Origin of the sequence: Geobacter sp., from assembly GCA_009684525.1 — a bacterium.
Classification (GTDB): domain Bacteria; phylum Desulfobacterota; class Desulfuromonadia; order Geobacterales; family DSM-12255; genus Geoanaerobacter.
In genome coordinates this window covers 806,190-863,860 of the sequence record WKKR01000002.1, presented here as the reverse complement: position 1 = coordinate 863,860, position 57,671 = coordinate 806,190, and the positions used below count along the sequence as shown (strand labels likewise).

The 57,671-nt window shown below is 62.8% G+C and carries 42 protein-coding genes (2 of these 42 cut by a window edge); 12 read left to right on the top strand and 30 right to left on the bottom strand.

The annotated features are described in order from the left end of the window. Nucleotides 1-76: the end of a helicase gene (locus GJT30_09985; protein ID MSM39934.1), read on the top strand. Its footprint begins 2,432 nt before the window's first position; the window shows 76 of its 2,508 coding nt (coding positions 2,433-2,508); the start codon falls outside the window, past its left edge; its stop codon occupies nt 74-76. Here the strand turns inward: GJT30_09985 and GJT30_09980 are convergent. The 3 genes from GJT30_09980 to GJT30_09970 form a co-directional block, all read right to left on the bottom strand. Further along, nucleotides 66-533: a hypothetical protein gene (locus tag GJT30_09980; GenBank protein MSM39933.1), complete on the bottom strand. Its 468-nt coding sequence runs from the start codon at nt 531-533 to the stop codon at nt 66-68. The genes GJT30_09985 and GJT30_09980 overlap by 11 nt on opposite strands. A gap of 111 nt (nt 534-644) precedes the next feature. Then, nucleotides 645-1,424 carry a ComF family protein gene (locus tag GJT30_09975; protein MSM39932.1) on the bottom strand — a complete coding sequence of 260 codons (780 nt, stop codon included), beginning with the start codon at nt 1,422-1,424 and terminating at the stop codon, nt 645-647. Nucleotides 1,425-1,429: 5 nt separating this feature from the next. Then, entirely contained in the window at nt 1,430-2,083 is a 654-nt protein-coding gene (locus tag GJT30_09970; protein MSM39931.1) for a lactate utilization protein, read from the bottom strand. Nucleotides 2,084-2,192: 109 nt separating this feature from the next. On the opposite strand from GJT30_09970, the gene GJT30_09965 reads away from it, so the two are divergent. Beyond that, nucleotides 2,193-4,796, top strand: coding sequence for an EAL domain-containing protein (locus GJT30_09965; protein ID MSM39930.1), 2,604 nt, complete (start codon nt 2,193-2,195; stop codon nt 4,794-4,796). Nucleotides 4,797-4,868: 72 nt separating this feature from the next. Here GJT30_09965 and GJT30_09960 read toward each other — a convergent pair whose 3' ends face one another. Together GJT30_09960 and uvrB are read right to left on the bottom strand one after the other, a co-directional pair. Next, nucleotides 4,869-5,363: a YchJ family protein gene (locus GJT30_09960; GenBank protein ID MSM39929.1), complete on the bottom strand. Its 495-nt coding sequence runs from the start codon at nt 5,361-5,363 to the stop codon at nt 4,869-4,871. Between the two features lie 68 nt (nt 5,364-5,431). Further along, the gene (uvrB, locus tag GJT30_09955) at nt 5,432-7,426 is read right to left on the bottom strand and encodes an excinuclease ABC subunit UvrB (protein ID MSM39928.1); all 1,995 of its coding nucleotides are present in this window, start codon (nt 7,424-7,426) and stop codon (nt 5,432-5,434) included. 122 nt (nt 7,427-7,548) lie between these two features. Here uvrB and tatA point away from each other — a divergent pair, with 122 nt between their 5' ends. Continuing rightward, nucleotides 7,549-7,740, top strand: a complete 192-nt coding sequence (tatA, locus tag GJT30_09950) for a twin-arginine translocase TatA/TatE family subunit (protein MSM39927.1) — start codon at nt 7,549-7,551, stop codon at nt 7,738-7,740. 251 nt (nt 7,741-7,991) lie between these two features. Next, complete coding sequence (locus GJT30_09945) at nt 7,992-8,264, top strand: PilZ domain-containing protein (protein MSM39926.1); 273 nt, start codon at nt 7,992-7,994, stop codon at nt 8,262-8,264. An 81-nt stretch (nt 8,265-8,345) separates the two neighbouring features. On the opposite strand, the gene GJT30_09940 is transcribed toward GJT30_09945, so the two are convergent. The 9 genes from GJT30_09940 to GJT30_09900 form a co-directional block, all read right to left on the bottom strand. Continuing rightward, complete coding sequence (locus GJT30_09940; GenBank protein ID MSM39925.1) at nt 8,346-9,977, bottom strand: HAMP domain-containing protein; 1,632 nt, start codon at nt 9,975-9,977, stop codon at nt 8,346-8,348. Nucleotides 9,978-10,055: 78 nt separating this feature from the next. Next, nucleotides 10,056-12,290 carry an AAA family ATPase gene (locus GJT30_09935; protein ID MSM39924.1) on the bottom strand — a complete coding sequence of 745 codons (2,235 nt, stop codon included), beginning with the start codon at nt 12,288-12,290 and terminating at the stop codon, nt 10,056-10,058. Between the two features lie 162 nt (nt 12,291-12,452). Next, the gene (gene cydC, locus GJT30_09930; protein ID MSM39923.1) at nt 12,453-14,099 is read right to left on the bottom strand and encodes a thiol reductant ABC exporter subunit CydC; all 1,647 of its coding nucleotides are present in this window, start codon (nt 14,097-14,099) and stop codon (nt 12,453-12,455) included. Next, nucleotides 14,096-15,787 carry a thiol reductant ABC exporter subunit CydD gene (gene cydD, locus GJT30_09925; protein ID MSM39922.1) on the bottom strand — a complete coding sequence of 564 codons (1,692 nt, stop codon included), beginning with the start codon at nt 15,785-15,787 and terminating at the stop codon, nt 14,096-14,098. The genes cydC and cydD overlap by 4 nt, the downstream gene beginning before the upstream one ends. Before the next feature lie 26 nt (nt 15,788-15,813). Continuing rightward, entirely contained in the window at nt 15,814-17,769 is a 1,956-nt protein-coding gene (locus tag GJT30_09920) for a HAMP domain-containing protein (protein MSM39921.1), read from the bottom strand. Between the two features lie 263 nt (nt 17,770-18,032). Continuing rightward, complete coding sequence (locus tag GJT30_09915) at nt 18,033-28,952, bottom strand: hypothetical protein (protein MSM39920.1); 10,920 nt, start codon at nt 28,950-28,952, stop codon at nt 18,033-18,035. 56 nt (nt 28,953-29,008) lie between these two features. Then, nucleotides 29,009-33,397: a CxxxxCH/CxxCH domain-containing protein gene (locus tag GJT30_09910; GenBank protein MSM39919.1), complete on the bottom strand. Its 4,389-nt coding sequence runs from the start codon at nt 33,395-33,397 to the stop codon at nt 29,009-29,011. Nucleotides 33,398-33,881: 484 nt separating this feature from the next. Further along, nucleotides 33,882-34,577: a response regulator gene (locus tag GJT30_09905; protein ID MSM39918.1), complete on the bottom strand. Its 696-nt coding sequence runs from the start codon at nt 34,575-34,577 to the stop codon at nt 33,882-33,884. A gap of 2 nt (nt 34,578-34,579) precedes the next feature. Next, nucleotides 34,580-36,043, bottom strand: coding sequence for a HAMP domain-containing protein (locus GJT30_09900; protein ID MSM39917.1), 1,464 nt, complete (start codon nt 36,041-36,043; stop codon nt 34,580-34,582). A gap of 332 nt (nt 36,044-36,375) precedes the next feature. Here GJT30_09900 and flgL point away from each other — a divergent pair, with 332 nt between their 5' ends. The 8 genes from flgL to GJT30_09860 all read left to right on the top strand — a co-directional run bounded on the left by flgL (nt 36,376) and on the right by GJT30_09860 (nt 43,606). Next, entirely contained in the window at nt 36,376-37,287 is a 912-nt protein-coding gene (gene flgL, locus GJT30_09895; GenBank protein MSM39916.1) for a flagellar hook-associated protein 3, read from the top strand. A gap of 273 nt (nt 37,288-37,560) precedes the next feature. Beyond that, on the top strand, nt 37,561-38,106 hold the full coding sequence (locus tag GJT30_09890; protein MSM39915.1) for a periplasmic heavy metal sensor: 546 nt from the start codon (nt 37,561-37,563) through the stop codon (nt 38,104-38,106). 84 nt (nt 38,107-38,190) lie between these two features. Beyond that, nucleotides 38,191-39,048, top strand: a complete 858-nt coding sequence (locus tag GJT30_09885) for a hypothetical protein (GenBank protein ID MSM39914.1) — start codon at nt 38,191-38,193, stop codon at nt 39,046-39,048. A 109-nt stretch (nt 39,049-39,157) separates the two neighbouring features. Next, a complete protein-coding gene (locus GJT30_09880) occupies nt 39,158-39,817 on the top strand; it encodes a flagellar hook assembly protein FlgD (GenBank protein MSM39913.1) in 660 nt (219 codons plus the stop codon). Nucleotides 39,818-39,862: 45 nt separating this feature from the next. Then, complete coding sequence (locus GJT30_09875) at nt 39,863-41,065, top strand: tetratricopeptide repeat protein (protein ID MSM39912.1); 1,203 nt, start codon at nt 39,863-39,865, stop codon at nt 41,063-41,065. Between the two features lie 23 nt (nt 41,066-41,088). Then, nucleotides 41,089-41,505: a PDZ domain-containing protein gene (locus GJT30_09870; GenBank protein MSM39911.1), complete on the top strand. Its 417-nt coding sequence runs from the start codon at nt 41,089-41,091 to the stop codon at nt 41,503-41,505. A gap of 86 nt (nt 41,506-41,591) precedes the next feature. Continuing rightward, complete coding sequence (locus tag GJT30_09865; protein ID MSM39910.1) at nt 41,592-41,993, top strand: PDZ domain-containing protein; 402 nt, start codon at nt 41,592-41,594, stop codon at nt 41,991-41,993. Further along, nucleotides 41,768-43,606 carry a tetratricopeptide repeat protein gene (locus GJT30_09860; GenBank protein ID MSM39909.1) on the top strand — a complete coding sequence of 613 codons (1,839 nt, stop codon included), beginning with the start codon at nt 41,768-41,770 and terminating at the stop codon, nt 43,604-43,606. Before GJT30_09865 ends, GJT30_09860 begins: the two co-directional genes overlap by 226 nt. A gap of 91 nt (nt 43,607-43,697) precedes the next feature. Here GJT30_09860 and GJT30_09855 read toward each other — a convergent pair whose 3' ends face one another. From GJT30_09855 to GJT30_09780, 16 genes are all read right to left on the bottom strand, one after another. Next, a complete protein-coding gene (locus GJT30_09855) occupies nt 43,698-43,919 on the bottom strand; it encodes a hypothetical protein (protein MSM39908.1) in 222 nt (73 codons plus the stop codon). Between the two features lie 408 nt (nt 43,920-44,327). Beyond that, nucleotides 44,328-45,104: a crotonase gene (locus GJT30_09850; GenBank protein ID MSM39907.1), complete on the bottom strand. Its 777-nt coding sequence runs from the start codon at nt 45,102-45,104 to the stop codon at nt 44,328-44,330. 39 nt (nt 45,105-45,143) lie between these two features. Beyond that, a complete protein-coding gene (modC, locus tag GJT30_09845) occupies nt 45,144-46,229 on the bottom strand; it encodes a molybdenum ABC transporter ATP-binding protein (GenBank protein ID MSM39906.1) in 1,086 nt (361 codons plus the stop codon). A gap of 1 nt (nt 46,230) precedes the next feature. Next, nucleotides 46,231-46,920 (bottom strand): molybdate ABC transporter permease subunit, encoded by a 690-nt coding sequence (gene modB, locus GJT30_09840; GenBank protein MSM39905.1) that lies wholly within the window; start codon nt 46,918-46,920, stop codon nt 46,231-46,233. Between the two features lie 11 nt (nt 46,921-46,931). Next, a complete protein-coding gene (gene modA, locus GJT30_09835; GenBank protein MSM39904.1) occupies nt 46,932-47,687 on the bottom strand; it encodes a molybdate ABC transporter substrate-binding protein in 756 nt (251 codons plus the stop codon). 24 nt (nt 47,688-47,711) lie between these two features. After that, nucleotides 47,712-48,560, bottom strand: a complete 849-nt coding sequence (modD, locus tag GJT30_09830) for a ModD protein (GenBank protein ID MSM39903.1) — start codon at nt 48,558-48,560, stop codon at nt 47,712-47,714. Nucleotides 48,561-48,651: 91 nt separating this feature from the next. Beyond that, complete coding sequence (locus GJT30_09825) at nt 48,652-49,461, bottom strand: LysR family transcriptional regulator (GenBank protein MSM39902.1); 810 nt, start codon at nt 49,459-49,461, stop codon at nt 48,652-48,654. A 108-nt stretch (nt 49,462-49,569) separates the two neighbouring features. After that, nucleotides 49,570-50,367, bottom strand: coding sequence for an ATP-binding cassette domain-containing protein (locus GJT30_09820; protein ID MSM39901.1), 798 nt, complete (start codon nt 50,365-50,367; stop codon nt 49,570-49,572). Then, nucleotides 50,364-51,329 (bottom strand): iron chelate uptake ABC transporter family permease subunit, encoded by a 966-nt coding sequence (locus tag GJT30_09815; GenBank protein MSM39900.1) that lies wholly within the window; start codon nt 51,327-51,329, stop codon nt 50,364-50,366. Before GJT30_09815 ends, GJT30_09820 begins: the two co-directional genes overlap by 4 nt. 41 nt (nt 51,330-51,370) lie before the next feature. Next, nucleotides 51,371-52,396, bottom strand: coding sequence for an ABC transporter substrate-binding protein (locus GJT30_09810; protein MSM39899.1), 1,026 nt, complete (start codon nt 52,394-52,396; stop codon nt 51,371-51,373). Between the two features lie 19 nt (nt 52,397-52,415). Beyond that, on the bottom strand, nt 52,416-53,198 hold the full coding sequence (locus tag GJT30_09805) for a TonB family protein (GenBank protein ID MSM39898.1): 783 nt from the start codon (nt 53,196-53,198) through the stop codon (nt 52,416-52,418). A 30-nt stretch (nt 53,199-53,228) separates the two neighbouring features. Continuing rightward, on the bottom strand, nt 53,229-53,804 hold the full coding sequence (locus GJT30_09800) for a formylmethanofuran dehydrogenase (GenBank protein MSM39897.1): 576 nt from the start codon (nt 53,802-53,804) through the stop codon (nt 53,229-53,231). Between the two features lie 37 nt (nt 53,805-53,841). Then, nucleotides 53,842-55,818: a TonB-dependent receptor gene (locus tag GJT30_09795; protein MSM39896.1), complete on the bottom strand. Its 1,977-nt coding sequence runs from the start codon at nt 55,816-55,818 to the stop codon at nt 53,842-53,844. Between the two features lie 12 nt (nt 55,819-55,830). Next, nucleotides 55,831-56,352 carry a molybdopterin-dependent oxidoreductase gene (locus GJT30_09790; protein ID MSM39895.1) on the bottom strand — a complete coding sequence of 174 codons (522 nt, stop codon included), beginning with the start codon at nt 56,350-56,352 and terminating at the stop codon, nt 55,831-55,833. Then, nucleotides 56,349-57,026: a methyltransferase domain-containing protein gene (locus GJT30_09785; protein ID MSM39894.1), complete on the bottom strand. Its 678-nt coding sequence runs from the start codon at nt 57,024-57,026 to the stop codon at nt 56,349-56,351. Before GJT30_09785 ends, GJT30_09790 begins: the two co-directional genes overlap by 4 nt. A gap of 396 nt (nt 57,027-57,422) precedes the next feature. Continuing rightward, nucleotides 57,423-57,671, bottom strand: partial view of an ATP-binding cassette domain-containing protein gene (locus GJT30_09780; protein ID MSM39893.1) — the 3' end only. The gene runs 726 nt beyond the window's last position; the window shows 249 of its 975 coding nt (coding positions 727-975); the start codon falls outside the window, past its right edge — the gene reads right to left on this strand; the stop codon is at nt 57,423-57,425.

Here is a 57,671-nt window from a genome sequence, read left to right as displayed (position 1 = left end):
CCTGACCGGTACCAGCCAGGTTACCGGCAGCAGGGCGGAGGTGATGGCAGGGATGCGGGAGTTCTTCAGCCCTTAGGGGCGATCCCCCGCTTCAGCGAGTAGGAGACGCACTGGAAGTAGGTCAGGAAGGTGAGGACGAAGGAGAGGAAGACCGGCCAGACCACTGCCTTCTTGCCCGGCATGGCCAGGAGAAAGACGGCATAGAAGACGAACACCGCGGTCCGGACCAGGTCCCCGACCATCCGCCGGTTCCTGAGGGATTTCATCTGCTCGCCGCTCAGGCCGGTGGCGCTGGACTCGATCTCCCGTTTTGCCTCGATGGCGGCAAACTTCTTGATCGGATAGAAGACCAGCATCTGTACCACCAGGGCCATGCCGGCCCCCCAGAGAAAGGCCTGGGGCTTTCCTTCGGCATTGAGCCCCGCCTGGAAGTGCACCGCCATGTAAACCAGCAGGGCCGCCAGGAAGAGCTGGATCACGAGGTAGATCTTGAGGAGTTTGCGCAGGCGCGCGGAATCGGTTGTCTGTGCCATAGTTCGTTCTCCGGAATAATTGTTGGCCCTACCATAGCAAAATCCTGCCGTTTTACAACCCCCAATCTCCCTGGCAACCGGCATCCGGCTGCCACCCCCAGCAGGCCCCTCCTATTCCCATGCCACGCGGGCGACGGTCACCGCAAAGACCTCCGCCGCACCCGCCCGGAGCAAGACCCGGCTGCACTCGGCCAGGGTACTGCCGGTGGTCAGCACGTCGTCCACCAGCATCACCCGCATCCCCGCAACCCGCGCCCGGTCGCTGACGGCAAAGGCGCCCCGTACATTGGCGAGCCGTTCCTTTGCTGCCAGGTTCACCTGGGGCTCGGTCCAGCGGATGCGTCGCATTACCCGGCGGCCGAGGGGGATCTGCCACTCGCGAGACAGGAGCTCCCCCAGCAGTACCGCCTGGTTGAACCCGCGCTGGCGGAGACGCCGGACATGGAGCGGGACCGGCACCAGGAGGTCGGGCGCCTTTTCTGCAGCCAGGGGGGCCAGGCGGTCTGCCATGAGGAGCGCCAGGGGGCGGCGGACCTGCACCGCGCCATCGTACTTGAAGCGATGGATCAGGTCGCGGATCGCCCCCTCGTAGAGAAAGGCGGCACGGGCAGCGGCAAAGGGGGGCGGGGTGGTCAGGCAGGGGCCGCACGGGTGGTCGATCCCGGCCGGCGCCGGAAAGGGGACCCCGCAGACCGTGCAGAGAGGGGGCTCCACCGGCCGCGACGTGGCCAGGCAAGCCGGGCAGACGTGCACCCGCCCGGCATGGGGGATGAAACTGCGGCACTGGTGGCAGAGCGGCGGGAAGAAGAGGTCAAGGAGCCCGGAGAGCGGCCCGCGCCAGCCTTTGCCCCGTGTTCCGTTCCCTCCCACCACGTCCCGCTCCCCTGCCATCGCCCCTAGAATCCCAGGTCCTCGTTCACCACCAGCACCCGGAAATCGGTCATCCTCGGCCGACGGTCGAGTACCGTGGTGGCGCGGCAGAGCCGGTCCGGGGAGTTGCAGTCGCTGCAGAAACCGGTCTTGGCGCAGGGGGTATTGAAATTGAGCCGCTTGGCGTTGGGGGGCGTTGCCCATTCCTTGACCCGGCGGATGGCAGTGGCCAGGTCCCCCTCCACGAGCTTGTTCCTGCCGGCCACCACGATCACCTTCTTCGGCCCGAAGATCATGGCTGCGACCCGGTTGCCGGTGGCATCGATGTTTACCAGCCAGCCCGAGATGGTCAGGGCATTGGTGCCGGCCAGGAACAGGTCGCAGGTGAGCTGACGGCGCATGATGACGTCCTTCTCCTCCCGCGAGAGCCCCGGCGCGCTATGGTTGAGGATCTCCTTCCCCAGCACCGCAAGGCGCTCCTCGACCAGCAGCGACTTTACCCCCATGGAACCGCCGAATCCTATGGACTGGGCACCTTCGGACTCCTTGATGATGTAATCGTGCGCATCCTGGGCTGTCGGGCAGTAGACTGCCGTGAAACCGTTCTGCCCCAAGGCCTCAACCGCCTTCTGACATTTTTGTTCGTAGCTCCATCTGACCAGTACGGCTGTCTGTGACATACGACCGCTCCTTTCGTAAAAATCTACTGCCAATGTATAGCATACCGGACAACGCTTTTCAGCAGGTAACGCTTCAGTTTTCGTGTATGCTTCCGAAAAGAGTCTTCATATGCATTACCGGCTTCTCATCATAACCATCCTCGTCGTTCTCGGCCTGATCCCCTTCACCGCCCTTGGTGAGCGGGATGTGCGGGTCGGGGTCTATGACAATCCCCCCCTTTCCATCGTCAATGCAGACGGCACCGTGTCGGGCCTCAACGTCGACATCCTCAAGGAGATCGCGGTCAAGGAGAAGTGGCGCCTCTCATTCGTCACCGGCACCCTCGAGGAAGGTCTCAAGCACCTTTCGGACGGCGATATCGACATCCTGGCTTCCCTGGCATACTCCCCTGAACGGGCAGAGCGTTTCGACATCAGCACGGTCACCATCGTGGTCAACTGGGGTCAGGTCTATGCCGCCAGGGAAGGGATGCTGCAGTCCTTTCTCGACCTCGACGGGAAGCGGGTTGCCGTGGTCAAGGGAAACATCCAGTACAGCGGTCTCAAGGAACTGCTGCGGGATTTCGGTGTCAGCCCGCGATACGTCGAGGTCGACAGTTTCAAGAGGGTCTTCGAGCTCCTGCAGAAAAAACAGGTCGATGCCGGCGTGGTGGGGCGGTTCTTCGGCATGCTCAACGACGAGCGATACGGCGTCGTGGCAACCCCCATCGTTTTCAACCCCATCGAACTCAGATACGGTTTCCACAAAGGGGTCAACGCCGACCTGATCAGTGCGATCGACCAGGACCTGACCGCCATGAAGGCTGACCGGAACTCGATCTACCACAAGGCGCTGGAGCAGTACCTCCAGGTGGCAGCCAAAGGGGGGATGCCCCGCTGGGTGAAATGGCTGATCGGCATTGCAGGCGGGCTGTTCGCGGTCTTTTTCGCCCTGAGCGGGCTGTTGCGGCGGGAGGTGCAGCGGCGGACCGAGGATTTACAGAAGGAGTGCGAGGTGCGGCTCAGGACAGAGGATGCCCTTGCCGCAAGCGAGCAGAAATACCGTGAGCTGGTGGAATCGGCCAACAGCATCATCCTCAAGCTGGATACCGGCGGGGTCATTACCTTTGCCAACGATTTCGCCGAGGAATTTTTTCAACTCGACACGGAAGAGATCATCGGCCGGCATATCGTCGGGACCCTCCTCCCGGAAACCGAGAGCAGCGGGCGTGACCTGGCGGAGATGCTCGCAACGATCATGACCCACCCGGAGCGGCATCTCATCAATGAGAACGAATGCGTACGCAAGGATGGCAGCCGCCTCTGGGTTTCCTGGGCAAACCGTCCCCTCTTCGACGATAACGGCACCCTGATCGGCATCCTCTCCGTGGGACAGGACATCACCGACCGCCGGCTCTACGAGCAGCAGCTGGTCTATCAGGCAAACCACGACCTCCTGACCGGCCTGCCCAACCGGAACCTCCTGGCCGACCGCCTGCAGCAGGCCATGGCCATGTATGACCGCCATCCCTGCTTTCTCGGTCTGATCCTGCTCGACATCGACAACTTCAAGGTGATCAACGATACCCTGGGGCATGGTGCCGGCGACCTGCTGCTCATCGCATTCGCCGACCGGCTCCACACCATGCTGCGCAAGTCGGATACGCTTGCCCGGTTGAGTGGCGACGAATTCGTCATCCTGCCGGCCGACCTCCAGGAGAGTCAGGCAGCGGCTGTGCTGGCGGAAAAGGTGCTCTCCGCCATGGCGGCGCCATTCAGGGTCAACGATCGGGAACTCTACGTGACCGTCAGCATCGGCATTGTCGGCTATCCCGCGGACGGTGACAACATCGAGCTGCTGCTGCAGCACGCCGAAGCGACCATGTACGAGGCCAAGCGGGACGGGAAAAACGCCTTCCGGTTCTTTACCGGCGAGCTCAATCAGCAGATGCACGACCGCCTCTCCCTGGAGACGAAACTCCACCGCGCCCTGGAACAGGAGGAGTTCCTCCTCCACTACCAGCCCCAGGTGGATCTCCAGAGCAACACCATCACCGGCATGGAGGCCTTGATCCGCTGGAAAGGTTCAGACGGCGTCATCATCCCCCCCGGCGATTTCATCCCGGCGCTGGAAGAGAGCGGGCTGATCGTCCCGGTCGGCGAATGGGTCCTGGAAACGGCGTGCAAACAGGCGAAACAGTGGATCGACGAGATGGAGAAGCCGTTCATCATGTCGGTCAACATCTCTGCCCGGCAATTCCAGCGTTCGGAGATCGTCACACTCGTGGCCGAAATCCTCCAGGAAACGGGGCTGCCGGCCGAATGCCTCCGCCTGGAACTGACCGAAAGCCTCCTGATGATCGATTCGGAGACCGCGCTCGACAAGCTCCACCAGCTGAAGCACCTTGGCGTCTCCCTTTCCATCGACGACTTCGGCACCGGTTATTCGTCGCTCAGCTACCTGAAGAAGCTCCCGATCAGCGAATTGAAGATCGACCGGGCGTTTGTCACGAACATCCCCTCCGACAGCAGCGATACGGTTCTCGTCAACACCATCATCAGCATGGCCCAGTGCCTCAACCTGCATGTGGTGGCCGAAGGGGTGGAAACCGAGGAACAACGCACCTTCCTGGCCCAGCAGCAGTGCCCCACCTATCAGGGATTCCTCTTCAGCCGGCCGCTGCCGGTGGAACAATTCACCACCCTGCTCAAAGAGAATCAGCCCCTCGGATAGCACCCCGCTGAACAGAAACAACAGACCTTCTCCGGCTGCCCGGTCTGCACCCCGTCGGCCGGAGGCGTCAGATCACGCCCCGCAGCACTTCTTGTATTTCTTGCCGCTGCCGCAGGTACAGGGCTCATTCCTGCCGACCTTGGTGCTCCGGATCGGGACATTCCCGACGATCTTGCCGTCGGTAAAGAACCAGACATCCTCGACCTTCCGGAAGACGCCAACCTCATGATGGATATGCTGGGCACCCTTTCCTTCGTAATAGGCCTTGAACTCCACCTCGCCAGCCTGGTCCCCGGCCGTTCCGCCTCTGACGGCAAGGATTTCCAGTTTTTGCCATTCGGAGTTTTCCGACCACTCCTTTGTTCCGTCGTGATCGTACCCCTTCCGTCCGTCAGGATGGGTCGTTTCAAAGAGGTAGCCCATCTCCCCTTTCACATAGGCGCTGTAACGGGAACGCATCAGCTGTTCGGCGGTCTCGGCCTGTGCGGCACCGCTGATCAGGGGGCCGCAGCATGCGTCGTAGGCCAGCTGCGAGCAGCAGGGGCAGAGTTCCTGGGTCTGGGTCATCGTCTTCTTCTCCTTCGGTATCATATGATATGCGAAGGGGCGAAAGGCCCCTTCAGGATGCGCCGCGGCTACCGCAACGCCAGCTCCATCTCTTCCAGCTTCCTGATCCGGTCGCGCAGCTCTGCCGCACGCTCGAATTCCAGCTCCTTCGCCGCGGTAAGCATCTGCTTGCGCAGCGATCTCACGAGGCCGGGGATCTCCTTGGGGGAGACATACTCTTCCTGCTCCTCGGCAGCCACGGGGATAGTGAAATAGTCCTTCTCCTCGATGGAATCGAGGATGCCCCCGAACCCCTTCTGCACCGACTGCGGAGTAATGCCGTGCTCAAGATTGTAGGCGACCTGCAGGGCGCGGCGGCGGCCGGTTTCGTCGATGCACGCCTGCATGGAGCGGGTCACGATATCGGCGTACATGATGACCCGGCCGGCCACGTTGCGGGCGGCCCTGCCACAGGTCTGGATGAGCGAGCGGGCAGAGCGGAGAAACCCTTCCTTGTCTGCATCGAGGATGGCGACCAGTGAGACCTCGGGGATGTCGAGCCCCTCGCGCAGCAGGTTGATCCCCACCAGGACGTCGAAGAGCCCCTTGCGGAGATCGCGGATGATCTCCATCCGCTGGATGGTGTCGATGTCCGAATGGAGATAGCGGACCCTGACCCCCACCTCCTGGTAGAAACCGGTCAGCTCCTCGGCCATTCGCTTGGTCAGGGTGGTTACCAGCACCCGCTCGCCGCGTGCCACGGTCAGCCGGATCTCGTGAAGCAGATCGTCCACCTGGCCGGATGCGGGGCGGATAACGATCTCCGGGTCAACCAGGCCGGTGGGGCGGATGACCTGCTCCACCACCACGCCGTCGCTCCGCTGCAGCTCGTGGTCCGCCGGGGTTGCAGAGACATAGACCGTCTGGGTGAGCTTCTCCTCGAATTCCTTGAAGTTGAGCGGCCGGTTGTCCAGGGCCGCGGGCAAACGGAAACCGTACTGAACCAGGGTCTCCTTGCGGCTCCGGTCGCCGCGGTACATCCCCCCGACCTGCGAAACGGTGATATGCGACTCGTCCACAAACAGCAGGAAATCGCGGGGGAAATAGTCGATCAGGGTATAGGGGGGCTCGCCCGGTTTGCGGTTGTCGAAATAGCGGGAATAGTTCTCTATCCCCTGGCAGAATCCCATCTCTTCCATCATCTCCAGGTCGAACATGGTCCGCTGCTCGATCCGCTGGGCCTCCACCAGCATGTTCTGCTCCCTGAACCACTGGATACGCTCGCGCAGATCGACCCGGATCTCCTCGATGGAGCGGTCCAGGGTCTCGCGGGTCGCCACGTAGTGGGAGGCCGGAAAGATCGCGCACTTGGAGAGGCGGTTCAGCACCTGGCCGCGCAGGGGGTCGATCTCGGAGATCGCCTCCACCGAATCGCCGAAGAATTCGACGCGCACGGCCCGCTCGTCGTCATGGGCAGGGAAGATCTCCACGATGTCGCCGCGCACCCGGAAGGTGCCGCGGTGGAAATCGATGTCGTTCCGCTCGTACTGGATCTCCACCAGCCGCTTCAGCAGGGTGTCGCGGCCATAGTCGTCCCCCTGGCGGAAAAAGACGTGCATGGACTCGTATTCGGCCGGCGAGCCGATGCCATAGATGCAGGAGACCGAGGCGACGATGATCACGTCGCGGCGGGTCAACAGGCTCCTGGTGGCCGAATGACGCAGCTTGTCGATCTCGTCGTTGATGGAGGAGTCCTTCTCGATGAAGGTGTCCGTGGTGGGGAGGTATGCCTCGGGCTGGTAGTAGTCGTAATAGGAGACGAAATACTCAACGGCATTGCCGGGAAAGAGCTCCTTGAACTCCCCGTAGAGCTGGGCCGCCAGGGTCTTGTTGGGGGCAAGAACCAGGGCGGGCCGGTCGAGCCGGGCGATGACATTGGCCACGGTAAAGGTCTTGCCCGATCCGGTGACCCCGAGCAGGACCTGGTGCCGGTCGCCGCGGAGGATCCCCTCCACCAGTTCGTCGATGGCACGGGGTTGGTCCCCCCGCGGGATATAGCTGCTGGATAGCTGGAAAGCGCCCATGGGGGGCATCATAGCACGGAGGGATCTGCAGTGCAGCGGTAAACTTCTAAGACCCCAATCCCCTTGATTTTTTGATAGTACAATGCAATACTACACCATCGCTCATCCCATGGAGGTATCCCATGTTCGGTTTCGGCATGCCAGAATTGCTCATTATCCTTGTCATCGTCCTGGTGGTTTTCGGCGCCGGCCGACTCCCCGAGATCGGCAGCGCCCTGGGCAAGAGCATCAAGAACTTCAAGAAGGCATCGGATGCAAAGGAAGAGATCGAGATCAAACCCCGCAAAGACTCGGACAGCACCAAGAACAGCTGATTTTGCTCCCTGGCATGAAGCGGCCCCTGTCCCGGCATAAACGCCTGGTGCAAGGACCGCTTTTTCCGTTTTCAGCGCACCCTTTTTTCAAAACCCTCCCCACGACTCCCCTTTACCCTTGTCCAGCCCTGCCGGCCGGTGATTCCCGACTATTTGCACGGGGAATACCGATGTCCGATTGCCAGTTGGTAACGGCGATGTATAATTAATGAATCCGCCGCAACGGGAGTGCGCAACGCGAGGAGATTCCCATGGCAGGGCGCAGCTTTTCACGACTTCCCATCCACCTGGAAGCGACCATCACCTACAACGACACGGTGATCGAGGGTTCACTTGAAAACATCAGCCTGAAGGGCGTTTTCGTCAGGACCACCCAGCAGATCCCCCAGGACGGCACCGTAACCATCACCATCTACCACCACTCCAAGGACCGCCGGATATGCCGGATGAACGCCAGGGTCATCAGGGTGACCCCTGAAGGGGTGGCACTGGAACTGGAAAAGACCCTTCTCGACTGCGAATAATCTCTCCTATTTCAGACGCGGAAAGGCCCGGCAGATTGTCGGGCCTTTCCTTTTTCATGCCGGTTGTGTTGTGGCCCAAGCCTATGCTGCCAGCCTGAACTGCCCCACCAGGCGCTGCAGTTCCGTGGCAAGGCCGGCAAGTTGCGCGGCTGCAGTGGCCGACTCCTGGGCACCCCGTGCGGTCTCCTGCACAATCTCGGTGATCTGGTGGATATTGCTGGTGATCTCCCCGGTAGTGGCGGTCTGCTCCTCGGCAGCGGTGGCGATCTGGTTGACCTGCATGGTCACCGTATTGATCTGCTCCAAGATCGCCTGCAGTGACTGACCAGAGCGGGCAGCCTCGGTAGTGCCGCTCTCCACTTCCTGGACACCTTCTTCCATGGCTGTCACGGCGCTCTTGGTCTCGCTCTGGATAGCCTTGATCATATCGCCGATCTCGCGGGTCGCCTTGGTGGTCCGCTCGGCCAGAGCCCGCACCTCGTCGGCTACCACCGCAAAACCGCGCCCCTGCTCGCCGGCCCTGGCCGCCTCGATGGCAGCGTTCAATGCCAAGAGGTTGGTCTGGTCGGCAATGTCCTCGATAGTGCCGATGATCTCGCCGATCTGGTCGCTCCGTGACCCCAGGCTCTCCACGCTCCTGGCGGTCTCGTGCACCCTGCCGGCGATCCGGTTCATGACCTGCACGGTGGCGTTCACCACCTCGGCACCGGCAGTGGCGGTGCTGTTGGCCCGGTACCCCCCTTCGGCCGCTGCCTGACAGTTCTGGGCAATGTCGCCGGAGGTGGCCGACATCTCCTCAGCAGCCGTTGCCACGGTCCCGGCCTGGGACGCCACCTCTTCGGCACCGGTTGCGATCTGCACGGCCGTCCCCTGCAGCTGGTTGGCCGCTGCGGCAAGCTGTGCCGACGTGCTGCTAATGGTGGCGATCATGTTGCTCATGCTGTCCACCATCCGGTTGAAATCGCGCCCCATGTCCCCCAGCTCGTCGTCGGAAACGATCTCCGCCTTTTGCGTCAGGTCACCGCCGGCAATCCGCTGCACCGACTCACCGATTGCCTTCAATGCGCGGAAGATCCCCCGCATGATGGCCACACTGGCCAGCATCAGCAGCAGAGCGGCAACAACGGCGCAGACGATCTGCAGGATCAACAGCTTGTGAGCGGTTGCCGTGGCTTCTGCGCGAGCTTTCTCGAAACTGGCACTGGCAACCTTTTCCATTTCATCCAGGGCAAGGCGCAACGGCTTGTCGACACCCTTGATGCTCCGATCAACCGCGGCAATGTCGTCGCTTGTGCTCCGCGCCGCCACGAGTGCATCGATGCTCTTGCGATAGTCATCCATCAGGGCAACAGCCTTGTCGCCAAGGGCCTTTTCTTCGCCCGAGGCATTCTTCAGGTAATCGGCAAGGCTTTTGTCGATCTCGCCGACCCGTGTGCGGAACCCCTGCACGTACTTGTCGTCCTTGCGGAGCAGGTAATCCTTATACGCTTGAACGGCAAGGCCCAATCTGTCCTGCGCATCCATGGCGGCATTCACCTGCGCAACTTCCTCGTTGACGAGCTGTTCGTTCTTGTTGATCAGGTTGGTGATGACGAATGCCGAAAGACCGGTGATGATTGCAAAGACCAGCATGGTGAAGATGGTCAGCCCCCCCAGTTTCTTCTTTATGGTTAACCGCATGTAGTACGACCTCCGTACAAATATTATTGACATCCAATATTCAACTTATCGGATGGGTGTAAATAAATTTTACACATATTTGTGCGTGTAAAGAAATTTAACGCGGGCGAACTACAGGACCCGTTCCAGGCCGGCGAACCTGACCAGCAGTTTCTTGGGCCCCACGGAGTTGAACCAGACGATCACCTTCTGCTCGTTGCCAATCCCCTCGATGCGGCGGATGGTGCCGACGCCGAACTTGACGTGACGCACCTTCATCCCCAGCACGACCTCGCTCGGCTCGTCGGGGACCACCTCCACCTCCGGCGGACCCGCATCCTCCTCCATCCGGTCAAACACCGCTCCCAGGTTGTGACCGGGACTCTCTTCCCTGCTGCTCCCCGTTGGCAAGGCGTTCCATGCCCGGCCCTGGTCCGGAGTCCCCCATTCCCTCGGGGCTTCGTCCTCCAGGTCGAGGAGTTCGCGGGGAACGTCGCCGATGAACCGGGACGGCGGGTTCATCTGGTCCTGGCCAAAGACCCGCCGGCGGCGGGCATTGGTGAGGTAGAGACGGCGCATGGCCCGGGTCATGCCGACATAGCAGAGCCGCCGCTCCTCCTCCATCTGGTCGGGGTCGTCCAGGGAGCGGACATGGGGAAAGAGCCGCTCCTCCATGCCGACCATGAAGACCAGGGGGAACTCCAGCCCCTTGGCCGCATGGAGGGTCATCAGGGTCACGCAGTCGCGCCCCTTCTCCCCCCGCTCCAGGTCGGAGATAAGCGCCACCTGCTCCAGGAAGGGGGCAACCCCCTTCTCGTCGGCACCCTGCTCGAACTCGGCCATGGCAGCCAGCAATTCCTGCAGGTTCGCGAGGCGGTCGCTCGCCTCGTCGCTCCGCTCCTCCTTCAGCCTGGCCTCGTAACCGGTCTCCCGGATGATCCTGGCGGTCAGCTCTTCCAGGGAGAGCGCATCGAGCAGGGCGACAAAGCCGTCCACCAGGGCGACGAACCCGGCGAGCTTCCCCCGCGGGCCTGCTGCCAGCATCCCTCCTTCGCTTGCCCTGCACACCGCCTGGAACAGGGTGATCCCCGTCGTGGCCGCCACCTCCGCCACCTTCTCCATGGTGGCGTGACCGATCCCCCGTGGCGGGGTATTGATCACCCTTCTCAGCGCCACCTCGTCGGCCGGATTGACCAGCAGCTTCAGGTAGGCGAGGATATCCTTCACCTCCATCCGCTCGTAGAATCGGGTCCCGCCGACCATGCGGTACGGTATCCCGTCGGCGACCAGGGCGTCTTCAACCGGCCGCGACTGGGCATTGGTCCGGTAAAAGACCGCCACCTCGTCGAGCAGGGTCCCCTGCCGCTGATGACGCGCGATCTCGCGGCAGACGAAACGTGCCTCCTCCCGCTCGCTCTCCAGGCGGCGGTAGACGATCGGCTCCCCTTCCAGGTTGTCCGTCCAGAGGGTCTTGGCCTTGCGGCCCCGGTTCTTGGCCACCACGGCACCGGCAGCGCCGAGGATGGTCCGGGTGGAGCGGTAGTTCTGCTCCAGCTTCACCACCGTGACACCGGGAAAGTCCTTCTCGAAATCGAGGATGTTGCGGATGTCGGCCCCGCGCCAGCGGTAGATGGACTGGTCGTCGTCGCCGACAACGCACAGGTTGCGCCGCTCCCCGGCCAGAAGCTGCACCAGCCGGTACTGGATGGCGTTGGTGTCCTGGTATTCGTCCACCAGCAGCCAGCGCCAGCGGTCGCGGTAGCGCTCCAGCACCGCCGGCTCCTGCTCGAACAGCTGCACCGTCAACAGCAGCAGGTCGCCGAAATCGAGGGCGTTGCACTTTTTCAGCCGCTCCTGGTAGGCCGTGTAGACCCTGGCAAGGACCGCATGGCTGAAGTCGGCGGGGATATCGGCGGGAAACCTGCCGTTGTTCTTGCAATCGTCGATGGCAGCAGCCAGGGAACGGGGGGTAAAGCGCTTTTCGTCCAGGTTCAGCCCGGCGATGATCTCCTTGAGGATCTTCTCGCTGTCGCCGTCGTCATAGATGGCAAAAGTGCTGTCATAGCCGAGATGGTGAATCTCGCGGCGCAGGATGCGGGCGCAGGTGGAGTGGAAGGTGGAGATGAGCGGCAGTTCCCCCGGACCAAGCGACTTTTCCACCCGGTCGCGCATCTCGCCGGCTGCCTTGTTGGTGAAGGTGACCGCCAGGATCTGCCAGGGGAGGACGCCCCGCTCGCGGATCAGGTGGACGATCCGGTGGACAATGACGCGGGTCTTGCCCGAACCGGCGCCGGCGAGGATGAGGAGCGGCCCCTCGCCATGGAGGACCGCTTCGCGCTGGGGTGGATTGAGATATTTCAGAGTCATCGTCATGGCCTTGTCAGAAAAGAGGTGTGGAAAACGGGGAGGGATATCCGGGCTCAAGAGGGCACTCTACTACACGCCCGCAGCCAAAGGCAACGTGTTTCAGGGTCTGGAAGTGGCAGGAAACGGCCCGTGGGGCGCAGGAATGAGCAGAGGGGCGGAAACCTACGAACAAGGGGAAAGGAGGACTACCCGGTCGGCCAAAGCCAGGCAGGCGGGCCGGTGGGTGATGACCAGCACGGTCTTCCCCCTGGTCCGGTCAGCGAGCCGCGCCACGACCAAGCGCTCGGTAGCGGCATCCAGCCCCTCGGTCGGCTCGTCCAGGAGCAGAATCGGCGCATCCTTCAGAAGCGCCCGGGCCAGGGCTATCCGCTGCGCCTCACCACCCGACACGGCGCTCCCCCCCTCACCCACCGGGGTCTCCAGCCCCTGGGGGAGCCCGGCAATCCAGTCAGCCAGGCCGGCATCCGCGACCGCTGTCCTGAGCGTCTCCGCATCTGCTGCGGGATTGCCCAGCAGGATGTTCTCCCGGATGGTGCCGTTGAAGAGGTGGGGCCGCTGGGGGACCGCGGCGATCAGGCTGCGCAGATCGTCGCTCGCCATGTCGCTGATCTCGACCCCGCCGACAGCGATGCTGCCGGTATAGGCACGGAAGCGGAGCAGCACCTCGGCGACCGTGCTCTTGCCGATGCCGCTCGGGCCGGTCAGCGCTACCCGCTCCCCCTCCCCGACCCCCAGGCTGAACCGCTGCAGCACCGGCAGGGCCGGGTCGTAGGCGCAGCCCACGTCGTGAAAGACAATGCCGGTGCCGGACGGCAGGGGAGAGGGGATCGCGGGATCGGGAACCGGCTCCGGGGCATCGGCCAGCGCCCTGATCCGCCGGGCAGACTGGGCTGCAGCCGGGATCGACTGCAGCGCAACCGCGAGCGGACCGGCAGCCTCGAAGGCGGCAGCCGCGAACAGGAGCAGCATGACCAGCGACGGGCCGGGCAGCCCTCCCTGGCTCACCGCCGCTCCCCCGGCCAACAGGACCGCGGCAACGCCGGACCCGGCGCAGGCGATGCTTCCCGCCTGGATCAGGCCGGCGATTGCCCCCAGCCGGTCCTGCGTGGCAACGAGCCGCGCGGAGAGATCGTCGACCCTTTGCGCCTGCAGCTCTGCGGCACCGAGCAGGATCAGCTCCTCCGCCCCCAAAAGCCCCTCGGTCACTGCACTGCGGAGTTCGCCGGCCAGCTCTGCCGACTCCGCGCCGGGTGCGGCAGCGAGATGCCTGCCCCAGAGGGGGAGCAGCAGACCGGCCAGAAGGAGAAAGACCAGCAGGACGCCCGCCACTGCCGGGCTCCAGAAAGAGGCGAACAGCACCGCCCCGAGGATCGAGAGGCCGCCGACCGCCAGCGGAGCCAGGATGCGCAGGTAGAGGGACTCCAGGGCATCCACGTCGGCGCGCAGCCTGCCGGCCACGTCCCCGCCGGCGTACCGTTCCAGCCCGGCCGGGGCCTGGGGGACCAGCCGCCGGAACAGCCAGACCCGCAGGTCGGCCAGCACCCTGAAGCCTGCCTCGTGGGTTACCAGCCGCTCGGCATAGCGGCCGACGGTCCGGACAATGGCCAGGCCGCGGATGGCAGCGGAGGGGAAGAAATAGTTGAACGGCACACCGCTCGCCCCGGCAACCGCCATGGAGGCGATGAACCAGCCGGAAACCGCCATCAGGAGGGTATTGGCGATAATGACCAGCACCCCGAGCAGGATGCCGGCCACCATCCACCACCACTGGCGTCGGGCAACCGCGAGGATGCGCAGGAGCTCCCTCATGCGCCCCCCACTTCTGCCAGGAATTCAGCCGGCGTGGTGAGCTGCTCCAGTCGGCCGCCGGCAAGCACTGCGACACGTCCGGCCCGGCGGATGGTCTCTTCGCGGTGGCTGATGACGAGGACCGTCCGCCCCCTGGCCAGCCGCTCCAGCGCCTCCCCCACCAGCCGCTCGTTTTCGCGATCGAGCCCGGCGGTCGGTTCGTCCAGGATCACCAGCGAGGCATCGCGCAAAAAGGCACGGGCCAGGGCTAGCCGGCGCAGCTCCCCGCCGGACAGACCGGCGCCGCGGTCCCCCAGCAGGGTATCCAGGCCGGCAGGCAGGCGTTGCACGAAATTCGCGGCCGAGGCAGCGGCCAGGGCGCGCCCGATGGCCGCATCGTCCGCATCCGGCCGGCCCAGAAGGATATTCTCCCGGATCGACCCGGTGCAGAAGAACGACTGCTGCGGCACCAAAGCCAGCATGGCCCGCCAGGCAGCAGGATCGCACTCGGCCAGGTCGATGCCGTTCACCGTGACCCTGCCGGCTTCGGGCCTGGCCAGGCCGGTAAGGAGGCGGACCAGGGTGGTCTTGCCGGTACCGCTCTCACCCACCAGGGCGGTCAGGCTGCCGGCCGGGAGCTCCAGGTCGATCTCCGACACCCCGCCCCGCTCCCCTTGGTAGCGGAAGGTCACCCCTTCGAAGCGGACCGTCGGCGCGCCCGGCAACAGGGTCCGTACCCCTCCCTCGGTCGCAGCCGGGGGGATGGTCAGAAGCGGCGCGATCCGCTCGGCCGCAGCCACCCCCTGCATGCGGGCATGGTAGGAGAGGCCGAGGTTCCGCAGCGGCAGGTAGAACTCGGGGGCGAGCAGCAGGACGAACAGGCCGTCGACAAGGGAGAGCCCCCCCCCCAGCAGGCGGAAGCCGATGATCACCGCCACCACGGCCGTGCCGACCGTGGCGAAGAACTCCAGGGTAAAGGCGGAGAGAAAGGCGACGCGCAGCACCGCCATGGTCCCCTGGCGATACGCGGCCGAAACCCGGGCCACCGCCTCTGCCTCACGCCGGACCGCGCCGAAGAGCCGCAGGTCGGGAAGACCCTGCACCAGGTCCAGCAGGTGCCCGGACATCCGGGACAGTATCCCCCACTGGCGACGGTTGAGGCTTTCCGAGCCGCGGCCGATGAGCACCATGAGCAGAGGGATGAAGGGGGCGGAAAAGAGGAGGACCAGCCCGCCGCGCCATTCGGCAGGCATCACCGCCAGCAGGGTAATGGGAGGAAGGAGGGCAGCCAGGACAGCCTGGGGGAGGAAGCGGGCGATGTAGGGCTCCAGCCCTTCCACTCCGGCAGTGACCGCTTCCACCAGCGGACCGGTCTCTTCACCGGCGAGCCCGGCAGGCCCCAGGAGCTGGAGCCGGCGAAAGAGCCTGCTCCGCACCTGCTCCTTCACCCTGCCGGCAACCGCCGTGGAGCGGCGCTCCACAAAGAAGGCCAGGATTGCGCGGCCCACTGCCAGAAGCGCCACGACAGCGGTTAGGGGAACGATCGCCGGAAGCTGCGCCCGGTCGATCACCAGCCTGTGACAGGCCTCGGCCAACAGCCGCGCCTGGACGACGATCAGCACCCCGGCCACGACGGCCGCACAAACGATCCGGACCAGTTCTCCCCGCAGGGCCAAGGTCTCGTCGAGCAGCCATCGCTCGGGCTGCAGGGGAGAATCCGGCCGGTCGCCGCGGCTCAGGAGCGGCACGAGCTATCCTGCCGGGGCATGGAGGCAATGCTGAACGAGAAGACCGCGCCCTTGCCGGTTTCCCCTTCTGCCCAGACCTCGCCGCCGTGGCGGTGGACTATCCGCTGCACCGTGGCAAGGCCGATGCCGGTCCCTTCGAACTCGCTGCCATGGAGCCGCTGGAACGCGCCGAACAGCCTGTCGGCATACTGCATGTCAAATCCGGCGCCATTGTCGCTGACAAAGAATGCCGACCGTCCGTCGATCTCCGTTTTCCCCACCCGGATGACGGCGTGCTCAGTCTTGGAGGTATATTTCCAGGCATTGGCAAGCAGGTTCTCCATTACCAGGTTGAGCAGCACCGGATCGCCGCAGGCGATCAGCCCCTCCTGTGCGGAAAAGTCGACCCGCCGCTCAGGCTCTGTTTCGCGGAGGGTGGCAAAAACGGTCCTGGCGCAACTGCCGAGATCCACATCCATGAAACGCATCTCGGATCTTACGACCCGCGACAGCTCCAGCAGGTCGTCGATCAGCCGCTCCATCCGCTCGCTCGCCACGACGATCCGGCAGAGGTGCTCAACCCCGGCAGTATCCAGCCTCTCCCGGTAGTCTTCGAGCACGATCCTGCTGAAGCCGGACATATGGCGCAGCGGGGTGCGCAGGTCGTGGGAAACCGAATAGCTGAACGCCTCCAGTTCCCGGTTGAGCCGCTCCAGCTGGGAGGTGCGCTCCGCCACCCGCAGCTCCAGATCCTGGTTGAGGTTGCGGACCTTGTCCTTCTCCTCCAGCAGCTGCTCCTGGGACAACAGGAATGCCTCCACCTGCTGGCGGAGCTCCTCCTCGGTCGCCGCCAGCTCCTCGTATTGCTCCTCCAACTGCTGCTCCCGCACCTCGACAGCCTGGACCATGGCGGCGAAGTTTTCGTTCAACTGCTCGACCTCCCGGTAATCCGAGGAAGGGAGCGATATGTCATAGGTGCCGACCGCCAGCTGCCTGCTGCTCTCCACCAGCCGCTGCAGGGTGCCGGTGATCCGCCGTACGATCAGGCCAGCAAAAAACAGGCTGAAGATGCCGATGCCGACCAGCAGCAGCAGGTTCCTGAGAAGCAGGTGGTTGGCCCCGGCCACGATCCGCTCTTCGGGGATCTCGACCCTGACGAAGAAATAGGGGCGGGTTGTCAGGGAGAGGCGCAGCCGTTTGTATGCGTGGAGCTTCCTCCCCCCGTCTGCTGCATCCTCGTAGAAGACCCCCTCGTCGGTAGCGGCCCCGACCATCTTCATATACGGCCCCCGGTCGTCCGGTGTACCGATCGGGCCACTCCCCATGCCCGAACGAAACAGCACGGTTCCCCGGTGATCGGTCACGATCAGCCGCGCATCCTCCCGCATCATGTGCAATTGCAGCAGCGAGGAGAACTGTTCCAGATTGCAGCCGGCCTGCAGAATGGCAATGGGGTGACGCTCGGGAGAAAGGACGGGAAAGGCGAAATTCAACATCGGCTTTTTTGCCGTCCGGCCGATGATATATTCGCCAACGCTGAAATCGCCATAGCTCAAGGCATCGCGATAATACTTGCGGTCGGTGATGGAGACCCGACCCGGGAGCGGAATGGCGGAAGAGAAGAGGCTACCGTCGGGTAATGCGGCCTGCAGGCTGTTGTAGGCGGGATTCTTCTTGAGGATATTGGCAAACAGGCGATTGCAGGCTGCCACATCCCGTGCCTGCACCTGGGGGGTCTCGGCCAGCGTGACCAGCATGCTGTGGGTCCCCTCGACGAACCGCTCCAGGGAGAGCGCTTCATAGCAGGCCAGGTCGAGGGCGATGTTTTCCGCATCCTTGACGGCATCGGTACGTATCTTCATGCCGGTGGAGACGATGATTGCCGTGACGGCAACCAGGACGATCAACACCATGACCTGCAGTTGCATCCGTATCGACCTGCCAAGGAGGCAGCCGATCTTCATGGGGATGCCCGGAAATAATCAGGAGTGAAACCCATCTCTTCAACGCCCCCAGCCCGATAAAATAACAAACCGACAACGGTCGGATGCAGATCAGTATACCATGCCATTTGTATCTGGCAGGTGTTGTACGCAAACAGGTGCATGGCGAACCGCAACAGTTCCCGATCCGTCAGGCCGGCATGATCAGCATGCCTTTCTTCAGAACCCGTGACAAAGGGCCCGGCAGTCGCCGGACCCTTTGTCACCTCTCCTGGGCAAGCCCCTTATGGCAGGAATTCGCGGGTATTGTAGTCAATGAGGTACTGCTCGTGGTCGGCATCCGTCGGGTACGCCTCGGGAGACGGCGGCGGATAATCGCTCATGCCGTGGAACGGCAGCGGCTCGACCTGATTGGAGGTGGTCAGGGTCTTGTACCACATGTCGGACTTGAACACCAACCCCCTGACCTGGCCCGGCTGCGGCGCGCCGGGCGACGGGAACGCCAGGTCGATCCGGTCGCCATGGCGCATGATGACGAACTTGTCGTCCCGCGTCGTCAAGAGGTCGCCCACTTCGCCGTACCGGGTGAAACTGCCGAAGGCAAGGCCCGACTCCAGGACCGGCAGATTCACGTCACTGGCAATGATCCTGCTGTGCAGCGTCCCCATGGTCTGTATCGCCGCCCCTCCCATCAGCAGGTTGCCGGAGACCGCCGCGATCTCCTGCAGGTTGATGGCGACGGGCGCCGAGTCGTCGAGCCTGAACCGGTCCACGACCCAGCGGGAGCCCTTGCGGATCCCCAGGTGGACCCTGATCCGGTGGTCGGAGCTTAAGAAGAGCCCGGAGAGGTCCACCACCATGGTCTTCAAGTCGCCCGCTATGGTCCCCATGGAGGTGACCTTCACCCAGTTCCCGTTCTGGTCCACCAGTTCCACGTAAGGCTGGATGGTGACCGCCGAGGTGTATTTCTTGACGCTGTAGACCGACCAGCCGTCGATCAGCAGCTTGGCGCTCCCGGGGCGCTGGATGGTGCCGAAATCCAGGGTGTAGTAATTCAGCCCGTTCAGGTCGATGGAGGCGGGGTTGTTGTCCAGTGCTGCCACCGCGGGGAGCACGTCGACACCGTTCTGGTCGGTTGCCGCAACCGGCACGATCGGGTCCTTGATGGTGTAGACCCTGAACGGATTGGCATAGCCGTAGTTATAGGTGTTCTCCGCGCCGGAAGTGACGATCCCGTATCCTTCCGGGTAATCCGCCACCAGGAGCTTCGCCTCGTCGACAAAGGCGATCTCCGGCAACGATTCGCGAAGCTTGACCCGATACATGCCGTCACTGTCCGCAACGAGCCGGTCGAGGCTGGCGTAGGCCGGCTGGTAGAGGTTGGTGTCCTTCTTGATGTTCGACGGCGGCAACCCGATGATCGGCCCCTGGAGGTCGGTGACATAGCTGTAGCTGCCGCCGTCGAAGGCAAAGACCAGCGGGCAGCTGCTGGCATAGCAGCTGTACGGGTCGTTGGTGTCACTGAAGGTGTTGGAAGCGGACCAGGCCGACTCCTTGGTCGTGGTCACCGCATCACGGGCCTTCACCCGCCAGGTGTGGGAGCTCCAGGCCCCGGACCAGAAGGAGAAGGTCGTGCCGCTCTGCCACGGTTTCTGCACGCCGTCGAGTTCCACCGCATACTCCACCGCATGGCCGTTGGGCGCAGTCACCATGCTCCAGGAGAGCGTGAGGTAGGTATCACTGCAGCCGCCATCGTAACTGCCGAGCGGCGTGATAACGGGAGACGGCAGGAATGGCTGCACCGTTACCGTGAAGCTCTGGGTCACGCTGCTGCCCGCCATGCTGGCGGACACCGTCACCGGATGGCTGCCGAGCTGGCTCGACGTCGGGGTCCAGTTGATGGTCCCCATGGCAGAGATGGTCATGCCCGTGGGGGCGGTAGTGAGGGCATAGGCGGGGACGCCGCCTGCCGGGTCCACCGCCACGGCCGGATAGGCGTAAGCGAGTTCCTCCCACGCCGAGACGACCGGTGTCGAGACGAAGAAGAGTTCGTGGTTCTCCGCCACAATCACCGTGAAGGTCTGGGTGCCCTGCCGCACGCCGTCGCTCACCCTGGCCGTGACGGAATTCCCGCCGACCTGGGAGGCCGCAGGGATCCAGGAGATGACCCCGCTCCCCGAGATGGCCATCCCGGCCGGTGCCGCGTCGAGGCTGTAGGTGAGCGGATAACCGTCGGGATTGTTCACGGCCAGGGCGTAACTGTAGGGTATCCCGCTCTTGGCAGCGGTGACGGCTGTAGAGGTGATGGTCGGGGCATGGCCCTGGCCGACGTTGATGGTATAGTTCTGGGGCGTTGCGGCTGCCCCGTCGCTGACGCTGACCGTAACCGGCACCGCAGCGGCCGGATCGACAGGGGTCCAGGTCACCAGTCCGGACGGAGAGACCACCATCCCGGCGGGCGCCGTGGTAAGGGCATAGGACAGGCTGTCGCCATCCGGGTCGGTGGCAACGATCTGGTAGCTGTAGAGCTGTCCGGCCGTAACCGTTGTGACCGCGCCGGAGGTGATGACCGGCGGGCGGTTCAGGTTGCCGACGGTGACGACGAAGCTCTGGTCGGTGCTCCGTGCGGCTGTGTCGGTTACCCGGACGGTCACGTTCCAGGAGCCGCCCTGGTTGAAATCAGGGGTCCAGCCGACCAGCCCGCCAGCGGAGATGGTCATGCCGGACGGCTTGGAGGCAAGGCTGTAGGTCAGGCTCCCGCCGCCGGTGGCGGTGGCGATGACGGCATAGCTGTATGCGCTCCCCTCGGTTGCAGTGACGGGCGGGGTGGAGGAGATCACCGGCGCATCGCTCGGCCCGACGGCGCAGGTCATGTCGCCGGAGAGGTAGGCCGGCGTCGTCACCGAGGCCTGGTTGCTGTAGGTGGAATAGGAGGCGCCACGGTAGGCCCGCAGGCGGTAGGCATAGCTGCTCTGCGGATCGATGCCGGTGGTGTCGATGAACGAGGTCACCCCGGCACCGACGCTCGCCAGTGGCGCCCAGTCGCCGTTCCAGAGCTGCCCCTCGATGGCGTACCCGTCTTCCCCGCCGGTGCCGTTCCAGTTGAGGCGGATGGAGACGGAGTTGATGGGGGTAGCTGCGAGCGCCGTGGGGGACTCCATGACCGTATAGGAGCAGGCCGTGTTGCTGTAGCCGCTCAGCCATGAATTCGTGGTGGTCTTGTAGCTGCGGACCCTGAAACAGTAGGTGGTTGCCGGTGCAAGACCGGTCCGGGCAAAGGTGGTTATCCCCGCCGCCACCCGCGCGACCTCGGCAAAGCTGGCGCACCCGCTGCCGCTGCAGCTTTCAATGGCGAAACCCGTCTCGTCGCCTGTCGTGTCGCTCCAGACCAGGTTGATCTGGGAGGTGGAGGAGGGCGATGCCGTCAGGGCCGTCGGTGCCTGGGGTGCCGGGGTAGTTGCTGAAGCCACCCCGCTGTAGGGCGAATCCCAGGCATAGGGGACGGTTCTCGTCGTCCTGACCCGGTAAGAATAGGCGGTGCCGGCTGCGACAGCGGTATCGGCATAGCTGGTGGCGGTCGTCGCAGTAACGGCTATCTCGCGGAAGTCGGTGCAGGCAGCACCGGTGCACCGCTCGATGCGGAAACCGGTCTTGCTCGTGTTGGTATCGCTCCAGGCAAGGTTCACCTGGGTGGTGTTGAACGGCACAGCCGTCAGGCCGGTCGGCGCGGCGATGCTCGTTGCTGCGCCGGCAACCTCGCTCAGGGTCTCCCAGCCGCAGGTTGCGGTCTTGTAATCCCGTACCCGATAGGAATAGCTGTTGCCCGCTACCACGCCTGCATCGGCATAACTGGTGCTGCCCGCAGCCAGGAGTGCGATGGTGACAAAGGAGCTGCAGCCGGAACCGGCGCAGCGCTCGATGGCGAAACCGGTTTCGTCGCTGGTCGGGTCGTTCCAGGCCAGGTCGATTCTCCCTTCCGACACCTCGCTGGCAGTGAGGGACGGAGTCGCGGGGGTAAGCGTCGTGACCTCCACCTCGCCGCTGTAGGGGGTATCGTACGGCACCACCGTGCTGGTCGCCCTGACCCGGTAGCGGTAAGTCACGCCGTTGCATGCCGTGGCATCGCGGTAACCGACCGCGTTGGCAGCGGCCACGGCTATCTGGGCAAAGTCGCTGCAGCCGCTCCCCAGGCAGCGCTCGATCTTGAAGCCGGTTTCGTCGACGGTGTTGTCGGCCCAGCCGAGCAGGGCCTCGGTGGTCGTGGCGGTTGCCGAAAGATTGGAGGGCGCACCCTGGGATGGGGTTGTCGCGGATACGACGGCGCTGTAGGGAGAATCCCAACCGAGCGTGCCGTTCGTCGCCCTGATCCGGTACTGGTAGGCGGTGGCGCTGACTACGGTCGCATCGGTCCACGTCGTGCTGTTGGCTGCCGACGTGGCGATCTCGGCAAAGTCAGCGCAGCCGGCACCGGTGCAGCGTTCGATCCGGAAACCGGTCTCGGATGCAACGGTATCCAGCCAGGTAAGGCTGATATGGGTGGAATTGAGCGGGGTCGCCTGTAGCGAACCGGGAGCCGCAACCGTGGTGTCGTTTTCGGCAATGGCGGTATAGCCGCTGTCCCAGCCGCAGGAGGCGGTCTTGTAGGTGCGGACCCGGTAGCGGTAATGGCTGTTGGGCGCAAGGCCGCTGTCGGCATAGCTGGTAAGGTTGGTGGCGGTCACCGCCACCTGGACGAAATCGGTACAGCCGGCGCCGAGGCAGCGCTCGATCTTGAACCCGGTTTCATCGCTGTTGGTGTCCGTCCAGGCGAGGTTGAGCTGAACCTCGGAGCTGCGCTGCACGGTCAGGCCGTACGGCAGTGCCGGAGCCGGCGGGGTCGCTGTTGCGGTGCTGCTATAGAGGCTGCTCCACGGAATCGTGGCATTGACCGCCTGCACCCGGTAGGTATAGGGAAGCTGGCTGCAGACCGCCGTATCGGCATAGCTCGCAGTGGCCGGGCCGGTGGTGGCCAGCAGGGCGAAATCGGAGCAGCCGCTCCCCTGGCACCGTTCGACCCGGACACCCGTTTCCGTGGTGGTCCGGTTGGTCCAGGTCAGGTTCAGCTGGGTGGTGTTGGCTGAGGTTGCCCCGAGGCCGGTCGGCACCAGGGGAACCGTGACGGCTGGCGCAGCGTTGCTGGTTGTGGTCCAGCCATAGGTGCCGGACTTGCTCCCCCGCACCTGGTAGGTGTAGGTGGTATTGGCTGCCAGGCCGCTGTCCTGGTAGCTGGTGACACTGGCGCCCAGGGTCGTGATCAAGGCAAAGGTGGTGCAGCCGCTGCCGGTGCAGCGGTCGACCTTGTAATTCGACTCGTCGCTCGTCGGATCGGTCCAGGAGAGGTTGACCCGCGTTTCGGAAATCGCGGTCGCCGTCAATACCGGAGCTGCCGGGGTCGGGGTGGTGACTGGGACTTCGCTGCTGTAATCGGACGTCCAGGTGGGTACCGTGGCCTTGACGGCCCGCAGCCGGTAGCGATAGGAGGTACCGCTGTAGACTGCCGTATCAGACCAGGAAACGGCATTGACAGCGGTGGTGGCGACGACGGCAAAATCGGTGCAGCTGCTGCCGCTGCAGCGTTCGATGGAGAAAGCAGTCTCCGAAGCGGTCCGGTCGGTCCAGGCCAGATTCACCTGGGTGGTATTGGCCGGGGTAGCCGTCAGGCCGGTCGGCCCGAGTATCGTAGTCGTCGCCTCGGCGACAGGAGTATAGGCGGTATACCAGCCGCAACCGGCGGTCTTGTAGGCCCTGACCTGATAGCGATAGAGGGTGTTCGGTGACAGGCCGGTGTTGGAGTAACTGACGACGTTGCTACCGACCGTCACCAACGAGGTGAAATCGGTGCAGTCGGCACCCGCACAGCGCTCGATGGCATAGCCGTTTTCGTCGTTGGAGATATCGGACCAGGCCAGGTTTACCTGCGTCTCTGAGGCGCGCGTCGCCGTCAGGGAGAATGTTTCGGTCTCGAACTTCAGGGCATCGATGTATGCCGTTCCCTGGGAGCCGCTGTCGGCAAAGCACCTGACCGACACCGTGCTGACCCCCGTCGGGATGGTGACGAGCTCGCTCAGCGCTACCCAGCCGGCGTTGTTATTGGCACTGCCGACGGCAATCCTGATCCCGGCGGAATCGAGACCACTGCCGAGTACGTCGCACTGGGCAGCCCCGGCAGTCAGGGCGGTATTGAGGTAACCGGAGAGGCGGTACTGCCGCCCCGCCACCACAGCGAGACTCTGGGCGCGACCGAGAAGGGTCCCGGTCGCCGCAAGTTTGAGGCTTTTGACGCCTTCAGAGGCAACGATCGCATCGAAGCTGGTGCCAGTAGTGGTGCCGACGGCAACGGTCCAGGAAGTCGTGGGGTTTTCGAAGCTGGCATCGGCCAGGAAGTTGGTGGGCAGCGGTGTCACGCCGACCGCCGTGAGGCTGTAGTCGCTCTGCCACGGCACCGACGTGTTCACGGCACGGACCCGATAGGAATAGACCTGGCCGCTGCAGACCGACATGTCGAGATAAGCAACACTACCGGCCGCTGCAACGGCGATCTGGGTGAAATCGCTGCACGCGCTACCCGAGCAGCGCTCCACAGCGAAGCCGGTCTCGCTGGCAGTGGTGTCGGTCCATGCCAGGTCGATCCGGGTGGTATTCACCCCCTTGGCAGTCAGGTTGGTCGGGCCGGAGATGGCGGTCACCGCGGTGGCAAGATTACTCGGCCGGCTCCAGCTGCAGGTGGCGGTCTTGAAGCCGGTGACACGGTAGGTATAGCTGGTGCCGGCGGTGAGGTTCAGGTCCGTATAGGCCAGGGTATTGGCCCCGAGTGTGCCGATGACGGCCAGGTTGATACAGCCGGTGCCGGTGCAACGCTCGATGCGGTAACCGCTTTCGTCGCTCCCCACGTCGGTCCATGTCAGCCTGATCCCCACCTCGGAATACGTGGTGGCCGTCAATACCGGGTCGACCGGGGCAGGCAGGGTGATCGTCACCGGGTTGGTGAAGGCGCTGAACCAGGGGACCGTGCCATTCACCGCCCGCACCTGGTAGCTGTAAGTGCTGCCGGCGCAGACGGTGGTGTCGGAATAGCTGGTCGTTCCCGCCCCGCGGGTGGTCACTTGCACAAAGCCGCTGCAGTCGATGCCCTGGCAACGCTCGACCTCGAAGCCGGTCTCCGTTGCCGTCCGGTCTGCCCAGTAGAAGTTTGCCTGGGTGGTACTGGCGGCAACGACCGTCGGTGATGCGGGGCCGAGCAGTGTGGTGACCGCCGTTGCCGTGGCACTGGTCATCTCCCAGCCGCACGAAGAGCTCTTGACCACCTTGATCCGGTAGCTATAGGAGGTGTCGGGCAGCAGAGAGGTATCGCTGTAGGCATAGGTGTTGGGCGAAAGTGAGGCGATCTCGGCAAAATCGGAGCAGCCGGCGCCGCTGCAGCGCTCCACCTTGAAGGCGGTCTCGTCGGTATTGGTATCACCCCAGGAAAGGGCGATCTGGGCCTCGGAGGTGCGGGTTGCCGACAGCGCTGTCGGCTGCTTCGGCGCCGGGGTTGCGGCGGCAACGACCACCGTCGAAGAGGGGGACTCCCAGCCGTCGCCGAAGGCAAAGACACGGTAGCTGAATATGCTGCCGGTGCAGGCTGACGTGTCCGCATAGGTCACGGCATTGGCGGCGGTGGTTGCCACCGGGGCGAAATCGCTGCAGCCCGCGCCGCCGCAACGCTCGACCCTGAAACCGGCCTCGCCCGTGGTCGTGTCGCCCCAGGCAAGATTGACCTGGGTCGTGTTGATCACCGTCGTGCTCGGCGATGCCGGCGCCGTCGGGGTCAGGGTCGTGGCAGACGTCTCGTTCCAGCGGGAGACAATACCGCCGGACTGGAAGGTCTGGATCCGGTAGCAGTAGGAAGAGCCGGAAGTCAGGCCGCTGTCGGTGTACGAGATTGCCGTTGGCCCCAGGGTGACCGGCGCTCCCCAGGGATTGGCATTGTCGGCCGAACAGGCACCGAGTTTCCGTTCGATGGTGTAGCCCGCCTTGACCAGGGAGCGGTCGGTCCAGCTGAGGGTGGCCGTGGCATACCCTGCCGTGGCGGCAAAGGGAGAAGGGACCGACGGCAGCGCGGTGTTGGGAGCGATCTTGTAGACCAGGTAGTCGGCATTGCCGGCGGCATTTTCGCTGTAGCCGGCCACGAACGCCTCGTCAAGAGAGTTGACCGCAATGGCCCCGGTCTCGTCGAACAGGCCGGCAGACCCGTTGTACAGGGTGGCGCCGACCAGGTTCCCCTGGAAATCGAACTTCACCGTCAGGCTGTCGGTGGAACCGCCGGTGTCCGTGTGGCCGGTCAGATAGATGTTACCGTTGGAATCGAGGGCAAGTGCCCGCGCCTCCTCGCTGCTGCCGGGCCGCAGGTAGGCCTTGTTCAAAAGGAGGTCGCCGGCCGCGCTGTAACGTGCGACGTGCATGTCCGCGTCGCCTGCCACTGTCAGCGAGGTGCCGGCCACGACGATCCGGGCATCGATCGGGTCCAGGGCAATGCCGGCCGCCTCGTCGTCGCCGTGGGCTGCCCCGTCGATGGCCCGCTGCCAGAGCTTCTCGGCCATCGCGTTGTTGCCGCGATACTTGATGGTGTAGATGTCACGGTTGCCGGCAACATTGGTCACGGAAGCGGCAACGTAGATATCCCCTGACGGGTCGACCAGGAGCCCTTTTCCCTTGTTGTCGCCCGTGGCGGTCACGCTGTAGATATCGCTCCAGACGATCGCCCCGCTCGTGCCGTTGTAGCGCGCGGTGAACAGATTGTAGGTGGCGCTTCCCGGCGCCTTCTCGCTGTAGCCGGTAACGTAGATGCTGCCATCCTGGGCAAAGGCGACCGCCGCCGGGATGTCGTCCCCGCCGCCGGGGCCGGCAAAGGGGGTGGCTGCCCAGGCCCTGGTGCCGTCAGCGCGGTACTTGAGCAGGTAGATGTCGTCGTTGCCGTCGGCGTTCTTGCCGTAACCGACCACGGCGGTGTTGCCGGAGGCATCGGTGGCGCTGGCAATGGCCACGGCACGGTCATCGGTGGCGCCGGAAGCCACGGGACCGTTGTACTGGTCGCTGGCCATGGCGGGCGGCCCGCCGGCAGGGTACTTGATGGTGAAAAGCGAATTGACATCGCCGCTATGGCCGTTGTAGAGCGTCGCATAGCCCGACACCGTCACCGCATTGGTCGCATCCGCAGCGATGCAGTTGGCAATGTCCGAGGCATTGGTCGGATCGTCGTATTGGGCCGACCAGAGCAGCGCCTTGTCAAGCCGGTTCAGTTTGACCGTATAGTAGTCGAAGGAGAGCGTGCCGGAGGTGTACCCCGGCGCAAAGGCATTGCTATAACCGGTGACGACCGGATTGTTGTCCCCCCCCACGGCAATGGCCGTGGCGTAATCGTCGCTGTTGGCGGCACTGTTGAAAAGATGGGTCCAGGCCGGCGGGGCAAAGGTGACAAAGGTGGTGACCGACTGAGCCACGTTGCTGTAGTGGGAACTGCCGTCGGCGGCATTGTAGGCCTTGACCCGGTAGTAATAGTAGACGTCCTGGACCAGGCCGCTGTCGGTATGGGTGGCGATCCCGGCACCGACGGTGGCGACCTGAGTAAAGGCCGTACAGTCGATGCCGGCGCAGCGCTCGATGGCAAAGCCGTCCTCGTTGGTGGAGTTGACGGTCCAGTCGAGCCGGATCGAGGTGGAGGAGACGGTCTGGGCGGTCAGCATGGTCGGCGGGTCGAGCAGGCCCGGATCGTACTTGATGGCATAATAGTCGAGACCGGTGGTGCCACTGTCAGACCAGCCCCCCACCAGGACCTCGCCAAGCGGGGAAAGCCCGGCCGGGGAAAGGCCGATCCCCACCGGGCGGTCGTTGGCGTCGGCCGTGCCGTTGAAACTGCTGCTCCAGAGCAGGTTGCCGTTGTCCTTCTTGTACTTGATGGTCATGAAATCGTAGTTGCCGTCCAGGACCTTGTAGCCGGTGACAAAGACATCGCCGGCCGGGTCGACGATGATGCCGGTGGGGGTGGTGATGTCGTCGCCGCCATTGCCGGAGTCAAAGACCTTTTCCCAGGCAACGCTCCCGGTACTCCCGTTGTAGCGAGCCGTAACGAAATCGTTGCGCCCGGTCAGGGTCCAGGTATAGCCAGTAATGTAGACCGAGCCCTGCCCATCCACATAGAGCCCGCTCGGCTCGTCGTCGAAGGCGCCGTTGTAAGTCCGCTGCCAGAGGGGGTTGCCGGTATCGCCGGCATACTTGGCCGTATGGATGTCCAGGTCGAGCTCATTCGCCGCATAGCCGGTGACGACCACGTTGCCGGCGCTGTCCATCTTCACGTACTTGCCGACACTCGGCCTGGTCCCGCCGACCGTGTAGCGCTGCTCCCAGAGCTTGGTGCCGCCAAAGTCGTATTTCAGGGTCAGGATGTCGAAGGCGGCGCCGTTCCACGACTGGCCGGTCACTGCCACGCCATTGCCGCCGGCGGCGATGGATGCCACCTTGTTGGCGCCGGGCGCGGTGCCGCGGTAGGTGGCCTGCCAGAGGGGCGTCCCGTCGGGATTGGGGCCGGCCGGCCCGTATTTGAGGATGAGGTAATCCTCGGAGCCGGAAGCGTTCTGGGTGTAGCCCCCTACGTAGACGTTGTCGAGGGCATCCACCGCAATCGACGTGCTGATGTCCTGTCCGTTTGCCGCCCCGTTGAAGCTGTGCTGCCAGAGGACCGCGCCGGTGGCGCCGTCGTACTTGATGGTCCGGATGTCGTTGTTGACGCCGTTCCAGGCATAGCCAGTGACGATGACGTTGTTGTCCGAATCGACCGCGACGGCGGTTGCCTGGTCGGCGCCGCCCGCCTTGTCGTAGAGCGCCCGCCAGAGAACGCCGCTGCCGTCGCCGGCCATCTTGACCGTCAGGAAGTCGTCGTTGGTGCTATTGGCCAGGTTCTGGTAGCCGGCAATGACGATGTTGCCGTTGCCGTCGACCACGGAAGCCCTCGCTTCCTGTTTCCCGGCCTGGTAATCGCCATGTTCCCAGATAATGTCCCCACCGGCACCAAAGGCGATGCAGGGCAACAGGAGCAGCAACGCCAGCAGGGAATTCCGGCAGAGCCTCAGAAGCTGGTCTGCTGTTCTGGCCTGGCGCTGCACGCCGTCTGGATGGAAATGACACGTCATCTGAACCCCTCCGCATATCTTCGGGAAACTCTCTGCTGTGCGCTTTCTCATGTCGGCTACCACGGCGTCACCTTGTTCCATGAGTTGTCGGGCCATGCCCCTGCCGGATGGCAGTTCACGCCCGCCTGCCCTTCACCCCGCGGGAAGCTGCCGCTGCCTGGGCCTTCAATGCCGTCGCCCGAGCCCCAGCCCGGCGTACCGCCCGACGCAACCCTGCCGCGATGCTTGGGATCGAGACAGTTGGTCACCATGAGCCGCGGCAGTCCGGTGTTGTGGGAGGTATGGCACTTGGAGCATGGATAGGAGTGTTCGGTGTTGGCGCCCCACCCTTTGACCGATTCGTGCACCCGGTCGATGCTCTTCCAGGCCTGGTTCTTGTTGGTCCCGTCCGTCAGGTTCTGCTTCAGGTGGCAGCGGAGGCAGAGGCCGGCAAAGGTGGCGTCGTCCTGGCTGATGCGGCCGCCGCCAAAGGTCCGCTGGTCGGTAAAGACATACGGTGTCGGCGGAACCCCCTGGTAGTTGGAGGTAACGGTCTGAGAGGCGTCCTCCTGGTAGGGGGAGGTCATCCAGGTCCCCTTCAGGAGCGGCACGCCGTAGGCCTGCCTGCTCCCCATGGTCGGGCTCACGCCGTGGGGGTCGTGGCACGGGGTGCAGAGGCCGTCGATGGCCCGCTCCGGGCTTTTCTCCAGCGGCGACGAGACATGCAGGTGCCCACCCTTGATCGGCATCACCTTGTAGGGATAGCGATCCATGAAGGGTGCCGTGGCCTGGCCGAAGCGGAGGGAATCCATGTACCCCTTGATGGGAGCGGTGGCACCGAAGGTGGACTGGTATCCCCATGGCGTACTGCCGCTCGACTGGGTCATGTGACAGTCGAAGCACTGGCCCGCGCCGGCGTTGTACGGGTTGACGCTCCCGCTGGTCAGATTGGCCGTGGCCATGTAGGACATGGCATAGCCGCCTTTGCCCGCCTGGGTCTCCTTCAGGTTGCCGCCGTTCTTGGTGCCGTTGAAGGTCGCATAGCTCGATGTGGTGCCGACCACCCGGGTGCCGTGGGAGTTGTGGCAGTCGAAGCAGGCGACGTTGGAGGAACCGGCGCGGGTGTTCGGGATCGTCGAATCGATACCGGTGGTGGTACTGAATCCGCCCTGGTTGGCAACGGCATTGCCATGGGCCGACAGCGCCTTGACCACGGCACTCTTGCCGTTGGTCGGGTATTTGCCCCAGGGGGTGGTCCCCTGCTGGGAATAGCGGGCCGCGATACTCTGCTTGTCCCAGGCGTACTGGCGGGGGGTCTTGCAGTCGCCGAACGGCTGGGTGTTGTTGTTCTGGTCGCTATGGCAGCTCAGACAGTGCGGGGTGATCTTTGCCACTTCCTTCCGCTCGGTGGAAACGATGCCGAAGCTGACATTGGCCGCCAGGAAGGAGATGGCCGTGGAATAGGGGCGGTACACGGTCGGCCGGGTGCCCGGTCCCCAGACCACCAGGTCGACCGGCGCGTTCTTCACCGTCGAATAGTTCCGGTAGTTATACCCCTGGTGATGGGTGACATCGATCAGCCCATCGGCGGTCGATTCCCAGTGACAGGTGTAGCACTGCCTGTTGGTCACCGTCGCCCCCTGGATGTGGTGGGAAGTGCCGGCAAACTGCCCCATGACGTCGGTCCGTTTGCCCAGGGTGCCGGTATGGCACTTGGTGCAGTCGCGCGGCAGGCCGAACACCGAGTGGCGCGGCACCGGCTTGTTCTGGTGGCAGGTGTTGCAGGGTTGGTTGTCAGCATGGCTGTCCGAGAAACGGTGCTCGTGGCAGCCGGTGCAGACCCTGCTGGAGTTGTGGCCGTCACCGCCGTCGGCGCGGTAGTGCTGGCTCCCTGCCGCATGGCAGACGTTGCAGATGCCGTTGTAGGGTGCGGTCATCTTGACGTAATCGAGCCCGCTCTGCTTCCGGGTGAAGACGACCGCGGCACGCGACTGGGGGATACCGATGGTGCCGTCGGTGGAGGTGGCCACCTGGGCCTGGACCATGAAGATGTTGCTGTCGCCATGGGGGTCGTGGCAGTCCCAGCAGAACTTGCCCCCCTTCCAGATCCCGTTCCCCTGGTACTCCCGGTAGTGCTTGTAGCCGAAGTGCACCGACGAGGCCTTTGCCTTCTGCGGTTTGATGAAGCCGGTCCCCGGATCGAAACCGACCGTGTATTTGTAGGGGTTGTTTTCCGGCGGCGTGTGGCAGCTGGTGCACTTGTTGCCGCTGTCCTCGTCGTGGCACTTCAGACAGACCCCCATCATGATGTACTGGTTCCTGACGTCATCCTTCTGCGCGCTCGTCCAGAACCCGGCCCCGGACTTGTGCAGGCGGGCATCGGTATCATGGCAGGATGGAGCCATGCAGCCCGACTGGTAGTTGGTGCCGCCATGCATGGCGAGCACGGTTGCATCCGCGAGCTGGGGTGCAAGAGACTCCGTGGCATTGTGGCAGCCGAGACATTCGGCATCCTCACCGCTCATGTGGCAGTAGACGCATTCCTTCTCGAAGCGGTTGGCGAACTGGGTGTGCTTGCGCAGGCGGAACGGATTGGTGGCGTCATTGTGGAAGACGTTGTTGTCGTGGCAGTACCAGCAGGGGTTGCCGGGGAAATTCGCCGCCGGGTTGCCGCTGGCAGGATAGGGACCTGCCGACGTCGGCCGGCCATGTCCGGTGGTCACCCATTCGGTGAGATTGATGGTCGCCTTGGTGCCGGCAAAGATGGAGAAGCTGTCCACTTCGGAGCTGGTGCTGGCATGGCAGGAAAGGCAGACCACCTGGCTGTTCACCGACCCCCCCCAGATCGGGTCGTTGCCGGCAGTATGGCAGACGGTGTTCCGGCAGGTCTTGGTCACGGCGTCGTACGACCCGCCATCCTTGAAAACCACATCCTTGGTCTTGTTCACGTGGTAGGCTGCATTGATATGGGCTACCTCGCTCATCTGGCCGGGCGGAATCCCCTCGGTATGGCAGTCGGTGCAGATGCCGTTGAGCACGGTGGCAGCATGGCAGTGATCGCAGGTAAAGTTCGTTTCCGTATGGCGGGCATGGGAGTTCGCCCGTGCCGTTCCCGGACCCTGGTTCGGGAACATGGGGATCGAGGCCTTCCATTCCTGCCCTGACGGCCAGGCCGTCTTCACGGTCCAGATGTTGCCGTTGGTATCGGTCCTGCCGTCGTGGCAGCCAACATTGGAGCAGCTGCCGCTGGGGTGGCCGTGGCAGGAGTTGCAGTCGGTCTTCCGCTCGGTCCAGGCAAACGGCTTGACCAGGTCGGGGTCGGTGGTGCCGTCGCTGTGGCAGTAGACATTGTCGCAGACCTTGGTCGCCGGATCGTAGGAGGGTGCGGGCCGCCCCACGATGCTCCACTGGGGCGCCATCACCACCTCGCGCGTGCCGTTGACGTGCTTCGCCTTGACCACCTCGCCGTCGGCAACGATCTTGCCGTAGGAATCGGTCACCGCGGCGACCGTCGCGTTGTGGCAGTAGGTGCAGGGATATTTCCTGACCCACTGCGCCCCCACCAGCCGCGCATGGCCGTTGGAAGTCATGTTGATGAACGGGGTGCAGACCCCGGCCGACGCATCCCAGGTGCCGCCGATGGAGGCGCAGTCGAGCGGGGTATTGTCGCTGGTCTTTCCCTTGTGGCAGAAGTAGCAGCGGGAAGCCGGTCCGGACCAGCGGGGGGCAACCATGGGGCCGCCGCCGGCGCCGTTGCTGTGGCAGTAGAGATTGGAGCAGACACCGTCGCGCGTCGGGTTCCGGCTCGGCAGGAAGTTCGGATAGGCCACGTTCCCCGAGTATGTGCCAAAGGTGTTGGGGGCGGTGGTGAAACGGACATCCAGGCCGCGCTTGCCGGCTTCGAGGGCATGCCCCTGTGGAGAAGCCTCAGCCGTATGGTCGGGGTGGCACTTGTTGCAACTGGCAGTGCCCGTGCCGTAATACTGGCCATGCTTTCTCCCGTGGCGGTCGCTGTCGGGAGGGGATGCATGGCAGGTGGAGCAGTCGCTTCCAGCAAGGGGCGCACTTCCCCAGGTAGGGGATGGAGACTCGAAGTGGCAGTTCACGCTTGCACAACTGCTCAAGGTTGGGACAGGGGACTGGGGAAGCGGCGTGGAGTAGGAACCATACCGGCCGGCATGGGGAGAAGCGTTGATATTGGAGGCGAGCTGGATCTTGCCATCCCGGTGATTTGACGTATATCCCGAGCTGCCGGGGTGGCACGGCTCGCAGCCGGACGGACTGTTGCCGGAAGGCATATGGCTGCGGTGATTCCCCTGAAATCCGCCGGTCCAGATGTCGCGGGTCGGGGCATCAACGGGTCGCGAATCGACCGTGTTCCGTGTTCCATGGCAGTCAAAACACTGGATTTCCGCCTGCGCTATTCCCGGTACGCAGCAGAGGGACACAACCAGCAAAAACCCCATGAATCCTTGCAGCAGCCTACTCTTATCCCGTACACGCATGCTCATTACCACTCCTTGTCGATACGCATGGTGAAACAAGCCGCACCTGTGCGCGAAACCGGCACCGGCAGCCTGCTGGCCAGATCTTCAGATAGCGCAACATCCCTCAAGCAACCCTGAAGGCACTCCTCTCATGAAAAGAGGAGAAAGTTGATCGCATGTGCATATTGCAACATATATTCCTTTTAATATTAGAGTTTTTATTAAATTTTCGTGCGGATTTCGACGGATACCAGGATATGCCCGTCACACAAAGGGCTTGCGCGCAGGGGATGGACCGGCGGGGACAGGAAAACTGCGGGTTGTTGTGAGGGCTACAGAAAGGGCATGCGGAAAGGGAAACGAAAAGAGAGCATCCACCCGCTTCGCAGGCGGTCACGAAGCGGGCTGAGCGGGATGACGGCAAAGCGGCCGGGTGTCCGGCAGCAGCAGTGCGGACAGGGGTTCAGTGCGCCTCGGTCCGGTCTGCCGCAACCGGCTCGAATTTATAGCCGACCCCGTAAACGGAGCAGATCAGCTCGGTCTCGGGGCTGGCGATGGCGATCTTTTTGCGCAGTTTCTTGATATGGCTGTCGATGGTACGGTCGGCCACTACCCGCTCGTCGTGGTAGATCCGGTCCATGAGCTGCTGGCGACCGAAGATCCGACCGGGGTTGGCAACGAGAAACTGCAGGAGCTTGAACTCCACTGCGGTCAGCTCCAGGTCCCGGCCGTTCAGGATTGCCTGGTAGCGGCTCTCGTCCAGGGTCAACCCCTCGGCCCGGATCGTCGTGCCGCCACCGGTCCGGCGCATGACCGCCTTGACCCGCGCCACGACCTCGCGGGGGCTGAACGGCTTGCAGATGTAGTCGTCGGCCCCCAGCTCCAGACCGAGCAGCCGGTCGATCTCCTCGACCCTGGCCGTGGTCATGATGACCGGCACCGAGGAGAATGACCGGATACCCTTGCAGACCTCCAGGCCATCGGTTCCGGGCAGCATCAGATCGAGGAGGATCAGGTCCGGCTTCTGTTCGCGCACCCAGACAACCACGGAAGAACCGTCCGAGATGCTGTGTGTTCTGAATCCCGCCTGCCGCAGGTAATCCGACAGGACCGTTGCCAGTTTTTCCTCGTCTTCCACGATCAGAATGGTTCCCTGCATGGTCATGCTCCTTGCTGCGAAAAGGTGATCCGTATCCAGAGCCCTCCCAGGGGTGACTGCTGGGCGGTGATGCTCCCGTTGTGGGCCTCGACGATGTTGCGACAGATTGCCATGCCGAGCCCGGCACCGCCAGTGGAGCGGTTTCGCGACGACTCGACCCGGTAGAGGCGGTCGAACAGCCTGTCCAGTTCTGAAAGAGGCACACCGGGGGCAGAGTCCTGGAAATCGATCAGCACCGCCCCCTTCTCCCGCTGCACCTGGACGCGCAGCTTCCCCCCCTCTTCCGTGTACTTCAAGGTATTGTCCAGCAGGTTGTTGAAAAGCTGGTGCAGGCGCGCCGCATCGCCGAAGATCATCGTCTGCCCCGCTTCCGGCAACCCCGTGGAAAACCTGATCCCCTTGTCCCGGAATTTCTCGCCATAGGTGGCCAGGTCTTCGGCAAGCAGTTGCCCCAGGTCGACGACCTCCTTCTTGTAGGTCAGCGCACCCAGGTCGGACATGGACAACTGGTAGAGGTCGTCCACCAGCCGGCCCAGGCGCATGACCTCGCCGTGCAGCGAATGGATCGAGTCGGGTGTCGCCTGCCGGACGCCGTCCAGAAGCGCTTCCACCTCGCTCCGCAGGACCGAAAGGGGGGTCCGCAGCTCATGGGAGATGTCGGCCACCCATTGCCGGCGGGCCTGCTCGTTCTTTTCCAGGGTCAGGGCAAGGGCATTGAAATCGGCGGCAAGCCGCCCCAACTCGTCGGTGGAGGTAACCGGAACCCGCGCGGAGAACTCGCCCGCGGTCAGCCGATACGTAGCCTGGGCCAGGTCCCGAAGCGGTTGCACCAGCCGCCTGGTGAGCAAGAACGACAGCCCGGTAGCCACCACGACGATGATCCCGGCCACCAGGATAAAGGCGACCTGCAGTTCCTTCAGGAAACGGCGCTCGGGAGGGGCGGAAAGCTTGGTGAGCGGCACGAGCCCGAGATAGCCGACCACCCGGTTGTTGTGGCGCAGGGGGGTCGCTTCGTAGTCGGCGGGGAGTTGCACCTCTCCCAACAGAACCCGCTTCTTCGCGTCCAGAAGATAGAGGCGGTGGATGAACTGCCCAGCCACATGAGGGGGCAACGGCTTGACGGGGGGGGTACCGGGATGGCGGACGCCATCCGGTGCAGGTCTGTCATCCAGCTGCCCATGCTCCGGCAGATCATCTCGGGGCGGTCCCTCGTCGGGAAGCGCCGACATGACGAACGTGCGCCATCGTTCCTGGTCGGCGACCACGAAATTCCAGCTCCGGCCCTCGCCGTATCCCTGTTCGAGCTTTGCCGCCAATCGGGTCACCCAGTTTTTTTCCACGCTGTTCACATAGCGGAGAAACCCCCGGCTGACGTTCCACTGCATGATAAGCACCATGCTGACCACAGCCAGGCCCGCGGCCATCAGAATCGCCAGGAACAGCCTATGGGTTATGCCGATCTTCATGTGCACCTCTGAACCATATTTCCGACCCCAATGCTCGTTTTAGTTTTACCACAGATGTCCGGCAAGCAGGCAAGCAGGCTTTTGCAATTCCACGCATTTCCTCATTTTTTCCTCTTTTCCTGCACAATCGCCTGTTATTCGGTTTACGTGCAGAAACGGTTCTTTTTCGCCCTGGCGGTGTCAATCTTCGGGATTCCTTGTGCGGCGTAGCGTGGCTCAAGCCTCCGCGCAATCCCTTGATTTCCTTGCCAGGACAAAAAATCCCTCGTTTCCGATCTGCAACACAGTTGTCCGGTTTCTAAGGAACCACGACGAAAAAAGGAGACAGATCCATGCGCATCACCTCGAACATCACCGCAGACAACGCCGTCTACTATATCCAGCAGGCACGGGAGCAACTGGACGCCACTCAGGAGAAGATCGCCTCGGAACGCAACATCAACAGGCCCAGCGACGACCCGATCTCGACCCGCACCCTCCTCGACCTGGACGACAAGATCAACAGCATCGACCAGTACACCACCAACATCACCAAGTCGACGACCTGGCTGGAGGTGTCCAGCACCGCCCTGACCGGGATGGCCGACATACTGGCCCAGGCAAAGGAACTGGTGGCGACCATCAACAGCGGCAGCACCGATGCTTCGGATCGCCAGAACGTAAACGACCAGCTGGAAACCCTGAAGAAGCAGATCGTCGACATGGGGAATACCCAGTTGGGAGACCAGTACATCTTCGGCGGATTCGACAATTCGGCTGCCCCGTTCAGCAACAGCTCCAACGATTATGCGGGGGACGGCAGCCAGATCGTGGTCGACATCTCCCAGTCGTCGTCCCAGGCGATCAACATCACTGGCGACCGGCTGCTGAAAGGGACCGGCACGGACCCCAGCTATGGCACTACCGATATCCTGCAGGCCTTTGACGACCTGATGGCGGCTGTCGGCGACAGTACCCACGAAAGCGATCCGGCGGCTATCCAGGCAGGTGCCCAGGCCCTTGAAGCAGGCGCCGAGCAGATCACCAACGCCCAGGTCGATGTCGCATCGCGGTTGACCAGGCTCGAAAGCATGACCAACCTGCACACGAGCATGAAGAATTCCCTGCAGACCATTGCCGGCACCATCCAGAACGCCGACATTGCAAAACTGGGAGTGGAACTGTCGCTGCAGCAGACCGCCTTCGAGGCGACGCTTTCCGCAACGGCTAAGATATCGGACCTGTCGCTCCTCGATTACCTGTAGCAGGTTGTTGAAAACGAAGTTTCAGCGCAGCTAAAAACGGCCATCTCGCCGCCGTCCTCGAAAGCCGCCTTGTGCGGCGTAGCGCTGTTTATGCCCTGTGGGTACTACGCCTCCGCGGGGCTTTCTGCGGGTGCAACGATCTGACCGTTTTTGAACAACCTGAGTTTTTCAACAACCTGTAGAGGCGCTTGGCGAAAGGGATTGGGCAATTCCTCAATTCCTTCGTATTTCCTCCATACTCATCGAGTATCCCTATTACAAAAGGACCCCAGAATGGGGTGCCGGATAACTCGAGAAGGGAGAACACCCATGAGAAGAAGAGTGAGTATAGCAATCGCGGTGATGGCCGCGATGATCGGCGGCGGGGCAGGTGCCGCCCTGGCGGGCCATGGTCCGCCAGGCGACTTCGGCGGGCCGCCGCCGGGAGCGGAGAGAGGTCCAGGGCATTTTTTCGAGCGGATGGCAAAGATCCTCAGACTGAGCGACGCGCAGAAAGGGAAGATTCAGACCATTCTGAATGCTGAACAGGAGCAGGGCACGGCACTGCGCGACAGGCTGCACGAAAACCGGAAAAAGCTGATGCAGGCTGGCGAGGCGACAACCTTCGACGAAGCGGCGACACGGAAGATTGCCATGGCACAGGGACAACTGGAAGCCGAGCTCACCCTGTCCCGAATCAGAACACAGAGCCGGATCAATGCCGTCCTGACGGACGATCAGCGTGAATTACTCAAAGAGCTGCGGCCTCCGGGGCCTGAACATCGGCCCGCGCCCGAGCAGTGGAATCCCCAACCTCCGGGAAACCCACCTGCCGAGTAGGCGGATACTTCATCCGCACGGTGCCGCTCAGACGATATAGGCTGGCCGGGGCATGGAGCCCCCCAATTCTCAAAGGAGGTGCTTATGATCAGCAGTATTGGTAGTGCAGCCATGTATCGTCCCGATCCACAGGAGTTCTTCAAGAAGGTGGACAGCGACGGCAGCGGCGAGGTTTCGCAGGCGGAACTGAAGACCCTGGCGGAAAAGATCCAGGAAAAGACGGGGCAGACCATCGACGCAAGCGATGAAGCCGTCGCAGGCTATGACAGCGACGGCAGCGGTTCGCTGAGCGCGGAAGAGCTGAAGGCCGTCATGGAAAACAGCGGCTTCTCGGCGCCAAAGGGGATGGAGGGGATGGCCCCCCCACCGCCGCCGCCACCGCAACAGGCGGCAAGCTCCTATGAAGCCAACGCGAACAGCGCGGACGAGGACACCCTCGCCAACCTGATCGACACCCTGAACACGCTGCTGGAAAAACTGAGTACCCTTGCCGGCCGCGATTCGTCGGACGACAGTTCCGAGTCGAGCTCCGTTGCGGGGAGCCTTGTCCAGTCATCCATGGCCAAAACGGATGGGTTCTTCAACGAAGTCGACAGCGACGAGAGCGGCGGCATCTCGCAGGACGAACTGAAGACCCTGTCCGAAAACCTCTCCCAGATGACCGGCCAGACCCTGGATGTCAGCGACGACGCCTTTTCCAGCTATGACACCGACGGAGACGGCTCCCTGAGTGCCGAAGAGCTGAAGACGGCAATGGAAAAAAACGGCTTCAAACCGCCGCCCCCACCACCGGGCAGCACGGATGGCACGACCGCAAGCGACACCGACACCTCGGTCCTTGCGGACCAGATCGCAGAACTGCAGAGCCTGCTGCAAAACCTGGCCCAGTATTCCTCGTCAGGCAGCTCAACCACGAGCTCGCTTTTGAGCATAACGTCCTGATCGAGAGCATCTTCGACGCAGAGAACGAAACAGGCTGTCCGGACGGGCGGGCAGCCTGTTTCCAATCGTCACGGGCCATTGACAACGGTTTTCAGACAGGAGGATCACCATGATAACCAGCGTAACATCGACGACATCCTCAACCGCATCCTCATCCATGAAGGAAGCGACCGGGCTGGACAAGGACGATTTCCTCAAACTGTTCATCGAACAGCTCAAGAACCAGGACCCGCTCGACCCCCAGGACAGCAGCGAATTCATCGCCCAGCTCGCCCAGCTGACCCAGGTGGAGCAGGCCTACAACACCACGACTGCCCTGCAGAACCTGCTGGCAGCCCAAAACAACAGCAGCAGCCTGTCATCCGTCTCCTTCATCGGCAAGTCGATTACGGCAAATGGCGACGGCATCTCGTTCGATGGCTCTTCGGCAGCGGAGCTCCAGTACAATCTCAAAGGGGCGGCCAACTCTGTGACCATCACCATCTCCGACGCCTCGGGCGCTGCCGTCAGGACCGTCACCCAGTCCGGGCTGGAAGCAGGGGACCATTCCTATACCTGGGACGGAAAAAACAATTCCGGGGAACCGGTTTCGGCCGGGGCATACACCTTCGCCGTTTCCGCCAGCTCCTCCAGTGGCGTCGACGTGACCGCATCAACGTATACCACCGGGCTCGTGGACGGCGTGTCGCTTTCCGACGACACCCCTGCCCTCACCCTGGGCGCGGTATCGGTCCCGCTCACGGACGTCATCAGCATAAAGGCCCTGTAGCCCCGATCCGCCCGGTGTTCCGGGTTGACGCGGCATGACACCCCAATGACTGGAGGTCCCATGGAAATCAGCAATATGGCTGAAAAGATGTTTTCAGCCCTCACTTCTCAGCAGGATACACGCACCTCGCTCTCCTCGACCATGCTGTCGAGCGCCATAACCCTCCTGCAGAATGAGAAATATACCCAGTCGGTTCAGGCGTTCAGGGCAGCCATCGCCTACGACCCCCAATCGACCGATGCCTACAACTACCTCGCCACCGCCTATCTCAAGCTGGGGAAGAACAAGGAGGCGATCGAGGCCTACAAGACCTCGCTGGCCGTCGACAACACCCAGGCGGAAACCCATGTCAACCTGGCCAACATCTACATGGAGCAGAACCAGAACACCGAGGCGGAAAAGGAATACAAGGCGGCAATAAGCGCCGACCCGAGCGAGGAGCTGGCCTCCTATTCCTACGGCCTCTTCCTGCTGAAGAACGACCGGGCCGCCGAAGCGGCCACCCAGTTCAAGAATGCCGCCAGGCTCTCCCCCAACGACGGCAACATCTATTACGGCCTCGGCTGCGCCTACAACAAACTCGGCCAGTACAGCGATGCCGTCACTCAACTGGAAAAGGCGACGAGCCTGCGTGATGAGTTCTACGACGCCTACTACGAGCTGGGAAACGCCTATGTGGGGCTCGGCAAGACCGACGAGGTGCAGCAGCAGATCAACATCCTCAAGGATGCCGATACCGCAGAGACCGATGTGGATGCGGAGGCGCTCGAAGAGGCGATCCGGCAGCCGAAGATGACCGGCGTCGTCAGCTCGGGTACCACCCTGTCGACGGTATTCATGGGCGCCACCCCCCTCTACCTCCTCGACACGGAGCTTGCCAACCCGAACTCATCCAAGGACTTCACCATCCAGTTCCAGTTCGACAGCGACATGGATGTAGCCTCGGTTATGAACATCACCAACTGGTCCATCACCAAGGCCACGGGAGGGGTGGAGGGAAGCTACAACAACGGCGTCTACCTCTCCGACCAGAACGACGTGACCCTCTCCCCGATCCCGAAGAGCGTCATGTACGATGCGACCACCCAGCGCGCCACCATCACCTTCACACTGAGCCAGAACGCCGAAGGGGATGCGACCATCGACCCGGCGCATCTCGTTTTCAAGTTCATGGGCAAAGACGATACCGGCAAGGTTCTCGACTCCAGCGCCGACGAATACGACGGATTTGCGGGAGAGACGTTCTGAGCCACGCAGAAAAGGAGAGTATCATGAAAGCTTCCGGAGAAACGCCGGTCGATCGCCGTCTGTCGCCGCCGATACCCATGCGGGCGCTGGGAATCTTCGCAGGGGAAATGAGCCGCGAAGCCGCCGAGTTGCACGGCCTGGAAGAAGGAAAAGGGATCGTCGTGACAGGCATGCTCGGCAGCCATCTGAAGAGTCCGGCAGCCAAGGCAGGGGTCAAGGTCGGCGACATCATCTGTGAAATAAACGGTATCCCCGTTACCTCGCCGGGAGCCATGAAGCGGTATCTCTCCTCGTACACCATCGATGTGCCGATCGGCATCCTGCTCCGACACAAGGATATCTGGCGGTTTCTGACGGTCCGCCTCAATCGGAGCACCTTTACCCGGCGGCGCTCCTTTTCCGGGCTGTGCGATCCGGTCTTTCAATCCCGGCGTCTGTAAGGCCCGCTTGCCGGGAACGCACGACCGGCGTGGCCATACGCCGGCACCCTTTTCAGGGCATTTCATTCCACTACTAGGTGAACCTCATGCCAGAACACGAAATCGGCCGGACACCGGCTGAGAACGAAAACGTGCTGCACGCCCTCGGAATGATCATCGCCGAAGCGGACAAGAAACGCCGGGACTGGAACGGCCTGGCAGCGCCGGGGGTCGTGGTGCTGGGGGCGCGGTTCGGCTGCGCAGCGACAAAATCGGGCATCGAATCCGGCGATGTGATCTCCATGGTCGACGGCGAACCGATCACGTCGCTTTCCGACCTCAGCAAGGCACTGGCAGACCGCGACCCTGGCAAGCCGGTCACCATGCTGGTCTGGTGCCACAGGATATCCCAGTTCATGCTGCTCCGCCTCAGCGAGGATTCATCGCAGGTGTCGCAACAGGCGCTCTTCGGGGAACCGGAACTGGCCGGACGCAGCAGCACGACCTGAAGGCAGAGCACCGGCCATCGACCTCGAAAGTGAAGAGTGTGGAACAGACAACGGAACCCGATGCAACAGACCATGTTGCCTTTGTCAGGCTGGGCGAAACGCTCCTCAAGCTCAACCGGCTGGAGGATGCGGAAAAGGTCCTGCGCCAGGCATTGATACTCAAATCCGACTACGCCGCGACCTACAACAACCTGGGGATTGTCCTGCACAACCTCGGCAGGCTCACTGAGGCCGAAAAGGCGTACCGGCACGCCGTAACCCTGCAGTCCGACTTTGCCATGGCCCACAACAACCTGGGCGCGGCGCTGCAGAACCTCGGCAGGCTCGACGAGGCGGAACGGGAACATCGTCGCGCCATGGCGCTTAGGCCCGACTTCGCCGAAGCGTACAACAATCTCGGCAGCACCCTCAAGGAGCTCGGCCGGCTGGACGAGGCGAGAAACGCCTGCATCAGGGCCCTGGCCATCAAGCCGGGTTACGTGGAGGCACGCTGCAACCTCGGCGTCATCAGCGAAGAGCTCGGCCTGTTCGACCAGGCAGCCACCCATTTCCGGGCAACGCTCGCCCTCTGCCCGAACTATCTCTTCGCCCTCTGGAGCCTGGCGCTGCTCAATCTCCGCCAGGGCAATCTGCAGCAAGGCTGGAAATGGTACGAGCTGCGGCTGAAGATCGAGAAGGACAGCCACGCGCGGTTGCAGGTCCCCGGATTCGACGGCGCAGAACTGCACGACAGGCGCATCCTTGTCTATGCGGAACAGGGGGTGGGAGAAGAGATCATGTTCACCTCCTGCCTCCGGGAGATCTGCGACGCAACGGATCACTGCATCCTGGAATGCGATGCCCGCCTGGTGCCGCTGTTCGCCCGCTCCTTTCCGGCCGTCACGGTCATCCCCCAGACCGAGCTGGACGGCGAACCCCTGCAACAGGTGCTCCCCCCGCTCGACTACAAGCTCCCTCTCGCCTCGCTCCCCCGCCACTTCAGGAATGCCTTCAGCGACTTCAACGGCCACGGTCCCTGGCTGACCCCCTGCCGGAAGGCGGTGGACAGATGGAAGAGCCGCTATGCAGCGCTCGGGCCGGGCCTGAAGGTCGGCATCTCCTGGCGCGGCGGCCTGCGGGCCGGTTCCAGCCGCATCCGCTCGACAGAGCTTCTCCAGTGGCAGGACGTGCTCACGACGCCCCATGTCCATTTCGTCAATCTCCAGTATGGCGACTGCCAGAAGGAGCTGGACAACATCCGCGACCGGCTGGGGATCACCATCCACGACTGGGACGACGCCGATCCCCTGCGCAACCTGGACGACTTTGCCGCCCAGGTTGCCGCCCTCGACCTGGTTATTTCCGTCGACAACTCCACGGTACATATGGCAGGTGGTCTGGGAATACCGGTCTGGTGCCTTTTGGCATACGTGCCCAACTGGCGCTGGATGCTTGAACGGGACGATTCTCCCTGGTATCCCGGCATGAAGCTGGTGCGGCAGCGCGCTCACGGCGACTGGCCCCACCTCTTCGGCCGCGTCGCCAAGGACCTGAACCGCCTCACGACCATCATGAAGCCCCACCAGGCGCTCGGCGGGGATATGCGGACAATCGGCAGCGTCGTTGCCAACTGACCGGCAGGCATGAATAAAAAGAGAGGGCCGCTTTCATGAAGCGGCCCTCTCAGGTTCCAAACCGTCTGTTCTGCTGCATCGTCACCTCCCTTTATGCGACCTCGGATTTGGCTTCCTTCCGCACGCCCCTGGCGAAACCGAGCATAACCATTACTGCAGGGACCAGCTGTCCGATAACGATCAGGGCACAGAGGCCGAGAAATATGGTGGAGTAGATCCCGCTGTTGTCTTCCCGTGCTCCGGAAGCGGCGAATGCGGTGGCGGCCGGTGCGATTCCTGCGACTGCTGCGAAGATGGTAGTTAAAGTTCTCATGGCGTCCTCCCTTTTATTTCACCTGGCTGGCGTTGCTTTTGTTTTTTACTATTGCAGCGGCCGTGCCACAAATTAGATATTTTTTAACAACACAAGCTAACCACCCAGAATCGTGAACTATTCCCAATAATGCCCGTAACAGCCCAGACAGACGGCACTCCATGGGAAGGAGTCATAGTATATCTGCACCATACAATGCATAACAAAAAGATATGCTGCGGATCGGCTCTGGACGGCGCTCCACAGACAGTATCCCGAAAATTATACGATTCCTGCCAACTGTACAAATAAATATGCTGCAACGAGATCAGGGCATCGGATCGGCAGAAAAAACGCTGCGGCCAGCAAAAAAGAGGCCGAAGCCTCTTTCCTGATTTCCTCTGCTTGACATCGGCCGCTCTGCTGGAATCAGCTATCCGTGAATGCCGCAGCACGCTTCTCCAAAAAGGCGCTCATCCCTTCCTTCTGGTCCGTGGTGGCAAAGGTGAGTCCGAACAGCCCGGCCTCGCAGGTCAGCGCACTGGCCAGGTCGAGCTCCAGGCCGGTCGATACCGCCTCCTTGCACGCCCGCAGCGCCGGCAGCCCCTTGGCCGCCAGGCGGGCCGCCATCCCCTGCACCGTCGCCATCAGTTCGTCGGCCGGGACGACCCGGTTCACGAGACCGATGCGGTACGCCTCCTGGGCGTCGATCATCTCGCCGGTCAGGATCATCTCCAGCGCCCTCCCCTTGCCGATCAGGCGGGGGAGCCGCTGGGTGCCGCCGAAACCGGGGATGATCCCCAGGTTGATCTCGGGCTGGCCGAAACGGGCTGTTTGGGCGGCGATCCGGATGTCGCAGCACATGGCCAGTTCACACCCTCCCCCCAGGGCATAGCCGTTCACCGCAGCGATGAACGGTTTGGGCGACCGTTCGATGGCGGAAAAGACGCGGTGTGCCCGCAATGCCATGTCCCTTGCCTGTGCCGGCGTCATATCACGCATCATGGCGATATCCGCCCCGGCAACGAACGCCTTTGTACCGGCACCGGTAAGGATTGCGACCCGTATCCCGCGATTGCCGTCTATCTCCTCGACCAGACCGTTGAGCTCCTCAAGCGTCGCCATGGTCAAGGCGTTGAGGGCTGCGGGCCGGTTCACCGTGACAACCGCAATCTCTTCGACGATCTCCAGCAGCAGATTTTCCATATGCATCACCTCTCCCCGCTTTCTCGATATCCGGCCATCTCACTGTACCCCCAGTTTCAGGTCACTGCTTGCCAATCTCCGGAAAGCCGACGCCTTGCAGGCCGCATGGATGACGCACCCCTTTTCGATCCCCAGTTCACGGGCGGCATCCGGCACGATCTCGGCAACCAGCTTCCCCTCGCCGCATTGCAGCTCCACTCCTATCTTCGTGCCGCTCTCGAACAGGCCGGCAACGGTGCATTGCATCAGATTGCGGGCACTGATCGCTTCGGGGTGTTTCTTGAAAAGGATAATGTCCTTTGAGGAGAGCTCGAACAGGCCATGGGGCGTATCCTGGTTACTGGCGGAGAGGAGCAGTTCACCTCCCTGCCAGCGATAGGCGCACATGCCGTTCCGTACGGTCATGTTGCTCAGTTGCAGAAGATTGATGTAGCCAACCGGGCTCAACCCCATGCGATTGCGGGCCAACTGCTCGCTGGTGGTCTGCTCGACCATCTTCCCCTTTTCGAATACCAGCACGGTATCGGTCATCAGACGCATCTCGACCAGGGCATGGGAGATAAAGAAATATGGAATGCCAAAACGCTCGCTGACACTTTTCAGATAAGGGATGATCTGGAAGCGGAGTGAATCGTCCAGGGCCGAGAGGGGTTCGTCCATCAGCAACAGGCGTGGATTTGCCAATATTGCCCGTCCCAGGGCAACTCGCTGTTTTTCGCCTCCCGACAGGTTCATTACTTCGCGGTCAAGGATCTCTTCCAGATTGAGGACCTGAACCAGGGAGTCGAAATCAATGCCTTGATGATCCGGACTGCAGCGTTTGAAGCCATAGAGCAGATTATTCCTGACGTTCAGGTGCGAAAAGAGGCTGTGATGCTGGAACACCATGGCGATACGCCTCTTTTCGGGGCGCACATTGATTCTTTTGGCGCTGCTGAAAAGGCATTCGCCATCCAGAAATATCTCGCCGCTGTCAGGTTTGAGCAATCCTGCCAGCATACTCACCAATGATGATTTACCGCTACCCGATACGCCAAAGATACCGACTCTGTCGCCACTGACAGTAATGTCGGTTGCCAGGGTAAAGGCACCGAAACTCTTTTTGACGGTGATGGAGAGGTGCACGTCAGTCCCTCCGGACCATCTTCAGGGCGCCGGGGCGCCACACGTAGAGTGCCAGGAGCACCAGGAAGGAGAAGGCCAGCATGACGGCCGCCATGCGGTGCGCATGGGCGTACTCCAAGGCCTCCACATGGTCGTAGATCTGTACCGAGGCGACACGGGTTATACCGGGAATGTTCCCGCCGATCATCAACACCACGCCGAATTCTCCCACCGTATGGGCAAAGGTCATGATCGAAGCGGTCAGAAAACCAGGACGGGCCAACGGAAGAGCAACGGTGAAGAACGCATCCAGGGGCGAAGCTCCCAGTGTGGCAGCCACCTCCAGGGGCCGGTCGCCGATGGATTCAAAGGCATTCTGCAGCGGCTGCACCATGAACGGCAGCGAGTAAAAGACCGAGGCTACCACCAACCCCCAGAAGGTGAACGGCAAGGTACCGATCCCCACGGCTCGGGTGAGTTGCCCCACCGGTCCGTTCGGTCCCATTGCCAGCAGTAGGTAGAAGCCCAGCACAGAGGGGGGCAACACGAGCGGCAGCGCCACCACCGCACCGAATACCCCTTTCAGGCTTGATCTGGTACGCGCCAGCCACCAGGCCACGGGGGTACCCACAACCAGCAGGATAGCGGTAACAATGGCCGCCAGTCGCACGGTCAACCAGATTGCCTGCAGGTCGTCGAAGTCAAGAAACATGGTCGGGTCCGTTATATTCCATAGCCGTAGGAACGAATGATTTTTTTGACTTTATCACTCTTGAGGTAACCGAGCAACGCCTTGGCTGCGACATTGTCCTTGCCGGTGGCGAGGAGCACCGCATCCTGACGAATGGGGCTATGCAGGCTGCCAGGAACAACCCAGGCCGAACCGGCTGCTATTTTGCCATTTTTCATGACCTGCGACAATGCAACAAAACCGAGCTCGGCATTACCGGTGCTGACAAACTGGAAAGTCTGGGAGATATTTTCGCCCTGCACGATCTTTGGCGTAACCGTTGTCAGCACACCCAGCCTTGTCAGCACCTCTATGGCGGCAGTACCGTAGGGTGCCAGCTTTGGACTGGCAATGGCAAGCTTGCTGAAGTGCCCCTTGCCCAGCACCTCCCCTTTGGCATCCACAACACCGGGTTTCGGCGACCAGAGCACCAATGTCCCAACGGCATAGGTAAAACGGCTCCCGGGAACGGTCAGGCCATCCTTTTCCAACTGGACAGGTTTTTCATCATCCGCGGAGAGAAAAAGCTGAAAGGGGGCACCATTTTTGATCTGTGCGTAAAACTTGCCGGATGCACCATAGGAAACCACAACCGAGTGACCGGTCTCCTTCTCGAAATCAGCGACGATCTGCTTCATGGGGGCAGTGAAATTTGCCGCGACAGCGACATTTACTTCGGCAGCCATTGCCGGCATGGCAACAAGGATGCTCACGACGGCAAGGAGTGCACTTCTCATGTTCGGTTTCATACTTTCGATCCTTTCTGACTGCTGTCACGCAGGGATGATGGTGACGCCGATATCGGCAGGCGTGCCGAAATAGACCGACGACAGGACGATGATGTCGATCCCGGTGGCGGCATAAGCCGCTGCATTGGCTTCGTTGATGCCGCCAGCAGCCGAAATCAGGATCTGCGGGTTGGCGGCCCGGATCTCGGCAACCAGCGCCGCCAGTTCCTCCGGTGCGATCTTGTCGAGCTGCACGATGTCGGCCCCGCTCCGGGCAATCAGCAGCGCCTCCTCGCGGGTCTCCGCTTCGACGACGATCTTGGTCTCGCGGGCCTTGAGCCGCAGCTCGGCCACCGTGGCGAGAAACGGCTCCAGACCGCCCAGGAGGGCGGTATGCTGCCTGAAGACCAGCACCGTCTCCGACAGTCCCAGACGGTGCGGCAGTGCACCGCCGGCAAGGACAGCCTTGATGGCGATCTTCTTGGTGCCGGGAAAGGATTTGCGGGTGGTGACCACCGACAGGGCGGGGTTGATCGCCCGGGACTTTTCCACAATGCGCCGTGTCCGGGAGGCGATGCCGGAGGCATATTCCAGCAGGTTCAACGCCACCTTCCACCCCGCGTGCAGCGCCTGTGCAGGGCCTTCGGCAACCAGGAACCCGCTCCCCGCCGGCAGTAGCGTACCGGATGGGGTGCAGGAGGCAACCGTGGCGCCGCATTTTCGGAGCACCCCGGCCGCCTCTTCCGTGCAGCAGAGGGTCGTCTCCGCGCGGGTGGCAAAGACGATCCGGCCGGGAACACCCCCGATGCCGAGCAGATGGGTGGTCAGGTCCCCATAGGGGAGATCCTCTTCGATAAACCGTTCGATCTCGCTGTCAGGAAGGCAGTGAATCATTCGTACCCTTTCTCGCATTCTCGTTATAGTGATCGACATACAACGGATGGCCGCAAAAAGGGACAGCACCGTCGCTGCCCCCGGAGCCGGATCAGCTGACGCCGATGATGACGCTGGAAGCCTTGAACAGGGCGCAGGCGTGACTGCCGACCTTCAGTCCGAGCCGCTTGGCGCTGTCATGCGTGATGACCGCGCTGACCGTGTTGCCGCCGCCGATCTCGATGTCCACCTCGGTATTGACCGGCCCCTCGATGATGGTGGCGATGGTGCCGCAGAAGATGTTGCGGGCGCTGACCCTGGCATCGTGCAGGTCGGTGCCGATGATGACCGAGCTGGCCTTGACGATGGCGTACGCCTCGGTGCCGTTTGTCAGCCCCAGGTTGTCGATGGCGCCGTTGGTGACCACGGCCGTGAGCGGTGCGCCCCCCGAAAGGGCCAGGGTTACCTCGGCGTTGACCGCGCCTTTGGTAATGTTGGTTACCGTACCGCTAAAGGTGTTGCGTGCACTGACCTTCATGGAGATCCTCCTCAGGAACTGGTACAGGCTGGCGGTGTCGCCAAGCCTCGCCTCCAGGTTGTCCAGGAATTTGCGGTGCTCCTCCTGGATGGTGTTGAACTGGTGAATGATCTTCTTTCCCTCGGCGGTGAGGCTGGTGCCGCCACCTCCCTTGCCGCCGGTCAAGCGATCCACCAGCGGCTTCTCGGCCAGGTTGTTGATCATGTTAATGGTATCCCAGGCGGTTTTGTAGCTGATGCCGACCGCCTTGGCAGCCCTGGTGATGGAACCGAGTTCGTCGATCTTTTCCAGCAGGGCTATCCGCTCGCCACCCAGGAATTTGAGATCCGCCCGCTGAAACCAAAGGGAGCCGGTCAGGCCGACGCCTGTCTTTTTGCTTTTCATGGAAACCGCACCTCATTGCGCCGCACGTTGATATGTGTCACATGTATAGCAAAACAGGCCGAAATGTAAAGAGTGATATAACGCCCCATGACGCCATGGCCGCCCCGGTCAGGGGACGGCCCCATTCCCCAGCCGGACCGCTGGCACGCATACCTGCACCCCCTCCTCCACGCAATAGACCCGCACATCGACGCTGTACAGCTCCTGTATGGCCTGGGGGGTCAGGGTCTCGCCGACCGTGCCGTCCCGGATGACCCTGCCCCGGCGCATCATCACCACCCGGTCGGCCACGGCCAGGGCGTGGTCAGGATGGTGGGTCGAGAAGATCACGGTATAACCCGCGCCGGCCAGCACCTTGAGCCGCTCCAGCAGGCGGAGCTGGTTGCCGTAGTCGAGGCCGTTGGTCGGCTCGTCCATGACAAAGGTGCGGGCGCCCTGGGCCATGGCGCGGGCGATCAGGGCCAGTTGCCGCTCGCCGCCGCTGACCTCGGTATAGGGGCGCTCGGCCAGGTGGCCGATGCCGAGCCTTTCCAACGCCTCGCCGACAATCCGCCGGTCGGTTTCGCCATAGCGGGCAAAGAAGGCGCTGTGGGGCGTCCGCCCCATCATGACCACGTCGCAGACCCGGTAGGCAAAGGACTCCTTGTGCACCTGGGGGACGTAGGCCACCATCCGCGCCAGCTCCTGCCGGGGTATGGTGCGGATGTCGCGATCATGCAGACGGATGCTGCCCCGACACGGCCTGAGCAGCCCCAGGATCAGCTTGAGCAGGGTGGTCTTGCCGCTGCCGTTGGGGCCGAGCAGCGCCAGGACCTCCCCCTGTTCCATGCTCAGATCCACGTCCGCCAGCACTTCGCTACGGTGGTAGGCAAAGGAAAGCCGTTCCAGGCTGAGCAGGGCCATCACAGCCACCCCTTGCGGGCGTTCCTCAGCACCAGCACGAAAAAGGGGATGCCGATCAGGGCCGTGACAATGCCGATGGGGATCTCGAAGGAAAAGGCCAGCCGGGAGATGTCGTCCACCAGCAGCAGATACGCCGCACCGGCCAGGGCCGTGGCCGGGAGCAGGGTTTCGTTGTCCGGGCCGGTGATCATGCGGGTGATGTGGGGGATGATCAGCCCGACCCAGCCGATGATGCCGGCCAGGACCACGGTCAGGGTGCTGATCAGGGTGGCGCAAACGATCACTGTCAGCCGCACCGCCTCCACGTTGACCCCCAGGGCTCGGGCCTCCTCGTCCCCCATGCTGAGCACGTTGAGGTGGCGCGCCATGAGCATCAGGCAGGCGATGCCGATCAGGATCGGGATACCGGCCTTGACGGTCATGCCCCGGTCGGCCATGGCCATGTTCCCCATCAGCCAGTAGACGATGGCCGGCAGTTGGTTGTAGGGATCGGAGACGTACTTGACGACAGCCACCAGTGCGCTGAAAAAGGCACCGCTGATGATCCCGCCCAGGACCAGCATGACCGTGCCGTTGACCCGGCAGAGCCGGGCGATCCCCATGGCCAGCCCCACGGCGGCAAAGCCCCCCAGGAAGGTGGCTGCCTGGACGCCGTACCAGGTTTTCAGGAAGACCAGCCCCAGGGCAGCGCCGCACGAGGCCCCGGCCAGAACCCCCAGGATACCGGGCGAGACCAGCGGATTGACGAACAGGGCCTGGTAGGCGGCCCCGGATACCGCCAGGGACGCGCCGATCAGGGCTGCCGCCATGATGCGGGGGAGCCGGATCTCCACGATCAGGTTTTCCAGGAGCTGCAGGCGCTCGGCATCGAACGTGCCCCAGCCGAAGATGCGGTGGCCCAGGAAGCCGGCGACCTCGCCGGGCGCCAGCGGGTATTTCCCCAGACCCAGGGAAACGAGGGCCATGACCGCGAGCAGCAGACCGAGCAGGAAGACAGGGAGGATCTTCACGGTTGCAGGATCTCCCGCAGGTCCCGGTCCCCCAGTTCCACCCCCAGGAAGAGCCGGTAGAACGCCCTGGTCTCCCGGACGATGTCGATCGGGTAGCGCTTGGGGTAGAGCCGGTTGGTGAGCCACTTGAGGCCGAGCAGCCGCATGAAGGAGGGGGGGCGGTCGAACCAGTTGAACGGCCCCCGGGGGATCAGCCAGACCTTTCCGTCCCTGACGGCCCTGATGTCCTGCCAGCGCCTGTCATGCGCCACCGAGTCGAAAAAGATCCGCTCCTGGGCCACGATCACCTGCGGATTGTAGAGCAGCACCTGCTCCAGGCTGACCTTCTCCATCCCCATGTGATCCAGTGCCGCTCCCCGGTGGACGTTCCTGGCGCCGGCCAGGCGGATCAATTCGGCATGGACCGAGGTCTCCCGTTCCGTTGCCAGGCCGTCGATCCCCTCGGCATAGTAGACCGCCACGCGCTCCCGCTCCGGAATCCCGGCGGTTGCGGCCGCCACCGAACGGAGGGTGCCACGGGCATGGTTCGCAAGCCTGCGGGCCCGCTCCCGGCGGCCGACGAGCTCTCCCAGGAAGGTGAATACCGCGGGATAGTTCTCCAGGCGATCCAGATCGACAAAGACCGTAGGGATGCCGCTTTTCTGCAGCCGTTCGGCCAACTGGTTGCCGTCGCCGCCGTCCTTCCAGGCCCACATCACCACCACGTCCGGCTTGAGGGCCAGAAGCGCCTCCAGGTTTATGTTGCGTCCCTGGCCGATCCCGGCCCCGGCAACGGGCAGACGGCTGAATTCCGGGCGGAGCAAGCGCCGCTCCTCCGGTTTGACGTTGAAATTGATCCCTGCCAGCAGACGCGGATCGATGGCATAGAGGAGGTAGGTGGCCGGAGGGGAGCCGCTGTAGACACGCCGGACGGTGTCGGGCACCGTCACCCTGCGACCGGTCATGTCGACGATCTCGCGCCCCTGTGAGGCGCTCAGGGAGGTAACGACAAACAGCACTGTCAGGAATAGCAGGCGCACCATGGACATGAACAATCCTTTCTTATTCGAGCCGGTATTCCATCGGGATGACCAGGCGGGCGCTGGCCGGCGGCCGGGGAAACGGTGCGCTGCGGCGGACGGTATCCCTGGCATCGCAATCGAGCAGGGCGATGCCGGAGCTCTTGACCACCCTGATACCATCCACCTCACCGGACTCGTAGACAACGAACTCCACTGCCAGCTTGCCGCTCCAGCCCATGCGGCGCGCCTTGCCCGGATAGCGCAGATTCCCGGCGATCAGGCTGCGGATAACGGTAAAATGCTCCTTCAGGTACCGGGCCTGCAGGGACTCGGCACTATCGCCCCGGCCACTGCTCCCCGGAACGGAGATGCCGGTATCAGGGGCTATGGCCGGCCCCTCCCCTGCCCGGCCTTTTGGCAGCGAAGTTGCCGTCAATCTGCCATTACCGGCAGGTGCAGCCAGGACAGGCTCTGGAGTCACGACCGGCCGGGAAACGGGTGCCGGTGACGGGATCGCGTACGGGGAAGCAGCCATCGCCCCGGCCTGCACAACCGGTGTGACCGGCAGGGCCTCGTGGGGCAACGCTGCGATACGGGTCGTGGCCTGGCGGGGCGACGGCGGTACGGGCAGCGGCGGCAGCGTTGCAGCAGGGTTCCTGCCCCTTTCCGGTGTTTCGGCCGGCTGCCCCAGCTCGATGGTGCACTCCACCAGGAGCGGCGGCTCCGGCTGGCGGGAAAAGGGGGCAAAGGAAACCGCGCTCCCCGCCACCAGCAGATGCAGGCACGACGAGGCGAGAAAGGCCTTCAGCTCCGGTTCCATCATCCCTCCCGATCCACTCCCAGCCGTGTCGTCTCAGGCAACGATGCGATAATATCCGGTCATGTCGAAACAGGGCTTGCAGAGAAGATCGCCCCGGCATTCGACCTCCCGGCCATCCATGACGCCTTCGCCGCAACAGGCGCACAAGACCCTTCGCAACGGTTTGCCCGGCAGGTCTCCGGGATGCAGCGGCACCTCCACATCGGTGATACGGAACAGCTCCTCTTCGGCAGCCCCGGCAAAGTCGGGCTGGGCGCTGCCGTCGTCCGGCGCAGGCGGCCTGTCCGCACGGATGGCCACCCGCACCGCCTTACCCGACTCCAGGTTGAGAAAGGTTGCCGCCATCTTGCCGTAATCGTGGATCTTCATGGTCCGCTTGCCCGGCGTGCAGCCGGTCAGGGCCATGATGGCATCGGTGGGGCAGCGGTCGATCTCCACGAACACCATCAGCTTCTTCTGATCGGCCCCCTTGGGATCGGTGATGCCGATCCGCCTCAACCCGCTCATGGTCATGCGGGTGCCGAGCGCGACACCGGCACAGATGTCGCCGTGAAATGCCCCTGCCTCAGCCACCAGCGCCGCGTACTCTCCGAAGAATCGGCTCTCCATCTTTCCCTCCGCTCTCTTTTCGGCCGTCCCTGTCCGCTCAGAAGCTCCCCTTCAGATTGGCAAAGAGCGTCCGCCCCTCGGTGGGAAGGCCGTGGATCAGTTCGTTATTGGCGTCGGTCAGGTTTCTCACCCCGACTTCGACCGAAACGTTTTTGGAAACGGTACCGATGACCTTGGCCGTAATGGTGAAAAAGTCCGCCACATTGTACATGTTCGAGTCGTACCGGTCCGAGCTCCAGTCGAGCGCGGCGAACAGGGCCAGCCACCGGTTGGCGGTATAGTGGTCGCTGAGATAGACCTTGTGTTCCGGCCGGTCGGTCAGGTTGTCGCTGGTCCTTCCCGGCGATTCGTTGCGGGCATCGAGGTAGGTGTAGTTGAAGGTGAAATCGTTATCCTCGATGAGCTGCGAGCGCAGGGAGAGTTCGATCCCCTTGTAGGTTGCCTTGTTGATGTTCTGGTACTGGTTGTAGTATTTGACCGGGGTCGAGCCGGGGATGACCACCGTGGTCGGCATGTTCTGGATCAGGTCGCTGATATCCGCGTAAAACAGGGCAATGCCGGCGGTGGAGGTGGTGCCCAAATCGGTTTCCACGCCGATCTCGTAATTGATCGCCTTTTCCGCCCCCAGGGTGGGATTGGCGATGTTGTTGCCCATGGCTTCGGAATAGAGCTCTTTCAGGCTCGGGAACCGTGTCTTCCTGCCGACCGAGGCGTGCAGGCGGATCGCATCCGCCGGGGCGTAGAGGATACCCCCCTGGGGATTCCAGGTGGAGGCCTCTCCCCGCAAAGGGCTGTTGTTGGCAAAGACCGGACTCTGCACGTCGTGGCTGACCCCCAGCACCAGGGAAAGCCGGTCTGTGATCCTGACGGTATCTTCCAGGCCGTAAGTGAAGGTCTCTGCTTCGTATCTCCCCCACGGGGCAGTGGCAGTGCCCTGTTCGCGGTGGATGTCGTCCTTGTAGGTAAAGGCGAAACCGATCCTGTTGTGAGGGACATAGGTCGTCGACAGGTTGAGGGTGGCGCCGTAGCTGTCATCGTCATAGGTGCTGTGGAAGGCCTTCTTGGTTGTCTGTGTGCTGTAGGTAGCGTTGTCGTAGGAGTCGAGCACGTTGTAATAGGTGTCGTAGTAGAGGCGGGTCTTCATGGTGAGGCCGTCGGTGATCCTGCTGTCACCCAGGAGGTAATAGGTCGCCTTGTCCCAGTCGCTGAAGCGCCAGTACCGGGCATTGGCCGCCGAATCGGTGACGTTGGGGGGAAGCCCCTTGGTGCTGTTGATCCTGTTGAAGCCAAAGGCGTATTCGTGACCGGCTGCGGGGATGAACCCGAGCTTTGTCGAGACGACGGTCTGGAATGCATCGGAATTGCTGCGGGTTCCATTGCCTTGCAGCGGGGTGGGATCGAAATCGTCGGAGAGGAGGTAACCGTCGCTGTCCAGGTAGCCACCGCTCACCGTCAGGTAGAAGCGGTCGAAGCGGGTGCCGAGATTGATATCCGCAGCAGTGGCGCCGGTCTCGTCGACCGTGAACTCCCCATCCCCCTCCAGGATCCGGGTCGGCTTCAGGGATACCAGGTTGATGACCCCGCCCATGGTGTTGGGCCCGTAGAGCACCGAACTGATCCCCTTGGTGACGGTGATCTGCGACAGGTTGCTCGTGGGGAGCTTGCCGGCGTCGACAAAGCCGTCATAGGGCACCGACATCGGGATGCCGTCATAGAGGATCGGCACCTGCCGCATGTCGAAGCCGCGGATGTTGATGATCTTTTCGTTGCGGGTGTTGATCGCGAAATTCACCCCCGGCAGGGTCTTGATGGCATCGGCAACCGTTCGGGTATCGGTGAGGTCGATGGCCTTCCGGTCAATCTCTTCCACCGTGCTGACCTGGGTAATGGGCTCTTTCGCATCCTTGACCACCACCTCGCCGAGGTTGAACACCGCATCTCCCGCAACCGCCGGGGAAATCAAGAACAACAGGCTGCCAACCGCAGCCATACCAGCATGCCTGACCCGTTTCATCGCCTCTCCTTTTCACATTGTTTGTCCCGGTGCCCTGTCAGCCGGCAGCTCGCAGACCTCGATCCGCTTCAGGTAGCGCATGTGGCGCGGCCCTGGACGCTGATCGCCGGCAGATACCAGCCCGATCTCCCCTTCGTCGCCGTTCAGCGGGGCATCGTTTTTTTCGATAATCACGAGGACGCCGTCCCCCAGCGGAGAATTGAACAGCTCGTGCCACGAAAAGAGCACGAAGTAGCCATCACTGCCGCTTGCCACCACATAGGTGTGGTTCGGTGTATCGTGTTCCGTGAGCTCGACCTCTGCCAGGTCGAGCAGGTCGCGAAGCAGCACCCCCTGGTAGCTCGCGACCCGTTCCTTGACCTTGCCGCTGCCGCAGAGGATGGTCAGCCCCTCGATCCGTTGCTGCTGCAGAGTCCGCAGCTCCGCGCAGCCCAATTTCAGCGGGTTAAGGACCCTGCCGGTAATCTCCAGCTCACGGGTGATATACTCCGGCCCGAAGAGCTTCGCTCGCGTCTGCGGCTGCATGTCTCTCATGAATGTTCCCTCCTCCGGTTCGTTTCATGACGGAAGACCCCGCCCCTTTCGCATGCGGAAAATGCAGGCGGTTTCCGGAAGACGATCCAGAAGCCGCTCTCGTCGCTGCGGATTTCGAAACCGGCAATGCCTGCGCCCTGCAGGTGTTCGACATAGACCGTCTCGTCCCGGTTCTTGTCGAATTTCGGTTTCCATGCCGGGTCGCGCCGCCTCATTGCCCCGACGATCTCATCACGCAGGGCCTTCGAGCCGAAGCCGCCACCGATATAGGCATATCCCCCTGGCACCAGGACCCGCCATATTTCGCGGAAGGCCCGTCCCGGATCTTCCCAGAAGAAGAGCGAGCTCCGGCTGGCAACCAGGTCGAACGTGCCGGAGCCAAGGGGAATGCCGTGGACATCGCCGGTCAGTGCCCGGACCCTGCCTCTCAGGCCGCGACCGGTGATGTTCGCCTCGGCAATCCGCTGCATGTCGGGCGAGGCATCCAGCAGGCAGACATCGAGCCTGCTCATGGCGGCCAGGGCCAAACCCAGATAACCGCCGCCGCTCCCCAGGTCGAGACAGGCGCCCGAAGAGACGGCGGTCCTGTCGAGGATCTGGCTCGCCAGCAGGGGATAGGCAGGAGCAAAGACATTGCGCGCGATTTCGTCGAACTCGTAGGCATTGAATCCCATCGTTACCTCCCCGGAGCCGGCTCGGCCCCATCAATCTTTTGCTACAGCGGCAGCAGCAGGCGCTGAAAAAATAGGGGGGGATTGCTCCCCCCATCACAGGAAGGGCAACCTCCCATGACCGTGGCACTGCACGACGCTGTGCAGTGACCGAGACATTCAGTGTCTCCATGCCGTTCGATATATCTTGCATTACATAACGCATGCCAAAGACCAGACGCATTTTAACAACAACAATATCAACAACTTGTGCTGGTAAAATGCCTTGGTTGTATATAAGGCTATATAACGAATGGCGAGATTCTAGGCAGATGATGCTTTTGCAGGCAGAGCCAAGAGAGGCTGGAGGAGCGGCGAACGGGGTGATGGGATCGCGAGGGGGAGCAACAGGGCCGGAGATCAGATGTCTTCGATCATCTCCCCGTTGCGCAGGGCGTGACGAACCGCGTTCAGCCGGGCATCCATCTCCTCGAACCGGACCAGGTTGGCCCGCTCTGCCGGGCTGGTGGTGATGACGGTACTGATGCCGCCGTTTTTGAAGACCAGCCGCCGGTCTCCCATCAGAGCGAGGATCGGATCGTGAGTCGCCATCAGGACGATCTTGTTCCGGTCCACCAGGGTCCGGACGGCCCGCTTCCGGTCGATTCC

What these genes read in the sequence shown, in the direction of transcription:
- GJT30_09980 (MSM39933.1), bottom strand. Translation starts at nt 533, where the DNA reads ATGGCACAGACAACCGATTCCGCGCGCCTGCGCAAACTCCTCAAGATC.
- GJT30_09975 (MSM39932.1), bottom strand. Translation starts at nt 1,424, where the DNA reads ATGGCAGGGGAGCGGGACGTGGTGGGAGGGAACGGAACACGGGGCAAA.
- GJT30_09970 (MSM39931.1), bottom strand. Translation starts at nt 2,083, where the DNA reads ATGTCACAGACAGCCGTACTGGTCAGATGGAGCTACGAACAAAAATGT.
- GJT30_09965 (MSM39930.1), top strand. Translation starts at nt 2,193, where the DNA reads ATGCATTACCGGCTTCTCATCATAACCATCCTCGTCGTTCTCGGCCTG.
- GJT30_09960 (MSM39929.1), bottom strand. Translation starts at nt 5,363, where the DNA reads ATGACCCAGACCCAGGAACTCTGCCCCTGCTGCTCGCAGCTGGCCTAC.
- uvrB (MSM39928.1), bottom strand. Translation starts at nt 7,426, where the DNA reads ATGGGCGCTTTCCAGCTATCCAGCAGCTATATCCCGCGGGGGGACCAA.
- tatA (MSM39927.1), top strand. Translation starts at nt 7,549, where the DNA reads ATGTTCGGTTTCGGCATGCCAGAATTGCTCATTATCCTTGTCATCGTC.
- GJT30_09945 (MSM39926.1), top strand. Translation starts at nt 7,992, where the DNA reads ATGGCAGGGCGCAGCTTTTCACGACTTCCCATCCACCTGGAAGCGACC.
- GJT30_09940 (MSM39925.1), bottom strand. Translation starts at nt 9,977, where the DNA reads ATGTCAATAATATTTGTACGGAGGTCGTACTACATGCGGTTAACCATA.
- GJT30_09935 (MSM39924.1), bottom strand. Translation starts at nt 12,290, where the DNA reads ATGACTCTGAAATATCTCAATCCACCCCAGCGCGAAGCGGTCCTCCAT.
- cydC (MSM39923.1), bottom strand. Translation starts at nt 14,099, where the DNA reads ATGAGGGAGCTCCTGCGCATCCTCGCGGTTGCCCGACGCCAGTGGTGG.
- GJT30_09920 (MSM39921.1), bottom strand. Translation starts at nt 17,769, where the DNA reads ATGAAGATCGGCTGCCTCCTTGGCAGGTCGATACGGATGCAACTGCAG.
- GJT30_09915 (MSM39920.1), bottom strand. Translation starts at nt 28,952, where the DNA reads ATGACGTGTCATTTCCATCCAGACGGCGTGCAGCGCCAGGCCAGAACA.
- GJT30_09910 (MSM39919.1), bottom strand. Translation starts at nt 33,397, where the DNA reads ATGGGGTTTTTGCTGGTTGTGTCCCTCTGCTGCGTACCGGGAATAGCG.
- GJT30_09905 (MSM39918.1), bottom strand. Translation starts at nt 34,577, where the DNA reads ATGCAGGGAACCATTCTGATCGTGGAAGACGAGGAAAAACTGGCAACG.
- GJT30_09900 (MSM39917.1), bottom strand. Translation starts at nt 36,043, where the DNA reads ATGAAGATCGGCATAACCCATAGGCTGTTCCTGGCGATTCTGATGGCC.
- flgL (MSM39916.1), top strand. Translation starts at nt 36,376, where the DNA reads ATGCGCATCACCTCGAACATCACCGCAGACAACGCCGTCTACTATATC.
- GJT30_09890 (MSM39915.1), top strand. Translation starts at nt 37,561, where the DNA reads ATGGGGTGCCGGATAACTCGAGAAGGGAGAACACCCATGAGAAGAAGA.
- GJT30_09885 (MSM39914.1), top strand. Translation starts at nt 38,191, where the DNA reads ATGATCAGCAGTATTGGTAGTGCAGCCATGTATCGTCCCGATCCACAG.
- GJT30_09880 (MSM39913.1), top strand. Translation starts at nt 39,158, where the DNA reads ATGATAACCAGCGTAACATCGACGACATCCTCAACCGCATCCTCATCC.
- GJT30_09875 (MSM39912.1), top strand. Translation starts at nt 39,863, where the DNA reads ATGACTGGAGGTCCCATGGAAATCAGCAATATGGCTGAAAAGATGTTT.
- GJT30_09870 (MSM39911.1), top strand. Translation starts at nt 41,089, where the DNA reads ATGAAAGCTTCCGGAGAAACGCCGGTCGATCGCCGTCTGTCGCCGCCG.
- GJT30_09865 (MSM39910.1), top strand. Translation starts at nt 41,592, where the DNA reads ATGCCAGAACACGAAATCGGCCGGACACCGGCTGAGAACGAAAACGTG.
- GJT30_09855 (MSM39908.1), bottom strand. Translation starts at nt 43,919, where the DNA reads ATGAGAACTTTAACTACCATCTTCGCAGCAGTCGCAGGAATCGCACCG.
- GJT30_09850 (MSM39907.1), bottom strand. Translation starts at nt 45,104, where the DNA reads ATGGAAAATCTGCTGCTGGAGATCGTCGAAGAGATTGCGGTTGTCACG.
- modB (MSM39905.1), bottom strand. Translation starts at nt 46,920, where the DNA reads ATGTTTCTTGACTTCGACGACCTGCAGGCAATCTGGTTGACCGTGCGA.
- modA (MSM39904.1), bottom strand. Translation starts at nt 47,687, where the DNA reads ATGAAACCGAACATGAGAAGTGCACTCCTTGCCGTCGTGAGCATCCTT.
- modD (MSM39903.1), bottom strand. Translation starts at nt 48,560, where the DNA reads ATGATTCACTGCCTTCCTGACAGCGAGATCGAACGGTTTATCGAAGAG.
- GJT30_09825 (MSM39902.1), bottom strand. Translation starts at nt 49,461, where the DNA reads ATGAAAAGCAAAAAGACAGGCGTCGGCCTGACCGGCTCCCTTTGGTTT.
- GJT30_09815 (MSM39900.1), bottom strand. Translation starts at nt 51,329, where the DNA reads ATGGCCCTCGTTTCCCTGGGTCTGGGGAAATACCCGCTGGCGCCCGGC.
- GJT30_09810 (MSM39899.1), bottom strand. Translation starts at nt 52,396, where the DNA reads ATGGTGCGCCTGCTATTCCTGACAGTGCTGTTTGTCGTTACCTCCCTG.
- GJT30_09805 (MSM39898.1), bottom strand. Translation starts at nt 53,198, where the DNA reads ATGATGGAACCGGAGCTGAAGGCCTTTCTCGCCTCGTCGTGCCTGCAT.
- GJT30_09800 (MSM39897.1), bottom strand. Translation starts at nt 53,804, where the DNA reads ATGGAGAGCCGATTCTTCGGAGAGTACGCGGCGCTGGTGGCTGAGGCA.
- GJT30_09795 (MSM39896.1), bottom strand. Translation starts at nt 55,818, where the DNA reads ATGAAACGGGTCAGGCATGCTGGTATGGCTGCGGTTGGCAGCCTGTTG.
- GJT30_09790 (MSM39895.1), bottom strand. Translation starts at nt 56,352, where the DNA reads ATGAGAGACATGCAGCCGCAGACGCGAGCGAAGCTCTTCGGGCCGGAG.
- GJT30_09785 (MSM39894.1), bottom strand. Translation starts at nt 57,026, where the DNA reads ATGGGATTCAATGCCTACGAGTTCGACGAAATCGCGCGCAATGTCTTT.